General features: G+C 61.9%; 56 protein-coding genes (2 of these 56 running past the window's edge). 42 read left to right on the plus strand and 14 right to left on the minus strand.

Features of this window, described 5'->3' with window-relative positions; translation table 11 throughout:
• The 13 genes from mreC to fabR form a co-directional block, all read left to right on the plus strand.
• On the plus strand, positions 1 to 405 hold the final stretch of the coding sequence (gene mreC / locus ATO7_RS10035; RefSeq protein WP_158523149.1) for a rod shape-determining protein MreC. Its footprint begins 510 nt before the window's first position; the window shows 405 of its 915 coding nt (coding positions 511-915); its start codon lies off the left edge, out of view; its stop codon occupies positions 403 to 405.
• Between the two features lie 9 nt (positions 406 to 414).
• A complete protein-coding gene (gene mreD, locus ATO7_RS10040) occupies positions 415 to 897 on the plus strand; it encodes a rod shape-determining protein MreD (protein WP_083561597.1) in 483 nt (160 codons plus the stop codon).
• Positions 898 to 958: 61 nt separating this feature from the next.
• A complete protein-coding gene (gene mrdA / locus ATO7_RS10045; RefSeq protein WP_083561598.1) occupies positions 959 to 2,836 on the plus strand; it encodes a penicillin-binding protein 2 in 1,878 nt (625 codons plus the stop codon).
• Positions 2,833 to 3,942, plus strand: a complete 1,110-nt coding sequence (rodA, locus tag ATO7_RS10050) for a rod shape-determining protein RodA (protein WP_083561599.1) — start codon at positions 2,833 to 2,835, stop codon at positions 3,940 to 3,942. Before mrdA ends, rodA begins: the two co-directional genes overlap by 4 nt.
• Entirely contained in the window at positions 3,939 to 4,925 is a 987-nt protein-coding gene (gene mltB, locus ATO7_RS10055) for a lytic murein transglycosylase B (RefSeq protein WP_146680274.1), read from the plus strand. Before rodA ends, mltB begins: the two co-directional genes overlap by 4 nt.
• 5 nt (positions 4,926 to 4,930) lie before the next feature.
• Positions 4,931 to 5,776, plus strand: coding sequence for a septal ring lytic transglycosylase RlpA family protein (locus ATO7_RS10060; protein WP_206044877.1), 846 nt, complete (start codon positions 4,931 to 4,933; stop codon positions 5,774 to 5,776).
• Entirely contained in the window at positions 5,773 to 6,936 is a 1,164-nt protein-coding gene (locus tag ATO7_RS10065; RefSeq protein ID WP_083561601.1) for a D-alanyl-D-alanine carboxypeptidase family protein, read from the plus strand. Before ATO7_RS10060 ends, ATO7_RS10065 begins: the two co-directional genes overlap by 4 nt.
• Positions 6,933 to 7,202 carry a DUF493 domain-containing protein gene (locus ATO7_RS10070; protein ID WP_083561602.1) on the plus strand — a complete coding sequence of 90 codons (270 nt, stop codon included), beginning with the start codon at positions 6,933 to 6,935 and terminating at the stop codon, positions 7,200 to 7,202. Before ATO7_RS10065 ends, ATO7_RS10070 begins: the two co-directional genes overlap by 4 nt.
• A gap of 5 nt (positions 7,203 to 7,207) precedes the next feature.
• On the plus strand, positions 7,208 to 7,879 hold the full coding sequence (lipB, locus tag ATO7_RS10075; protein ID WP_083561603.1) for a lipoyl(octanoyl) transferase LipB: 672 nt from the start codon (positions 7,208 to 7,210) through the stop codon (positions 7,877 to 7,879).
• 4 nt (positions 7,880 to 7,883) lie between these two features.
• Entirely contained in the window at positions 7,884 to 8,516 is a 633-nt protein-coding gene (locus ATO7_RS10080) for an MlaC/ttg2D family ABC transporter substrate-binding protein (protein WP_083561604.1), read from the plus strand.
• A 51-nt stretch (positions 8,517 to 8,567) separates the two neighbouring features.
• Entirely contained in the window at positions 8,568 to 9,293 is a 726-nt protein-coding gene (locus tag ATO7_RS10085; RefSeq protein ID WP_206044878.1) for an MlaA family lipoprotein, read from the plus strand.
• Positions 9,293 to 10,213 carry an alpha/beta fold hydrolase gene (locus ATO7_RS10090; protein WP_083561605.1) on the plus strand — a complete coding sequence of 307 codons (921 nt, stop codon included), beginning with the start codon at positions 9,293 to 9,295 and terminating at the stop codon, positions 10,211 to 10,213. Before ATO7_RS10085 ends, ATO7_RS10090 begins: the two co-directional genes overlap by 1 nt.
• Positions 10,214 to 10,279: 66 nt before the next feature.
• The gene (gene fabR, locus ATO7_RS10095; RefSeq protein ID WP_083561606.1) at positions 10,280 to 10,912 is read left to right on the plus strand and encodes an HTH-type transcriptional repressor FabR; all 633 of its coding nucleotides are present in this window, start codon (positions 10,280 to 10,282) and stop codon (positions 10,910 to 10,912) included.
• A gap of 58 nt (positions 10,913 to 10,970) precedes the next feature.
• Here fabR and ATO7_RS10100 read toward each other — a convergent pair whose 3' ends face one another.
• Entirely contained in the window at positions 10,971 to 14,012 is a 3,042-nt protein-coding gene (locus tag ATO7_RS10100) for a TonB-dependent receptor domain-containing protein (RefSeq protein WP_083561607.1), read from the minus strand.
• A gap of 453 nt (positions 14,013 to 14,465) precedes the next feature.
• Between ATO7_RS10100 and ATO7_RS10105 the strand changes: the two genes are divergently transcribed.
• Complete coding sequence (locus ATO7_RS10105) at positions 14,466 to 15,449, plus strand: tetratricopeptide repeat protein (protein ID WP_158523151.1); 984 nt, start codon at positions 14,466 to 14,468, stop codon at positions 15,447 to 15,449.
• Between the two features lie 61 nt (positions 15,450 to 15,510).
• Here ATO7_RS10105 and ATO7_RS10110 read toward each other — a convergent pair whose 3' ends face one another.
• The gene (locus ATO7_RS10110; protein WP_158523152.1) at positions 15,511 to 18,462 is read right to left on the minus strand and encodes a TonB-dependent receptor domain-containing protein; all 2,952 of its coding nucleotides are present in this window, start codon (positions 18,460 to 18,462) and stop codon (positions 15,511 to 15,513) included.
• A 201-nt stretch (positions 18,463 to 18,663) separates the two neighbouring features.
• Positions 18,664 to 19,626 carry an NAD-dependent epimerase/dehydratase family protein gene (locus ATO7_RS10115; protein ID WP_083561610.1) on the minus strand — a complete coding sequence of 321 codons (963 nt, stop codon included), beginning with the start codon at positions 19,624 to 19,626 and terminating at the stop codon, positions 18,664 to 18,666.
• Positions 19,627 to 19,729: 103 nt separating this feature from the next.
• Here ATO7_RS10115 and ATO7_RS10120 point away from each other — a divergent pair, with 103 nt between their 5' ends.
• The 8 genes from ATO7_RS10120 (at position 19,730) to ATO7_RS10155 (ending at position 29,592) form a co-directional block, all read left to right on the plus strand.
• Positions 19,730 to 20,689, plus strand: coding sequence for an AAA family ATPase (locus ATO7_RS10120; RefSeq protein WP_083561611.1), 960 nt, complete (start codon positions 19,730 to 19,732; stop codon positions 20,687 to 20,689).
• A gap of 8 nt (positions 20,690 to 20,697) precedes the next feature.
• A complete protein-coding gene (locus ATO7_RS10125) occupies positions 20,698 to 21,594 on the plus strand; it encodes a DUF58 domain-containing protein (protein WP_083561612.1) in 897 nt (298 codons plus the stop codon).
• Positions 21,591 to 22,079: a DUF4381 domain-containing protein gene (locus ATO7_RS10130; protein WP_083561613.1), complete on the plus strand. Its 489-nt coding sequence runs from the start codon at positions 21,591 to 21,593 to the stop codon at positions 22,077 to 22,079. The genes ATO7_RS10125 and ATO7_RS10130 overlap by 4 nt, the downstream gene beginning before the upstream one ends.
• The gene (locus tag ATO7_RS10135) at positions 22,073 to 23,047 is read left to right on the plus strand and encodes a VWA domain-containing protein (RefSeq protein WP_083561614.1); all 975 of its coding nucleotides are present in this window, start codon (positions 22,073 to 22,075) and stop codon (positions 23,045 to 23,047) included. Before ATO7_RS10130 ends, ATO7_RS10135 begins: the two co-directional genes overlap by 7 nt.
• Entirely contained in the window at positions 23,044 to 24,861 is a 1,818-nt protein-coding gene (locus tag ATO7_RS10140; protein WP_083561615.1) for a VWA domain-containing protein, read from the plus strand. The genes ATO7_RS10135 and ATO7_RS10140 overlap by 4 nt, the downstream gene beginning before the upstream one ends.
• Before the next feature lie 5 nt (positions 24,862 to 24,866).
• The gene (locus tag ATO7_RS10145; protein ID WP_158523153.1) at positions 24,867 to 26,501 is read left to right on the plus strand and encodes a BatD family protein; all 1,635 of its coding nucleotides are present in this window, start codon (positions 24,867 to 24,869) and stop codon (positions 26,499 to 26,501) included.
• Positions 26,502 to 26,505: 4 nt separating this feature from the next.
• Positions 26,506 to 27,267: a glutathione S-transferase N-terminal domain-containing protein gene (locus ATO7_RS10150; protein ID WP_083561825.1), complete on the plus strand. Its 762-nt coding sequence runs from the start codon at positions 26,506 to 26,508 to the stop codon at positions 27,265 to 27,267.
• Positions 27,268 to 27,369: 102 nt separating this feature from the next.
• Positions 27,370 to 29,592: a beta-propeller domain-containing protein gene (locus ATO7_RS10155; protein ID WP_158523154.1), complete on the plus strand. Its 2,223-nt coding sequence runs from the start codon at positions 27,370 to 27,372 to the stop codon at positions 29,590 to 29,592.
• Here ATO7_RS10155 and ATO7_RS10160 read toward each other — a convergent pair whose 3' ends face one another.
• Positions 29,593 to 30,897: a thiolase family protein gene (locus ATO7_RS10160; protein ID WP_083561618.1), complete on the minus strand. Its 1,305-nt coding sequence runs from the start codon at positions 30,895 to 30,897 to the stop codon at positions 29,593 to 29,595. It abuts the gene before it with no gap.
• A 66-nt stretch (positions 30,898 to 30,963) separates the two neighbouring features.
• Positions 30,964 to 31,794: an alpha/beta hydrolase gene (locus ATO7_RS10165; RefSeq protein ID WP_146680275.1), complete on the minus strand. Its 831-nt coding sequence runs from the start codon at positions 31,792 to 31,794 to the stop codon at positions 30,964 to 30,966.
• Between the two features lie 169 nt (positions 31,795 to 31,963).
• Between ATO7_RS10165 and ATO7_RS10170 the strand changes: the two genes are divergently transcribed.
• The gene (locus ATO7_RS10170; protein ID WP_158523155.1) at positions 31,964 to 33,271 is read left to right on the plus strand and encodes a spinster family MFS transporter; all 1,308 of its coding nucleotides are present in this window, start codon (positions 31,964 to 31,966) and stop codon (positions 33,269 to 33,271) included.
• Between the two features lie 3 nt (positions 33,272 to 33,274).
• On the opposite strand, the gene ATO7_RS10175 is transcribed toward ATO7_RS10170, so the two are convergent.
• The 4 genes from ATO7_RS10175 to ATO7_RS10190 all read right to left on the minus strand — a co-directional run bounded on the left by ATO7_RS10175 (position 33,275) and on the right by ATO7_RS10190 (position 36,762).
• Entirely contained in the window at positions 33,275 to 34,066 is a 792-nt protein-coding gene (locus tag ATO7_RS10175; protein ID WP_083561621.1) for a thymidylate synthase, read from the minus strand.
• Positions 34,066 to 34,869, minus strand: a complete 804-nt coding sequence (gene lgt, locus ATO7_RS10180) for a prolipoprotein diacylglyceryl transferase (RefSeq protein ID WP_083561622.1) — start codon at positions 34,867 to 34,869, stop codon at positions 34,066 to 34,068. Before lgt ends, ATO7_RS10175 begins: the two co-directional genes overlap by 1 nt.
• Positions 34,870 to 34,930: 61 nt before the next feature.
• A complete protein-coding gene (locus ATO7_RS10185) occupies positions 34,931 to 35,404 on the minus strand; it encodes a GAF domain-containing protein (protein ID WP_083561623.1) in 474 nt (157 codons plus the stop codon).
• Positions 35,401 to 36,762, minus strand: a complete 1,362-nt coding sequence (locus ATO7_RS10190; protein ID WP_206044879.1) for an MATE family efflux transporter — start codon at positions 36,760 to 36,762, stop codon at positions 35,401 to 35,403. The genes ATO7_RS10185 and ATO7_RS10190 overlap by 4 nt, the downstream gene beginning before the upstream one ends.
• A 103-nt stretch (positions 36,763 to 36,865) precedes the next feature.
• Here ATO7_RS10190 and cutA point away from each other — a divergent pair, with 103 nt between their 5' ends.
• The 9 genes from cutA (at position 36,866) to purH (ending at position 43,411) form a co-directional block, all read left to right on the plus strand.
• Positions 36,866 to 37,207, plus strand: coding sequence for a divalent-cation tolerance protein CutA (gene cutA, locus ATO7_RS10195; protein ID WP_083561826.1), 342 nt, complete (start codon positions 36,866 to 36,868; stop codon positions 37,205 to 37,207).
• Positions 37,208 to 37,218: 11 nt separating this feature from the next.
• Positions 37,219 to 37,668 carry a protein-disulfide reductase DsbD domain-containing protein gene (locus tag ATO7_RS10200; RefSeq protein WP_083561625.1) on the plus strand — a complete coding sequence of 150 codons (450 nt, stop codon included), beginning with the start codon at positions 37,219 to 37,221 and terminating at the stop codon, positions 37,666 to 37,668.
• A complete protein-coding gene (locus tag ATO7_RS10205) occupies positions 37,665 to 38,186 on the plus strand; it encodes a TlpA family protein disulfide reductase (RefSeq protein WP_083561626.1) in 522 nt (173 codons plus the stop codon). The genes ATO7_RS10200 and ATO7_RS10205 overlap by 4 nt, the downstream gene beginning before the upstream one ends.
• Positions 38,187 to 38,319: 133 nt before the next feature.
• The gene (gene aroQ / locus ATO7_RS10210) at positions 38,320 to 38,772 is read left to right on the plus strand and encodes a type II 3-dehydroquinate dehydratase (RefSeq protein ID WP_083561627.1); all 453 of its coding nucleotides are present in this window, start codon (positions 38,320 to 38,322) and stop codon (positions 38,770 to 38,772) included.
• On the plus strand, positions 38,772 to 39,227 hold the full coding sequence (accB, locus tag ATO7_RS10215; RefSeq protein ID WP_083561628.1) for an acetyl-CoA carboxylase biotin carboxyl carrier protein: 456 nt from the start codon (positions 38,772 to 38,774) through the stop codon (positions 39,225 to 39,227). The genes aroQ and accB overlap by 1 nt, the downstream gene beginning before the upstream one ends.
• Positions 39,228 to 39,234: 7 nt before the next feature.
• Positions 39,235 to 40,599 (plus strand): acetyl-CoA carboxylase biotin carboxylase subunit, encoded by a 1,365-nt coding sequence (gene accC, locus ATO7_RS10220; protein WP_083561629.1) that lies wholly within the window; start codon positions 39,235 to 39,237, stop codon positions 40,597 to 40,599.
• The gene (gene prmA / locus ATO7_RS10225) at positions 40,592 to 41,485 is read left to right on the plus strand and encodes a 50S ribosomal protein L11 methyltransferase (protein ID WP_083561630.1); all 894 of its coding nucleotides are present in this window, start codon (positions 40,592 to 40,594) and stop codon (positions 41,483 to 41,485) included. Before accC ends, prmA begins: the two co-directional genes overlap by 8 nt.
• A gap of 80 nt (positions 41,486 to 41,565) precedes the next feature.
• A complete protein-coding gene (fis, locus tag ATO7_RS10230) occupies positions 41,566 to 41,835 on the plus strand; it encodes a DNA-binding transcriptional regulator Fis (RefSeq protein ID WP_083561631.1) in 270 nt (89 codons plus the stop codon).
• Between the two features lie 28 nt (positions 41,836 to 41,863).
• On the plus strand, positions 41,864 to 43,411 hold the full coding sequence (gene purH / locus ATO7_RS10235) for a bifunctional phosphoribosylaminoimidazolecarboxamide formyltransferase/IMP cyclohydrolase (protein ID WP_083561827.1): 1,548 nt from the start codon (positions 41,864 to 41,866) through the stop codon (positions 43,409 to 43,411).
• Positions 43,412 to 43,455: 44 nt separating this feature from the next.
• On the opposite strand, the gene greB is transcribed toward purH, so the two are convergent.
• The gene (gene greB / locus ATO7_RS10240; protein ID WP_240499455.1) at positions 43,456 to 43,923 is read right to left on the minus strand and encodes a transcription elongation factor GreB; all 468 of its coding nucleotides are present in this window, start codon (positions 43,921 to 43,923) and stop codon (positions 43,456 to 43,458) included.
• Positions 43,923 to 44,771: an SDR family oxidoreductase gene (locus ATO7_RS10245; protein WP_083561633.1), complete on the minus strand. Its 849-nt coding sequence runs from the start codon at positions 44,769 to 44,771 to the stop codon at positions 43,923 to 43,925. Before ATO7_RS10245 ends, greB begins: the two co-directional genes overlap by 1 nt.
• Positions 44,772 to 44,880: 109 nt before the next feature.
• Between ATO7_RS10245 and ATO7_RS10250 the strand changes: the two genes are divergently transcribed.
• Complete coding sequence (locus ATO7_RS10250; protein WP_240499456.1) at positions 44,881 to 46,212, plus strand: dicarboxylate/amino acid:cation symporter; 1,332 nt, start codon at positions 44,881 to 44,883, stop codon at positions 46,210 to 46,212.
• A gap of 69 nt (positions 46,213 to 46,281) precedes the next feature.
• Here the strand turns inward: ATO7_RS10250 and ATO7_RS10255 are convergent, their stop codons facing one another.
• On the minus strand, positions 46,282 to 46,494 hold the full coding sequence (locus ATO7_RS10255; protein ID WP_083561828.1) for a cold-shock protein: 213 nt from the start codon (positions 46,492 to 46,494) through the stop codon (positions 46,282 to 46,284).
• Between the two features lie 212 nt (positions 46,495 to 46,706).
• Here ATO7_RS10255 and ATO7_RS10260 point away from each other — a divergent pair, with 212 nt between their 5' ends.
• The 6 genes from ATO7_RS10260 (at position 46,707) to ATO7_RS10285 (ending at position 51,793) form a co-directional block, all read left to right on the plus strand.
• Positions 46,707 to 47,066, plus strand: coding sequence for a Spx/MgsR family RNA polymerase-binding regulatory protein (locus ATO7_RS10260; RefSeq protein WP_083561635.1), 360 nt, complete (start codon positions 46,707 to 46,709; stop codon positions 47,064 to 47,066).
• Between the two features lie 61 nt (positions 47,067 to 47,127).
• A complete protein-coding gene (locus tag ATO7_RS10265) occupies positions 47,128 to 47,397 on the plus strand; it encodes a hypothetical protein (protein WP_146680277.1) in 270 nt (89 codons plus the stop codon).
• Between the two features lie 67 nt (positions 47,398 to 47,464).
• On the plus strand, positions 47,465 to 47,998 hold the full coding sequence (locus tag ATO7_RS10270) for an SRPBCC family protein (protein WP_083561637.1): 534 nt from the start codon (positions 47,465 to 47,467) through the stop codon (positions 47,996 to 47,998).
• Positions 47,999 to 48,002: 4 nt separating this feature from the next.
• Complete coding sequence (locus ATO7_RS10275; RefSeq protein WP_240499457.1) at positions 48,003 to 48,509, plus strand: DUF456 domain-containing protein; 507 nt, start codon at positions 48,003 to 48,005, stop codon at positions 48,507 to 48,509.
• 90 nt (positions 48,510 to 48,599) lie between these two features.
• Entirely contained in the window at positions 48,600 to 50,414 is a 1,815-nt protein-coding gene (locus ATO7_RS10280) for a long-chain-acyl-CoA synthetase (protein WP_083561638.1), read from the plus strand.
• Between the two features lie 110 nt (positions 50,415 to 50,524).
• Positions 50,525 to 51,793 (plus strand): O-acetylhomoserine aminocarboxypropyltransferase/cysteine synthase family protein, encoded by a 1,269-nt coding sequence (locus ATO7_RS10285; RefSeq protein WP_083561830.1) that lies wholly within the window; start codon positions 50,525 to 50,527, stop codon positions 51,791 to 51,793.
• 45 nt (positions 51,794 to 51,838) lie between these two features.
• Here the strand turns inward: ATO7_RS10285 and ATO7_RS10290 are convergent, their stop codons facing one another.
• Together ATO7_RS10290 and gshA are read right to left on the minus strand one after the other, a co-directional pair.
• A complete protein-coding gene (locus ATO7_RS10290) occupies positions 51,839 to 52,192 on the minus strand; it encodes a PilZ domain-containing protein (RefSeq protein WP_083561639.1) in 354 nt (117 codons plus the stop codon).
• A gap of 56 nt (positions 52,193 to 52,248) precedes the next feature.
• Positions 52,249 to 53,772 (minus strand): glutamate--cysteine ligase, encoded by a 1,524-nt coding sequence (gene gshA / locus ATO7_RS10295; protein ID WP_158523156.1) that lies wholly within the window; start codon positions 53,770 to 53,772, stop codon positions 52,249 to 52,251.
• A 115-nt stretch (positions 53,773 to 53,887) separates the two neighbouring features.
• On the opposite strand from gshA, the gene ATO7_RS10300 reads away from it, so the two are divergent.
• From ATO7_RS10300 to icmF, 3 genes are all read left to right on the plus strand, one after another.
• Positions 53,888 to 54,979: a hypothetical protein gene (locus tag ATO7_RS10300; protein ID WP_146680278.1), complete on the plus strand. Its 1,092-nt coding sequence runs from the start codon at positions 53,888 to 53,890 to the stop codon at positions 54,977 to 54,979.
• Positions 54,980 to 55,063: 84 nt separating this feature from the next.
• The gene (locus tag ATO7_RS10305) at positions 55,064 to 55,744 is read left to right on the plus strand and encodes a hypothetical protein (RefSeq protein ID WP_083561642.1); all 681 of its coding nucleotides are present in this window, start codon (positions 55,064 to 55,066) and stop codon (positions 55,742 to 55,744) included.
• Between the two features lie 112 nt (positions 55,745 to 55,856).
• Positions 55,857 to 57,671, plus strand: the 5' portion of a protein-coding gene (icmF, locus tag ATO7_RS10310; RefSeq protein ID WP_083561643.1) for a fused isobutyryl-CoA mutase/GTPase IcmF. It continues 1,464 nt past the right edge of the window; only the first 1,815 of its 3,279 coding nucleotides appear in the window; the start codon lies at positions 55,857 to 55,859; its stop codon lies off the right edge, out of view.

Below are 57,671 nucleotides of genomic sequence, written 5' to 3' on the forward strand. Positions count from 1 at the left end.
GTCATTGAAGTCACCCCCTACGCCTCCACAGCCGTGCTCATCACGGACCAGAGCCAGGGCGTACCCGTTCAGGTCAACCGTAACGGCCTGCGCACCGTTGCCCACGGCAATGGCAGCCCCAAGCTCAATCTACCGTTCCTGCCCGCCAACTCCGACATTCAGGTCGGCGATATGCTGGTCAGCTCCGGCCTCGGCGGCCGTTATCCGGTGGGTTACCCGGTTGCGATTGTGGAGAAGATCGAGCATCACCCGGGCGAACATTTCCTGGAGATCGTCGCGGTTCCGGCCGCGCGCATTCCGAACGGCCGCGAAGTGCTGCTGGTTCGTGATGATGTGCCGGCACCAAGCACGGCGCAGATGATCGACCCCGAGGCCAAGCCAGGCCGCGTAGCCACCGCGGACTAGGCGCCTTTGATGGTACGCGCCGGCTGGCTGGGCAGTCTTGTGGCACTGTCCTTGGCTTTGATTTTGACCGCACTGCCCTTGCCCGACGGACTGGCCATTGCACGCCCAGCCGCCGTGCCGCTGGTGCTGGTATGGCTGTGCATTCATATGCCGTCACGTTTCGGCATTGTGTGGGCGTGGTGTCTTGGCTTGATTCTCGATGTGGTCCATTCGACCAGCTTGGGTCAACATGCCGTTGCGTTGACCTTGCTCAGCTATATCGTGATCAAGTTGCGCGGCAGCCTGCACCTGTTGCCAGCGTGGCAGCAGGCCTTGGTGTTGATACCGGCCTGGGCCGGCTATCAGGGATTGCTGCTGTGGCTGGATGGCTTTGTGGGGCAGTCGATTGATCCGTTGTGGCGTTGGTTGCCGGTGATCAGCACCAGTTTGTGCTGGCTGCCGCTGAGCGCCATTTTTGCGCTGGCCGACCGGCCACAGCATCATGAGGCTTGAGCGCCGTTTGTCCTGACTCGCTCAACTCGAGTTTGTCTGCACGGGAACATTGCTAACCCACATGGCTGGCACCGCCTTTAAAAATACGTGGCAGGAAAAACGTGCGTTCAGCAACCGCGTGGCGGTGGCCAGTGCATTCGTCCTGCTGTTGCTCGGGGTTCTGGTTTATCGCCTGGTCCAGTTGCAGTCGGTGCAGCATGAGTACTTTGTAACCCGCTCGGACGAAAACCGTATGCGGGTGCATCCTGTGGTGGGTGTTCGCGGCCTGATTTTCGATCGCAATGGCGTGGTGCTGGCCGAAAATCTGCCCGCCTACCGCCTCGAAATCACCCCTGAGCAAAGCCCGGATCTGACCGACACCGTCGACCGGCTGGGGCAGCTCGTTTCCATCACCGAGCGCGAGCGCGAACGGTTTTTCGCCCGCGTGCAAGCATCTGCGTCATTCGATCAGATCCCCTTGAAACTGAATCTGGATGGCGACGACCTGGCCCGATTCGAGGTCAATCGGCGGCAATTTCCGGGCGTCAACGTACGCGCCGGGCTGACCCGTCACTATCCCTTGGGCGAGGTCACGGCGCACATCGTGGGTTACGTTGGTGGCATTACTGCCAGCGACTTGGAACGAGTCAATCCCGAGCGCTATCGCGGCGCGTCTTATATTGGAAAAACCGGTATCGAGCGTCAGTACGAACCACTGCTGCACGGTGACCCTGGCAGCCAGTTGATCGAGGCCGATGCGCTGGGGCGGCGCCTGCGTCAACTCGACTACACCCACCCCACGCCGGGCAAGACCCTGTACCTGACGCTGGATGCACGTCTGCAGCAGGCCGCCAAATCTGCGTTCGAAGGCCGCAACGGCGCCGCGGTGGCGCTGGATGTGAACACCGGCGAAATCCTCGCCATGGTCTCCGTGCCCAGCTATGAACCGGGCGATTTCATCGACGGCATCAGCCACAAGCGCTATGCCGAACTGACCCAGGACACGTCGCGCCCTCTGTTCCACCGCGCCATTCAAGGGCAGTACCCTCCCGGCTCGACCATCAAGCCGATCATGGCCCTGGCGGGTCTGGAAAGCGGCGTGTTCAACCGCCGTTCACGGGTGCATTGCCCAGGCTACTACCAGCTGCCCGACAGTACGCGACGCCACCGCGACTGGAAACGTCGCGGGCATGGCACTGTCGATACCCACGAGGCCATTGCCCAATCCTGCGATGTGTACTTCTACGATTTGGCCCATCGTCTGGAAATTGATCGCATTCATGACTTTCTCGAACAGTTCGGCCTGGGTTCGCGCACCGGGGTCGATATCCCCAATGAAACCACAGGCCTGCTGCCCTCACGCGAATGGAAACGGCGCGTGCGCGCGGAGAACTGGTACCCCGGTGAAACCCTCAACATTGGCATTGGGCAAGGCTTCATGCTGACCACTCCGCTGCAACTGGCTGAAGCCACCGCGCGCGTGGCCACGCGTGGCGCCGGCGCGCGCCCCCACCTGCTGCGCCAGATCAAGGACAACAGCAACGGCCAGCTTCAGGCCATGGCGATCGAACCACTGCCCCGGATCAAGCTGCAAGATGCTTCGCACTGGGACGAAATTCACGACGCCATGGTGGCGGTGGTGCACGGCCCGACCGGCACCGCGCGAAGGATTGGAGCCGACGCGGCTTACCGCATCGCCGGTAAAACCGGTACGGCACAGGTTGCCGGCCTGGCCCAGGAGGATGACGAAGCACCGCAGCTGACCGACGTGCCCTACCATCTGCGTGACCACGCCCTGTTCGTGGCCTACGCCCCCGCCGACAACCCTCAAGTTGCTGTGGCCGTAATCGCCGAACACAGCGGCAGCGGCGGCGCGATTGCCTCGCCCATTGCCCGGCGTATCCTCGACGTGGCGCTGGGCCATGACAACAGCCCTGACGTGTTGCCGGAACAGCCATGAATCTCGAAAGCAACAACGCGGCTTACAGCGGCTGGACAAGGCTGCACCTTGACGGTCCGCTGCTGGCCCTGCTGGCTTTGTTGACCGCCATTGGTCTGTTCACTGTGTACAGTGCAACTGGCCAGGACATCAACATGGTCATCGCTCAGGCCAAACGTATTGCACTGGGCCTGGTCGCGCTTATTGTGGTCGCCCAATGCCCTCCGGAATGGTTCCGCACACTCACGCCCTGGGCCTATCTGGCCGGCACCATCATGCTGATTGCCGTGCTGGTACTGGGCGACACCTCAAAAGGGGCACAGCGTTGGCTCGACCTTGGGTTTGTGCGTTTCCAACCGTCCGAACTGATGAAGTTCGCAGTTCCGCTGATGGTCGCCACATTTCTGCATGAGCGCCGCCTGCCGCCACGGCTGTTTGCGATAGCAACCAGCGCCGCCATCATCGCCGTGCCAACTGTGCTTATCGCCCAGCAGCCTGATTTGGGCACCGCGCTCTTGGTGGTTAGCGCCGGCGGCTTCGCACTGTATTTCGCCGCGCTGCGTTGGCGCCTGATTCTGGGTGCAATCGCCCTGGCTGGAGCCGCCGCACCTTTGCTTTGGCATAACATGCACGACTATCAACGTCGCCGTGTCATGACCTTGCTCGACCCCGCATCGGACCCAACCGGCGCCGGCTATCACATCATTCAGTCCAAAATCGCAATTGGTTCCGGTGGCTGGGATGGCAAAGGCTGGCTGATGGGCACCCAAGCCCGTCTGGACTTTCTGCCTGAAGCCAACACCGACTTCATCTTCGCGGTGTTTGCCGAAGAGTTCGGCCTGATCGGTGTGCTCGGTCTGCTCACCGTTTATCTTCTGATCATTGCGCGTGGCCTGTACATCGCAACGCGCGCCCAAGACACCTTTTCGCGGCTGGTTGTCGGCAGTCTCAGCCTGACCTTTTTCATCTATCTTTTCGTCAATATTGGTATGGTCATCGGCCTGCTCCCGGTTGTTGGTGTTCCGCTACCGCTGGTGAGTTACGGGGGCACGTCCATGGTCAGTTTGCTGGCCAGCTTCGGCCTGATCATGTCCATTCACACCCACCGGAAACTGCTCTCGTCATGATGCGCGTCACGTTTACTGTGCTTTCGCTTGTGCTCGCCCCGTGCGTGTTGGCGGATTACTCCAGCCACCCCAAAGCAGCCCAGCTGGCCGATGAACTTGCCGCCACCGGCGAGTACACCCGAGCCGAGGTGCTGGACGTTCTGCGCAAGGCCCAGCGCAACCCCAAACTGATCGAATCCGAGCGCAAAGCACCGGAACGCACACGCACTTGGCCGGAGTACCGCAGCATCTTCATGGATGGCTCACGCGTGGCCAATGGAGTGCGCTTTCTGCGCAAGCACTATCCGTCTCTAGCGCGCGCCAGCGCAGAGTACGGCGTACCCAAGCACGTGATTGCCGCGATCATCGGCGTGGAGACGCTGTATGGTGGTTACACAGGCCCTCATCCGGTCATCGACTCCCTGGCTACCCAGGGGTTTGACCACCCCACCCGAACGCCATTCTTCTTTAGCGAACTCAAAGAATATTTCTTGCTGTGCCGGGAAATGGGCTTCGACCCGCTGGCCCAAAAAGGCTCTTATGCCGGCGCCATGGGGCTGTCGCAGTTCATGCCCAGCAATTATCGCCGCCTCGGCCTGGACTATGACGGCGATGGCCGGGTCAACTTGTGGTCGCCTTCAGATGCGATTGGCAGCGTCGCCAACTACCTGAAGAACTTTCGCGGCACCAATACGGGCTGGCGTGCCGGCGAGGCGGTAGCCTTTCCAGTCAAAATCAGCTCACCGCCTGAGGGCGTGGCCGTCAACCAGAAAACCCCGACACACACCTGGGCGGCCTTAAGCGCCCATGTGGAGGAACTTCCGGTCACGCTTGAAGCGACGCAGGCCGTAGGCCTGCTGGCCCTGCAAACCGGCGCCGAGCCTGAATACTGGTTGGCCCTGCCGAATTTCTACAGCATCTTGTCGTACAACCCGCGGACCTATTATGCGATGGCTGTCTTTCAGGTCAGCCAGGCGATTGCCGCCGCGGATCTGGCGGACTGATGCGCATGCGCGGCGTCTGGATCGGGGTGACCGCAGCGCTGCTGACGGCCTGTTCCAGCACGCCAACGAGCACGCCAGGGCGCGATAGCGCACCTGGCCATGTCCCGATCGACCCTTGGGCCGTGCCCGAACCCGTGCCCAAGATCGAGCCGCGCAGCCGTTATGGCAACCCGGCCAACTATGAGGTTTTCGGCAAGCGCTATCGTGTCCTGGAAAGCGCAAAAGGCTATCGCGAGCGCGGACTGGCCTCATGGTATGGCACCAAATTCCATGGCCGGCGCACATCCAGCGGCGAACCCTACGACATGTTCGCCATCACCGCCGCTCACAAGACACTGCCGCTGCCAACCTACGTCCAGGTGCGCAACCTGGAAAACGGTCGCAGTCTGATCGTGCGCGTCAATGATCGCGGCCCCTTCCACCCGGGGCGCATCATTGATTTGTCTTACACCGCCGCCGTGCGCCTTGGGGTTTACCAAAAAGGTTCAGCCAAAGTCGAAGTGGTCGCCCTCACCGAGGTTCCGCCGGCCCCGGCCGTGCCCGCCGAACAACAGGGCCCGCCCCCCGCAGAGGACGAACTCGACGCCCTGATCAATAACCTGCGCACCGCCCCGGGAGGCCCGCTGCCGGAGCGCTTGCCCTTCCTCCAGATCGCAGCATTTCGTAACATGAACGCCTGCGTTGAAACCAAAGACGCGCTGATTCGGCAGAACCTTCTGGCCATTTCCATTCGCGAGCAAGGCGCTGTTTGCCAAGTGCTGCAGGGCCCCTTTGCCAGCGACCAAGATGCACAAACTCAGGCCCAGGCGCTGCGTGCGTTAGGCCACAGCCCGGTGATTAGTTACCCATGACATATCGGCTCCCCCTGTTTGCCCTTTTCACGGCGCTGACGCTGACCTTTGCGCTGCCCGCTGCCGAGGCTCAACAAAGACCGCGCATGCCGACGCCGGAAGCGCCGCAAATTGATGCCAGCAGCTACATCCTGGTCGATTTCAACAGCGGCCAGGTCATTGCGGACAAAAACGCGGACGAGCAGGTGGATCCGGCGTCCATCACCAAGCTGATGACGGCCTATATCGTTTTCAGCGAGCTGCGTGCCGGCAACGTTGGGCTGGATGATCTGGTCACGGTGAGCAAGAAAGCGTGGCAAGCCGAAGGCTCACGCATGTTCATCGAAGTGAATGACCAGGTTCGGGTCGAAGATCTGATCCGCGGCATGATCATCCAGTCCGGCAACGACGCCAGCATCGCGCTGGCTGAGCACTTGGCCGGCGGCGAAAACACCTTCGCGACGTGGATGAATCAGCATGCCGAACGCCTTGGCATGCACCAGACGCACTACGAGAACGCCACCGGTCTGACCGGCCCCGCACACAAATCCAGCGCGCGCGATATCGCTACACTGGTTGCTGCGCTGATCGAGGAATTCCCGGAATACTACCGGCTGTATTCCGAGCGTGAGTTCACCTACGCAGGCATCACCCAGTCCAATCGCAATCGTCTGTTGTGGCGCGACAATTCGGTGGATGGCGTGAAAACCGGCTACACCAAAGCGGCCGGATACTGCCTAGCTTCATCTGCCGAGCGTGACGGCATGCGCCTGATTTCGGTGGTGCTGGGCACGCCCAGCATGCGTGCCCGCGAGCAAGCCAGCGAATCCTTGCTGAACTACGGTTTCCGCTTTTTCGAAAGCGTGCAGGTGGCGACCCAGAACGAAGCTGTCGCCAATGCCAAAATCTGGAAATCCAGTGCTGAGAACGTCCAGCTTGGTCCGTCTCAGACCACATTCGTCACGGTCCCTCGCGGCCGCGCCGATGACATCAGCCTCAAGCCGCAGCTGGATCAGCGCCTGATCGCGCCGGTAACTGCTGGCCAACAACTCGGCGCACTGAACATTTCGCTCGATGACGAAAAGCTTGCCAGTGTTCCGCTGGTGGCCTTGCAAGCCATGCCGTTGGGCTCGCTGTGGCAACGCTTGCGCGATGAAGTCTTGCTGTTTGTGAAACGATGAGTCTGCATGCCGCCCTGCAGGAACTGGACTACCCCTGCACCTACCCTTTCAAACTGATCTGCCAGCCCGATGCCGTGGAAACGGTGCGCCAGGCCATACTCAAATCGTTGGGCGATGGCGCCGAAGTGACAGATGTTCATCAACGCGCCAGCCGTAACGGCCGCTTTGTCTCGTTGACGGTCACCATCACCGCCCAGTCTGCCGCTCAGATCGAGACGGTCTACGCCGATCTTGCACCGGTGCCGGGTATCGTCACCAGTTTGTAGGACCCATGACAGGCGTCAGCATTCAGTGTCTTGGACGAGCCGATTACGCGGAAACGTTCGCCGCAATGCGGGCTTACAACGACGCACGCGGCCGCCAGGGCGACGATCAGATCTGGATTGTTGAACACCCACCGGTCTACACCCAGGGGCTGGCCGGAAAGCCCGAGCACCTGCTGAATCCTGGCGATATACCGGTGGTCCAAACCGACCGCGGGGGCCAAGTTACCTATCACGGCCCCGGCCAAATCGTGGTTTACCCGCTACTCGATCTGAAACGTCTCAAGATCGGCCCTAAAGCCCTGGTTAATGGCCTGGAGCAGGTTCTGATTGATGAACTGGCCGCACTGGGTATCGTGGCCGAGCGCCGCCAGGGCGCACCAGGGGTCTATGTGGGCGCGGACAAAATTGCCTCCTTGGGCCTGCGCATACGTCACGGCTGCTGCTATCACGGCCTCTCACTCAATGTCGACATGGATCTGGAACCGTTCGCCCGCATCAACCCCTGTGGTTACGCCGGACTGAACATGAGCCAGCTGGCTGACTTCAACGCCCAGGATGACGTCTTTGTAATTGGTCAACGACTTGCCGCACGGATCGTTGAACAATTTGACTTGTCCCTATCGAACCCTCGGACTGCTAGAATCGAGGGAACCTTAACGTCCACCGCTGGTCCCTGAAGCTATGAAGATTCAACTACTTGCCGCTGCTGTACTGGCCTTTGCAAGCGCCACTGCAGTGCACGCTCAAGGCGCAGCCAGCGACGCAAAAACCAGCACCCAGAACGCAAGCCCCAACGCCGTGATCAGCTCGGTCGCCGAGGAGCTTCTGGGCCGCATCAAGAAAGATCGGGACGCTCTGGACAAGGATCCGCAACGCCTCTATGCCATGGTTGACGAGGTGGTGCTGCCCTACTTTGATTTTCCGCTGATGTCGCGCCTGGTTCTTGGCCCGGCCTGGGACAAAGCCGACAGCGCCCAGCAGAAGCGCTTCATGGATGGATTCAAGACGCTGCTGGTCAAGACCTATGGCAATGCCCTGCTCCAGTACAGCAACGAACAGGTCAGCTTTGCCGAAGCCGAACCTGGCTCCAAACCAGACCGCGCCAGCGTTGCTTCAACGATCCAGTCCCCCGGCGCCGATCCGGTGACCATGCACTACCGCATGCGCCAGAAAGACGGCCAGTGGCTGGTCTATGACGTGGTGGTCGACAACATCAGCCTGGTCACCAACTATCGGGGCACCTACGCCTCAGAAATCAAGCGTGGTGGTTTGGAAAGCCTGATCGACAAGCTGGAAAAGCAAGCCGCGGGCTAACCCGCATCATTTACCAGCCGGCCTTCCGGCTACCTGTTCTTGGGGAATCAGGTGAACAAGCGAGCAATTCAGGGCGTCATCCTGGCGCTGGTCGTGGTGCTTGCCGGCTGCGCACACCGCCCGGCGCATGATCCATCCGATCCGCTGGAAAGCGTTAATCGCGGCATTTTTGCCTTCAACATGACCGCCGACAAGTATGTCTTGCGGCCAGTCGCAAAAGGTTACCGCTGGGCCGTGCCGGGCTTTGCACGCACCGGCATCAAGAATTTCTTCCGCAATCTGGGCTACCCGGTCACCATTGCCAACCAATACCTGCAGGGCAAGCTGGCCGATGGCACAGCGGATCTGGGACGTTTCCTGCTCAACACCACGCTTGGCCTGGGTGGTTTTGTTGATGTCGCGGGTTATTGGGGTCTGCCGGCCCATGATGAGGATTTCGGCCAAACCTTTGGTCGCTGGGGCGTTGGCGAAGGCTGGTATTTGATGCTGCCGTTTCTTGGCCCAAGCACCAACCGTGACGTGGTTGGCATGGTCTTTGGCGCCCCGCTCAATCCGACCTATTACTCGGACGAAACGGCCACCATCTGGGGCCTGACGGTGCTCGACGCCATTCAGACACGCGCACAATTCCTGAATGCCGACGCGTTGTTAATGCAGCAGCTGGACCCTTACGCGTTCATGCGCAATGCCTATCTGCAACGCCGCTGGTCAGCCATTCATGACGGCAACCCGCCGATGGATGACGAACCTGACTTCGAAGCCTACGACGATTTCTGATGAAAAAACTGCTCATCCTGCTGATCCTGTTGATTGCCGGCATTGTTGCTTTCGACATGTTGTTCCCGGCCCAAGCGGCCCACTACGGCGTCGCGTTGGAACGCTGGCGTAATGGCCTGGAAAGCAAAAGCATCGACGTCGATGGCATGCAGATCGCCTACAACGAAGGTGGTCAAGGCGAACCCTTGCTGCTGATTCATGGCTTTGGCGCCGACAAGGACAACTGGACACGCGTCGCAGGTCATCTCACCCCCCACTACCGGGTGATTGCCATTGATTTGCCGGGCTTCGGCCAGAGCAGCCGCATACCCAACGCCGAGTTCGACATCGTCAGCCAGACCCGCAGGGTGCACCAGATTGCCTCAGCACTTGGACTTGAGCGTTTCCACCTTGGAGGCAGCTCCATGGGCGGCAACATCAGCCTGACGTATGCCGGGTTGTACCCCGACCAAGTCATGAGTCTGTGGGTGCTGGCGCCCGCAGGCGTGGAAGGCAGCGAGATCAGCGAACTTCGTCAGCGTTATGCGCAGACCGGTGAGAATGCTCTGATCGTGAAACAGGCTGAGGATTTCCCCAGCATCATGCAGTTCACCATGAGCAAACCACCGTTTCTGCCTTACAGTGTCAAGCACCAGCTTGGTCTGCGCGCAGCAGCCGATCATGACCTGCACAAGCGCATATTTGAAACGCTCAATCGTGATGCCCAAAGCGTCAATGCGCTGATCAAAGACAGTCCGATACCCGCGCTCGTGGTCTGGGGTGATCAGGACCGTGCTTTGCACTACAGCGGAGCGGAAATCCTCAAGAGCTTGATGCCAAACGCGAAGATCATTGTGCGGCCAGGCATCGGTCATCTCCCCATGATCGAGGAACCGCAGCGTTCGGCCCAAGATTGGCTGAGTTTCCAGAGCAGCCAATAGCGCCACCGGCACCCGCCCAACATGCGCTTGGTGTACATTCTGCGCTTTAGAGTCAGGAAGTAGGCCGTGCCGGCGTCATCCCATCATCGCGGCAAACAGCATATCAACCGTCAGGATTTGCTTGATGCCGCGTTGAGGTTGTTGGGGCCCAATCGCAGTGTATCGACCCTGGGGCTGCGTGAAGTTGCACGTGCTGCGGACATCGCCCCCAACAGCTTCTACCGCCATTTTCGCGACATTGACGAGCTTGCCGTCGCCCTGATCGAGCAAGCCGGCGGCGCCCTGCGAACAATCATTCGCGAGGCCCGCAACCGCGTCAGCAATGATCGCAGCGCTGTGGTCAGTTCGGTCGAGACCTTCATGGAACAGCTTGAGGCCGACGAGAAGTACCTGCACCTGCTCCTGCGCGAAGGTAGCGCTGGCTCTACAGCCTTCAAGCAGGCGATCGAACGCCAGTTGCAGTACTTTGAGACCGAACTGCAGGAAGATCTGGTGCGCCTGTCGAGCGCTGCAGGACGTCCGTTGTCACGACCGGACCTGGTTTCCAAAGCGATCACGCGGATGATTTTTGCGCTTGGTGGCACTGCCATGGATCAGAATTCCGACCAACGCGAACAAACCGCGCAACAAATGATCATCATCATACGCATGATCATAGCCGGCTCCTTGATTCTGCCACGGCAACACGCAGGCCTCTGAAGTTTCCAGACACAAAAACGCCCCGACTAGCGGGGCGTTTTCAATTCAGTCGTCGGACTTAGAAGTCAGCACTGACACCGATGAACACGTAGCGACCCAGTGCATCGTAAATCTGCGGGAAGGTATTGCCATTGCCCACAACGCCCGGCAGCGGATCACCCGAACCACCGCTGATCACAGGCGGGTCCTTGTCGAGCAGGTTGTTGATACCCGCACGGAAGCTGAAGCGATCAAACGGCACGGTAACACCCAGATCAAAGTAGCTGTATGACGCGAGCGAATCGTTGACCGAAGCCGGGGGAATTTCGCCCGTCTCAGGATCAGGGGTACGATCGGACAGGCTGGCATCGTCAGCACGCACGCCGCCAATGTAGCGCCAGGCCAGCGAGGCTTCGATACCGTTGTACGGCGTCAACCAGCGGGCGCGGAATTTATGGCGCCAATCTGGTTTCGGCACACCGCATTCCAGACCGTAACGACCATCGCAGTCAAAGGTGCTGCTGCCCGGCACACGCTCAACCACTTCAGACAGGTTATAGGCGCCGGCGAGTTCCAGGTTCAACATACCGTAGTCGTTCAAGCTCATACGGTAGTTCATACCCAGGTCGATACCCTTGATCTTGATCGAACCGGTGTTCAGCGTCTGCACGTTGACGAAGCCATTCTGGCCCAACCACAAGCTGCCGGTGCTGGGGTCGCGGCTGATCAGGTCGCACAGATTGCCGTTGTCGTAGCACTCACGCAGCACGGTGTCGGCACCATAGCTGTCAATCAGACCACTGACTTCGATGTTGTAGTAGTCCAGGGTTACGCTGAAGTTCTCGATGAACTCCGGGGTGTAAACCAGACCCAGCGTGTAGGTGTCTGCTTCTTCCGGCTCCAGCCCAGGGGTGGTGCCATACAGGCCGTTGTACTGGCCCGCCGGATTCTGCGACACGTTGCCGTAGGCGTCCGGATTGGCTGCGAAGAACGCATCATTCTGGCACTGCTCGGCGGTGGCGGTCGGGCGAGCCGACTCTTCTGCCGCATTGGGGTCACCGGCACACGGGTCAGTATTACCCGCCAGATTCACTGAAATCGGCTGGGAAAGTTCGATGATATTCGGTGCGCGCACCGCACGGTTGTAACCACCACGTACGTTGAGCTGCTCATCGAACGCCCAGTTCAGCAGTGCTTTGTAGGTGTGCGTCGAGTCGGTCGAGCTGTAATCGGAGAAACGATAGCCCAGCTCCAGATTCACGTCGTACATGCCGGGACGATCCTGCAGCAGCGGAATACGCGTCTCACCGAAGATTTCAAACAGATCGAAAGCACCTCCGGTACCAATCGTGGCGCCGCCCTGACCCGCCAAATCACCGGTCACGAAAGACTGATCGGGATCGAAGTTGAGCTTTTCGCTACGTCGCTCAACACCGAAAGCAAAGCCCACCGGGGTCGAGGCCGTCGGCAGAATCAGGTCATCAAAGGCACCGGAAACCGTGGCACCCAGAACGGTCTGCTCGGTACGCCCGGCAAGCAGTCCCGGAGTCAGGATGTAGTCCAGGGCAGCCGGATCAACCTCAACGCTGTCGTCGAAGATGTTGTAGACCACGCAATCCGGATCGCTGCCATCAACCACGCTGCGGCATACGATGTTGCCTTCGTCGTCCTGAACCGCATCAACCGCACGATTCTGACGCGTGATCGACATGTCGTTGCGATAGATCTGGTTGACCTTGGCGCTGGCAATCTGACCAAAGATGTCATAGGACCACAGGCCCTTGTACTCAAATTCTCCTTCCAGGCCAAACACGCTGCGCATGCTGGTGTGGGTCAGATCGTCATCACGCGGACCACCTTCAACGTTACGACGCAGAATGAACACGTTCGCGGTATCCGTGGGGCCATAACCCTGATCAGTACAGAATTTCTGAACCTGATCAGCGGACAGCAGAGGATTGTCGCAACGCACGGTGTCTACGGTCGCAAAAATACCACTCGGTGCAATCACGCCATTGGTACGATCTTCGGTGAAACTGAAGTTGGCATAGGCCAGCATCGTTTCGTTGATCTCGCGCGAGAACATGGCACCCAGCGACAGATTTTCGTTGTTGCGCTGGTAGTAATTGAACGGTGCAAAATTGAACAGGCTGTTGCCATTCGGATCAATCAAGCTATTGCCGCCTGGCTCAAGGCTGTACAGGGTTTCGTTGCCGAAATCTGCGTCGTAGGAGATAAAGTTGGCCGGCGCGTTGGTGAACGACCCCAGACACGCCTGCGGGTTACCACCCACGGAACATGCCGAGTAGTCACGCTCGGACTGACGCACAGCATTGAGCTCACGGTAGACCGCGTAGAAGGTCGAGTTGCCCAGACCATCGGCGGAATCCGAACCCACAATCAGGCTCAGCGTGTTGCTCTGACCATCTGCAACGGTGGCATCCGGCTCCTCAAAGCCGCGGGCCCGCAGACGATCACGCGCACTTTGATTGTCGTTCTCATGGAAGTAGAAACCGTGCTGGTAATCCAGCTGTACGCCGCTGAAGCCTTTCTTCATGATGAAGTTGACCACACCGGCCACAGCGTCAGAACCGTAGACCGCGGATGCACCGCCTGTGACGATTTCAACGCGTTCGATCAGTGCCGCCGGGATGGTGTTCAGGTCGGGCACCGGCTCACGCGGATCACCGGAGTGCATGCGCTTGCCATCAATCAGGACCAGCGTCCGCTCGGAACCGAGGTTACGCAGGTTGACGGTTGCCGTCCCGGTCGCGCCGTTGGACAGGTTACCGCCCTGATCAGCGAAAGCCTGCGGCAGGCTGTTGATCAGGTCTTCGACACGGATCGTACCCTGGTACTTGATTTCCGTTTCGTTGACGATGGTCACCGGACTGGTACTGGTCAGGTTGGCCTGCTTGATACGCGAACCGGTGACCTGAATGGCGCCCAGATCAACCGACGACTCCGACTCTGCCTCCATCGCTTCGATGGCGGCATCAGAGGACTCCAGATCAATCTGCTCGACGTCCTGTGCGAAAACGGGCGCAGACAGCGTCAGCGCTGCAACCCCCCAAATAGCGGATAGCGGCGAGCCAATCGTCGCCGACCTAATCTTGATCATTCCGAAGTTCCCCAAAACTCTAGATGGATACGTCAGTTGTTGTCTGACTTGGGAGCAAAGCTACCGCATCTCCGCTCAAATTGAAATGCACAACTGCATAGAACGAATTCACGGCAACCCAAGCCCTACACGAATACCGGTCTCAGACGGTTCCACTGCGATGCTAATTTCGTGCCAAACCGCGAAAACACGGAAATTTCACCGGAATGTGGTTGAATAGAATCGCCGTCACAAAACACGGATGAGGAGGCTTCCATGCCAACGACGCCGTCATATTGCAGTGTGATCAGGCTGGGTTCAGTGGGACTTGCCAGCATGCTGCTCGCCTGTGCTTCGCACGCTCCCCTGCCCCATCAATCCACGGTGGCGCCCGAAAGTCTGATCGCTGAAGCACCGCAGTCCCTCGCACAGACTCAAGTCAAAGCAGACGAAATTTTGGCGACAACGCCACAAATGCGTGAATTTGTGGCCCGGCATGTGGATTTGAACGCGCGCCCCGGACAACGCCTCGAACAGCTGATACACGGCATGCTGGATGAGCAGCTGCTGGCCCTTGAATTTGAACTGGGGCGCACGCGCACAGCCGCGCAGACCTTCGAAGACCGTCGCGGCAATTGCCTGTCTTTCACCAACCTTTTCGTCGCGCTGGCGCGTGAGGCCGGCCTGCTCGTCAACTATCAATTGATCGATGTCCCGGCAAGTTGGGAACGCAATGGCGACTGGGTGGTTGTGGATAATCACATCAACGCCATTCTGCACAACTTGCGCGTCGACGGATCGCACCGCTGGAACTACGTCGTCGACTTCAACATGGCCGATTTTCAAGGCCACTATCCGCGCGAAGAGATCGATGACGCCCGCGCTTTTGCGCTGTTCTTCAACAACCGTGGCGCCGAATTCATGCAACGCGGCCACCTTGAACAAGCCCACAGTCATTTGGCTCAAGCGCATGCCTTGAACCCGCGCCTTCCTGCGTTGTGGCTCAATCTGGGCTCGCTTTACCGCAAGCAAGATCAGCACGAGCAAGCGAAAAGTGCCTATCTGGAAGCACTGCGCCTTGATCCGCACGCACCAGCAGCGTTATCCAATCTGGCCAGCTTGTACCGAAGCCTTGGCAAGACCAAGCAAGCACTGCAGGTTGAAAGACGCCTCAGCCAGCTTCGCGAGCAAGACCCGTACTACTTTTATCAACGCAGCCTTACGGCTTACAGCTCTGGTCAATGGCTCGAGGCCACGCGCCACCTGGATCAGGCCTTGCGACTGAAAAAAGACGAGCATCAGTTCATCTTTCTTCGCGCTCTGCTAGAGCTGCAACAAGGACAGATTGAACGTGCCCGTACCTCCCTGGAGCAGGCTCAGTCACTCGCCAGCAATGCCCAGACACGTGCGCTGTACAGCAGCAAGATCCATCGGCTGAGCAGCGAATCACATTCATAAACGCCAAAAAAAAACGCCCTGCCGAAGCAGGGCGTTTTGCCAATGGTGTCGCGCTGCGGTTTTAGAACCGCTGCGTGAATTTCACGTACGGCATACGCCCGGTCGGGTCATACAGTTCCTGATCGTAGAACGGGTTGCCCAGTGAGCGGTTCACGTTAGCACCACGGTCGAACAGGTCACGCACCCCGAGGGAGATATCCGAATCCCACGGCGTCGCGTACTGAACCTGCAGATCATGCAGTGTGTACGACGGCGTATGACCAACCTTCTCCAGCAGCAGCGGGTTGGCTGCACTCGGCAGCTGGGTCAAAGCCGTATCGGCGATGTGGCTGACAACCCAAGTAACGGTGTAATCCGAAACCGCCCACATGGTCTGCCAGGTACCGCGATACTCCGGCACAGCACTCGAGCTACCAATACGTGCGTAACCAACCTGATCCTGGACCGGCGTAGCACCGTCATCCTCGGTAAAGCCCAACACCCAGCTGAGGGTGATCCCGGACTTCAGACGGCCCCACTGTCCCAGATTCAGCGACACGTTGGTGTTCAAATCCAGACCGTCGGTCTTGATCTCGGCGATGTTCACCGTCTGCGAGGTGATGCTGTCAATCGCACCACTGGCCAGACGCGTGATCGACGAACCATCCGGCAAAGCCTGGCCAGCCAGTTCACGCAGAACCAAGGACTGCGGCGACGGGGTGGAAATCGAGTCGTTGATTACGATGTTGTAGTAATCCAGGCTGATATCCCAGAAATCCGTCGGCTGAAACACCACCCCCAGGCTGAACTGATCCGAAGTTTCCGGATCCAGATTGTTGTTGGCCACGAAGTAGGTGTCTTTCTGAACCTGCGGGCAGGTCGTCAGATCCTGACCATTGGCATCACACACCACCAGGTCACGTACGGTTTCCGCACTGAACGAATCGTTGGCGTTCAACTCGCTCAACAACGGCGCACGGAAGCCCTGACCGTACGATGCACGGACCGTCAGATTATCCATGGGGTTGTAGCGGAAGGAAACTTTCGGACTGAACTCACTGCCTACGTCACTGTAGTCGTCGAAGCGAACCGCCAGGCCCATTTCGAGGCCTTCAGCCAAGGGCACCAGAGTTTCCGCATAGAGCGCGAAGAAATCACGTTCACCGCTGGACGAGTTACCTGCGCTGCCACCGACTGTGCCGGCTTCACTCTGGCTGTCGTACACATCGGCAAACTCTTCTTCACGGTACTCACCACCCACGGCCAAGCCCACCGGGCCAGCGCCGGTTTCGGCAACCATCGGGAAGTCAAAGTTCGCGAACGCTTCACGTGCTTCTGAATAGCCGTCACGGTTGATGGTGACTTTCATACTGTTCAGAACCTCGGGCGCACCCGGGTTGTTGACGTCCAGCGGGTTGTAAGCGCCCGACGCAGCGTTGGCCGCAGCCACCGAATTCAGCACGTAGTTACGACCGAACTCATTCGAGCTGTAGCGGAACAAACGCAGACCAGCTTCAGCACTGTAATTGGCGAAATCACCTTTCAACGTACCGACCACATGCACGATGTCGTTCTGCACTTCGGTATCACGCGGCCCAAGGGCCAGGTAGCGGTGTGCAATGAAGATGTCTTCGCCATACGGGTTGCTCGGTGCCGCAGCTGGCACGGAAAGCAGTGCCGGTGCCGGCGCGAAACGGCCGAAGCTTTGAGTCTGCGAGTACGTTGCATCGAACGAAGTCGACCAGGTGTCGTTGATCTGACGCTCGGAATACGCAAACAGCGAAGCCGCTTCCAAAGAGGCCGTATCTGCTGCGATACCGGTGTAGTCATAGGTACACAGCGGACCACCTGCCAGGTTGAAGCTGCCATCGTCGGTGTAACGGTAGAAACCGCGATCTTCCGGACAAGCCGCATCCGGTGCGTCGAGCTGACGGCTGAAATCTGCGCTGAACACGCTGTTGCCATAGCCGGACAGACCGCCGGTGGTGCCGAAGTCCTGACCATCACCGAATTCCGAACGGCTGTACGGACGCGCTGACAGCGGAATCAGGTCCTTGCGATAGTAGGAACCACCAAGAATCGCATTCGATTTCCCGGTGGAGATACCCGTCACATAGGACGCTTCGCGAGTGTCACCGCCATTTTCAGACGGCGAACCGGCCCCGAAGCTGACCGCAGAGCCTTCGAAGTCCTTACGCAGGATAACGTTGACCACACCGCCGATGGCATCGGCACCATAGACCGCTGATGCGCCATCGGAGAGCACTTCGATACGCTCGACAGCAGCCAGCGGAATGGCGTTCAAGTCAGCCGCGCTGGTGCTCACCGGCGAAATCGGCAGACGTCGGCCGTTGACCAGAATGATCGAGCGCTCTGCACCCAGGCCACGCAGGTTGACCTGAGCCTGACCGGTAAAGCTGTTACCGGAGGTCTGCACATAGGAACCCGACGAGTTGAAGCTCAGTGAACGCAGGGCCTCGCTGACGGATGTCTTACCACTGCGCTCAATGTCGTCACGACTAATAACGGTGACGGGTAACGCACCTTCAATGTCGGCACGTGAAATACGTGACCCGGTAACCTGAATGCGATCCAGGGCCACCGCATCATCGCCACTGCTCGCGTCTTCTGCGGGGGCAGGTGCCGCCACAGGCGCTTGGGCGACCGGCGCAGGTGCCGGCTGCGGTGCCGCCATGGGCGCCGGTGCCGGGGCAGGCGCAGGTGCCGGCTCTGCAGCGGTAACCATGTCTTTGGTCACGTTCAGGTATCTCTGCTTCAGATAGCCTTCAGAACCACCCGAGGTCCGAACACGCACGAATTCACCAGCGTATTCGAGAATGTCGACTTCCTGTCCAGCGGACAAGGTCGTGACAATCGGATGATCCGTACCCATGCCATCACGGACGTTGATACGAATCTTGGCCTCACCGGTGTCGGCCACAGCCGCCCCGGTAAAACCGATCGCAGCAGCGGTCGTGATTGACGCCAAGACACGCAAGCCCGTGGGCAAACGCTTGTCCTTTGCTTCCCTCATCTCAGTTAACTCCCCAGTTAAAGGTATGCCATCCATTCCAATGGATGTGACAACGCTAGCGCAATTGCCACGGAAATGAAATATTGCGCCGCAGCATCATTCACTCATGTATGCAACAGGTGTGAATAGAGAGATATTCGGTGCATCCTGATCACCCGAAAACGCGCACTTGGCCGGTGCAAAACCAGTGATCCGCCCGGCCTAGCGAGGTAGCACCTCATCAACCTGAATAACAGGCCGATAACCCAGTTCCTGACGCGCTTTTTGGTCATCCACAGTGACCGGCTTGGCGCCCAGCTCGATCATCAAACGGTGCACCGGTGGCGCACCACGCAAGGGCAGGTTTTCCCACAGCCATTCCGCCGTGCGGGCGAAACGCGCAGCCAGCCACAAGGGCACAGATTTGGTCGGCTCAGCGTAACCGTGCGCGCGCATCTGCCGGCCCAGAAAGTCGCGGTAGGTTCGCGGCTCGCCGTCGCTGACGAAATAGGCCTCGCCGCCACGGCCACGCTGCGCCGCCAGCCACAAGCCCTCACACACGTTGTCGACATGGCAGGTGCTGGTCAGGGCACGCCCGTGATCCGGCCAGACAAACTTCCCGGCCTCAACCTGAGCCAGAATCTTGGGCAGCACAGATGTGTCATCGCGACCCCATATCAGGCGCGGACGTACACTGACGCAGCGCATCGCCGCACTGTTGGCGGCCAAAACCCGACGTTCGGCCTCGCCTTTGGTCAAGGGATAGCGCGGCAATGGGTTGTCCGGCAAAGGGCGTTGTTCATTGAGCCCCTGCATGGCATCGCGCCCAGTGGCATAAACCGCCTCGGTGCCAACATGCACAAAGCAGCCAACCTCGGCGGCACGTGCCGCTGCCAAAGTGTTCTCGGTGCCGACCACATTGATCTGCCAGAACAACTCATGCGGCCCCCAGTCCTCAACCGTGGCCGCGGCATGGAACACCACATCACAACCCTGCATCCCGCTCGCCATGCTCTGCGGCTCGGCCAGATCGCCGCGCACCGGCACTGCACCCAGCGCGGCAACGCTGTTGGCCGCAGCTTCGGAGCGGGCCAGCGCGGCCACGGCCACACCCTCGCTGCGCAAGCGGCGGATCAGATTGCGGCCAACGAATCCGGAACCGCCAGTGACAAATGCCTTGTTCATGGACGCCTTCTCAGCTTTCGAACGGAACACCACAGCAACACATTGGTCGTATGCGCCGCAATACCTACAATAATTGGTTTACTCGAGGACTTCGCCTTTCACGATGGCCAGCGACAACGCCCTGACGCCCCTTCGGCAACATATCGAATCCCGCATCATCGGACAGCAGACCCTGGTCGAGCGTCTGCTGATCGCCCTGCTCGCCGATGGTCACCTGCTGGTCGAGGGCGCCCCCGGGCTGGCCAAGACACGCGCGATCAAGGCGCTGGCCGAAGGGGTCGAGGCGGATTTCCATCGCCTGCAGTTCACCCCTGACCTGCTGCCCTCGGACCTGATCGGCACCGACATCTATCGTCCCGAAAACGGCAGTTTCGAGTTTCAGCACGGCCCGATCTTCCACAATCTGCTGCTTGCCGACGAGATCAACCGGGCGCCTGCCAAGGTCCAGTCGGCTCTGCTTGAAGCCATGGCCGAGCGCCAGATCACCGTCGGCCAGACCACCCGCACCCTGCCCGACCTGTTCCTGGTCATGGCGACACAGAACCCGATCGAGCAGGAAGGCACCTACCCGTTGCCCGAAGCGCAGCTTGACCGCTTCCTGCTGCATGTCCGTGTGGACTACCCCGACCGCGACAGCGAGCGCCAGATTCTGCGCCTGGCCCGCGGCGAGGCGCGCCATGATGCTGGCCCGCCACCGCAGCCACTGACCCAGAGCGTGATCTTCCAGGCCCGCCAGGACTGCCTGGCCCTGCACCTGAGCGAGGCGGTCGAGGAATACATCGTTCAGCTGGTCCACGCAACGCGACAGCCATCCGCCTATGGTGATGATCTGGCCCGCTGGATCGACTATGGCGCCAGCCCGCGCGCCAGCATTGCCCTGGAGCGCTGCGCCCGCGCGCGGGCCTGGCTTGAGGGACGCGATTACGTCTCTCCGGATGATATCCAGGCGATCGCCCCGGATGTCCTGCGCCACCGCGTCCTGCGCAGCTACACCGCAGAGGCGGAAGGCATCAGCGATGATCACCTGATCAGCGAACTGCTCGGCCGCGTGCCGGTCGCCTAGGCCCGGCGATGGCGCTTCATCGCATCGAACTGGCGGATCTGCTGGCCCAGCGCCAGCATGCCGGCAGCGTCGACCTGGCCAGCCGACGGCGCGTTTTCACCGACCTCGCCGGCACCCATTTGTCCGGCTTCCGCGGACGCGGCATGGAATTCGAAGAACACCGCCGCTACGTACCAGGGGACGAGATTCGCAGCATCGACTGGCGCGTCACCGCACGCACCGGCCACACCCATGTGCGCAACTACCGCGAAGAGCGCGAACGCCCGGTCATTCTGGCCTGCGACCTGCGCGCACCCATGTGGTTCGGCTCGCAGGGCTGCTTCAAGGCCGTGCTGGCCGCACGCGTAGCCGCACGCTTCGCCTGGGCCGCCAGCGCCAATGGCGACCGTGTTGGAGGCCTGTGCCTGCACGCTCAGCACAGCGAATCACGCCCGGCCAGCGGGCAGCGCGGAGTGATGCGCCTGTTTCGGCTGCTCTGCGATGCGCCCCCGGCGGCGGCCCAGATGCCGCCCTTGTCTCAGCTGATCGAAGAACTGCGGCGCATTGCCCGGCCGGGCGCCTTGATCGTGGTGATCGGCGATTTTCACGACCTCGACAGCCGCGGTCAGCAGGGCCTGAGCATGATCGGCCGGCATTGCGAACTGATTCTCGGACTGGTTTCGGACCCGCTGGAACGCCAGGCGCCACGTCCGGGCCTGTATCCGACGCGCGCTTCGGACGGCAAAACCGCCATTCTCAACGCGCGTGACGGGCACACGCGGGAGCGCTGGTCGCGTCAGTTTGCACAGCGCCAGGAGCAGGTCCGTGCCCTGGCCTATGCCTGCCGTGCCCAGTATCTCGATCTGCGCACCGAAGACGGCCCGGACGGCGCCTTTGCGCAACCATCTCGGCGGAGGGCAGGATGACGCCCGGCGCCGATCCGCTCGCCAATCTGAAACCCATCCATCTGCCCGCCGAGCCCGGCTGGTGGCCTCCTGCACCGGGTTGGTGGCTGCTCGCCCTGAGTGTGGTGGTGCTGACCATCGGCATGGTGCTGGCCTGGCGGCATTGGCGACGACGCCGCGCCCCCGTGCGCCAGGCCGACGCCGAGCTGGCCCGCATCAGCGCAGAAACCGATGCCGTTCGCCAGCTCAGCGCACTCAACCAGCTGTTGCGCCGGGTCGCAGCACGGGTCTACGGGCCAGGCGCCGCCAGCCTGGCGCCCGCGCAGTGGTCAGAATTTCTCACCACCCATGCACCCGCTGGTGATCAGAATCCGCTGCGCTGGCAGCAACTCGCACAAGCGCCCTACCGCGGCATCGACGCAAGCGATGACACGCTCAGCATCGACGCGCTGGGCATGACCCGAGCCTGGATTCAGGCCAATCTCAAGCGGGCAAGGCCATGCTGAGCCTGCACTGGCCCTGGATGCTGCTGTTATTGCCGCTGCCCTGGCTGGTCGCCGCGTTTGCACCCGCGGCTGCGCGCGGCGACGCCATCACCCTGCCGCTGGCATTAAGGCAGCTGGCCGGCCAGCACGAGCAGGCCCGCAAGCGCCCGTGGCTGGCCCTGCTCGCGTGGCTGGCCCTGCTCATCGCAGCCAGCCGGCCGATCTGGCTGGGCGAGCCGGTGGCGTTACCGGCCTCGGGGCGCGACATCGTCCTCGCGGTTGATCTGTCCGGCAGCATGGACGAGCGCGACATCGCCTACCAAGGACGTACCGTGCAACGCCTGGCCGTGGTCCAGGCGGTGGCCGGCGAGTTTCTGCAACGCCGTGTGGGTGACCGGGTCGGCCTGGTGCTGTTCGGTGAACGCGCCTACCTGCAAAGCCCGCTGAGTCTTGACCGCCCCACCACCCGCCAACTGCTGGATGAGGCCGAAGTCGGTCTGGCCGGGCAGAAAACCGCCATCGGCGACGCCATCGGTATGGCGGTCAAACACCTGCTGGCGGCCGGGCGCAACGACGACAAAGTGGTCATCCTGCTGACCGACGGCGAAAGCAACGCCGGCCATCTCAGCCCGCTCAAGGCCGCAGAGCTGGCCGCGCAGTCGGGCGTGCGGGTCCACACCATCGGCTTTTCCGGCGAGCAGACCATCCGTCTCGGACCGTTCGTGCAAAGCCGTCAATCGCCCATTGATGCGCAGACTCTCAAACGTGTGGCCGAAGCCACCGGCGGTCGTTTCTTCACCGCGCAAAGCGTTGCCGCACTGGAGCAGATTTACGCCCTGCTCGATGAGATCGAACCGGTCGAAGTGGCCAATCTCAGCTTTCGCCCGCAGACCGCCCTGTTTCACTGGCCGCTGGGCCTGGCCCTGCTGCTGACCCTGTTGCAGCTCGCCCCTGGAGTGACGCAGCGCTGGCGGGAGCAGCGCGCATGAACGCCCTGGACAACTTCCATTTCCTGCGCCCGCTGTGGCTGCTGGCTCTACCCGCCCTGTGGCTGCTGCTGTGGCTGATGCGTGATCACTTCAGCACGCAAAGCCCGTGGCGGCAGATCATTGATCCGGCGCTACTGCCCCATCTGAACCAGTCCAGCGGAGGCGGCTCCGGCAACACCCGCGGGCCGCTGGTCCTTGCTGTGCTGGGCACCGCGCTGGCCAGCCTGGCGCTGGCCGGCCCAAGCTGGCGTCAGTTGCCCCAGCCGGTGTACGACAGCCCCCTGCATCGCGTGCTGGTCATGGATCTGTCCACCGCCATGAATGCCGCCGACATCAAACCTTCACGTCTGGCACGCAGCAAGCTGCTGGCCCAGCAGCTACTGAACAACCAGCAGGAAGGCGATACCGCGCTGGTGGCCTTCGCCGCCGAGGCCTTTGCCGTGGTGCCGCTGACCTCCGATCGTGGCACCGTCAGCCACCTGCTCAGCAGTCTCAGCACCGAGCTGATGCCCAGCGCCGGTGACAACCTGGCGGCCGGCATCAACGAGGCGCGACATCTGCTCGAACAAGGCGGCGCGAATCGCGGCGACATCATCGTGCTGACAGCCTCGCCCCCCGATGCAGCGGCGCGTGATGCGGTTGAGCACGCCCGTCAAAGCGGCTTTCGTACCCACATCCTGGCCGCCGGCACACCCCAGGGCGCACCCATTCCGGCGCCTGGCGGTGGCTGGCAACGCGACAGCCGCAATGCGATCACCCTGGCCCGACTGCCGGCAAACGAGCTGGCCGAACTGGCGCGCAGCGGCGGTGGCCTGTATCGCCGCGTGGATCAGGCCGGCGCCGATTTCAGACTCAAGCCCGCCATGGCCTTCGAGGCCTCGGCCAGCGGCCCATCGGAAGACCGCTTCCAGGCCGATCAGTGGCAGGACGAAGGGGCCTGGCTGCTGCTGCCGTTGATCCTGATCGCGGCCAGCGCATTTCGCCGCGGCTGGCTGTTCGGGCTGCTGTTGTGCCTGCCCTTGCTGCAACCGCAAAGCGCGTATGCCGGCTGGTGGAAAACCCAGGATCAGCAGGCTCTGGAACATTTTCACGCTGGCGACTTTGCCACCGCGGCAGACAACTTCAAGCAGCGCGAATGGCGCGCCAGCGCGCTGTATGAGGCCGGTGAATACGAAAAGGCGGCCGAACTCTGGAGCACCGGTGATCGCGCCAGTGATGCCTACAATCAGGGCAACGCACTGGCCCGTAGTGGTGATCTGCAAGCCGCCATCGAGGCCTACGCCAAAGCGCTGCAACGCGACCCACAACTGAGCGATGCCCAGGCCAATCGCGATCTGCTCGAAAAGCTGCTCGAACAGCAACAGCAACAGCAACAGCAACAGCAACAGCAACAGCAAAACGATACCTCGCAGTCCGCGCAGGACGATTCCTCTGCCGAGCAGCAAACGAGTGATGCGGATGCCGAGCAAGATGCGTCCAATGCCGCCGATCAAGCTCAATCCCAGCAAGACCCAAGCTCGGCTGAGAACGCGCAAAGCGCACAGGGCGACGATGCGCAAAACGCTGACGCACAACAAAATGCGCCGGACGAGAATTCGGCCGGCGAGCAAAGCGACAGCACCCAGACCGCACACGGCAGCGACGAGGCCGCCTCCGAGGAGACCAGCGACGCGTCGGTGCAAAGTGGCGAATTCAGCCCCGAGGACGAACAGGCACAAGCTGTTCAACAATGGCTCAAACGCATTCCGGACGACCCGGGCGGCTTGCTGCGGCGCAAATTCGAGCGCATGCAACAACGTCGCCAAGCCCAGTGATCATCATGCGAACCCTCATCCTGCTTTTCATCGGGCTGATCAGCACGCCCTTACACGCCACGCTCAGCGCCTACCTGGACAAGAACCCGCTTCTGGCGGGGGAAACCGTGACCCTGACCATACGCAGTGAATCAGGCAAGGATGACCCGGATCTGTCCGCACTGGAACAAGATTTCCAGATTCTCGGACGCAGCAGCTCCAGCCAGATCCGCATGGTTAATGGAACCACCACACGGACCCACGACTGGCTCATTCAGCTCCGCCCCAAGCGTCTGGGCACGCTACAGATTCCGGCGATCCGCGTCGGCCAGGCGCAGACCGACCCGATCACCCTGGAGGTGCGCAAGCCAGAGCTGGCCCAAGGCCAGCTGCCCGAGGCCTTCATCGAGTTCGAAGCGGACAAGCGCAGCGCCTGGCTGCGCGAGCAAATCACCGTAACCGCACGGCTGTACGTGCGCGGCGACCTGCTCTCCGGCAGCTTTTCCGAGCCGGCCAGCAGCCATGCCGTGATCGAACAGCTGGGCGATCAAAGCGAGAGCCAGAGCCTGCGCGGCACACACCGCTACAGGGTGATCGAGCGGCGTTACGCCATCTTCGCCGAACAGTCCGGCACGCTGACCTTGGACGGCCCGGTGTTCAGCGGTGAGGTGGCCGACAGCAACCGGCGCAGCCAGGGGCTGTTCGGGTTCGGCACGCCGTCGCGCAGCCTCTATGCCGCGGCCGATCCGCTGCAGATCGAAATCAAACCGCCGCCATCAGACGCCGCAACGTGGCTGCCGGCGCAGGATGTGCAACTCAGCCAGAGCATCAGCCCGGCCGATGGTCCTTGGCAGGTCGGTCAACCGTTGACCCGCACCGTCACCCTGACCGTATTCGGGCAGCTGCACACCCAGTTGCCCGACTTCACGCCGGCCCTGCCCGCCAACACGCAAAGCTTCACCGAACCGGCCCAGGAACAAACCCGCAGCGACGGCGAGCAGCTGATCGCCACGCGCAGTTACAGCACGGCGATTATTCCCGGCGCTGGCAACGCACTGACACTGCCCGCGGTCACGCTTGAGTGGTGGGATACGGCCAGCAATACGCTGCGTCAGGCAACCTTGCCCGAGCGTGTGCTCAAGCTCACTGGCGCGGCCCCGCCAGCGCCAACACCTCAGCCACAGCCGCAGCCCTTGTCAGCCGCCGACAACTCGGCCGCGCCCACACCGGCAAGCATCGACACAGGGGTGGACTGGCGTTGGCAGGTCGCCGCCCTGACCTGCGCCGCGGGCTGGCTGGGCACCTTGCTGGCGTGGCTGTGGCAGACCCGCCGACGCGAACGCAGCCCGGCCACAGCCCCGTCCGTGCCTGACCGCCGTGAGGTCCTGCGAGCGCTGGAGCATGACGATGCGCGACGCTGTCGCCAGGCTTTGCTTGACTGGGCGCGCCAGGCCAGCGGCCAGGCGCTGAGGCTGGACCAGCTCAGCCAGCTGAGTGATGATCCCGCCCTGCCCGCGGCCCTGGCCGCGCTGGATCAGGCGGCTTACGGCGGCGGTGACAACGTCCCCCGCGAACCGCTGATGCAGCTGGTGTGCCATTTTCGCCCTACCACGCAGCAGGCCGATGGCCGCGCTGCGCTCGCCCCGTTATACCCGGAGTAAGCTGATGTCCAAGCTGTCCCGCATCGTCGATATAAACCTCAATCTGCTCGCCAGCAGCCTGCGTGGCTGGCGTGGCAGCGCCGCGTTCAAACCTGTCCCTCAGCCCGAGAAGATGCTCGAACTCTACGACATCGAAAACTGCCCCTACTGCCGCCTGGTGCGCGAAACCCTGTGCGAGCTTGATCTGGATGTGCGCATCCTGCCCTGCCCGCGTGGCGGCACGCGCTTTCGTCCGCAGGCCGTGGAGCGTGGCGGCAAGGCCCAGTTCCCCTTGCTGCATGACCCCAACACCGGCGTACTGATGTACGAATCACGCGACATCGTGGCCTACCTGCAGCGCACCTACGGCCACGGTGAGACCTCTGGCCTGACCCATCCGCTGCGCGTTGCCAGCTCGATGCTCAGTTCCGCCACCCGCGCCGCCAGCAGCGGACTCAACGCACGCGGCCGCGCAGCCCCCGCACAGGATCTGGAGCTGTACAGCTTCGAATCCAGTCCGTTCTCGCGCCCGGTGCGCGAACGCCTCAGCGCTCTGGAGCTGCCGTATATTTTGCGCAACACCGGCAAGGCCGAATGGAAGGACATGGGGCCGCCGCATCTGCGCAAGCAGTTCTTCCCCGATGCGCCCGTTGTCGGCCGCAATCGCAAGGCGCTACTGGAGCGCGCCGGCAAGGTTCAGGTGCCCTATCTGGTCGACCCCAACAGCGGCACCGAAATGTTCGAGTCGGCTGACATCCTGGATTACCTGAACGCCCACTACGCCTAGACCGCAGTCCGTCCGCTCAAACCGCACGCTGATCGGCACAGGCTTGCCGCAGCCTGCGAGCGCGCGATAATGCCTGCTCGTCGCAGCGAGCAGGAGAGTCTGATGGAAGGTCTTCGCAAGGTGATCGTGGCCGGGGCATTTGCTGTGCTGGCCAGCGCATGTGGTGGTGGTGACAGCGGGCAATTGCCTACGCCCAGCGCCGCCCCCGACAACACCGACACCCCCAAGACTCAGCTGCAGCAGCAAGCCTTCGCCTCCTGCGCTGCGTTCAAGGATTACTACGCGCAAGCGCTGGCCGAGGAGTATTTCAGCGGCTACAGCTACAACCGCAACTGCTTTGGGTGCGAGCCGGCCACGCTGGAGGCGGTCGATTTCGCCCAGGGCGATGCGGTGGCCGCACCCGCAGCGCCGGAGGCTGCCCCGCAGCGCGAGGTCAGCGACACCAACACCCAGGAAGCAGGCGTCGACGAAGCCGACATCATCGAAACCAGCCCGGATGGGCAAACGCTGTACGTCTTGCGCCGCGAGGCCCGCGAACTGCTGGTCATCGACATCAGCGATGTCAACAATCTGAACATTCTGGCGCGGCTGGCCTTGAGCGAAACCAGGCAACCCAGCGGCATGTTTCTCGACGCCGAGAATCAACGTCTGGCCATCATTTTGACTCCGGGCTACATCTACTACCTCGATGCCCCGGCGGTCAGCGACGCGGGTTTTGTTGGACCAGCGGGCAAATCGAGTATCGCGCCCCCCGACTTCGAAGACGCCACCGAAGTGCGTTTCTTCGACGTGTCCGATCGCAGCAATCCGCGAGCCCTGGAATCCCTGCTCCTGGACGGCCAGTTTGTCGATGCCCGACGCATCGGCGCGCGCATACATCTGGTCACCCAGTTCGGCCTGCCCTATCCGGCAAGCCTGTACGACAACGAGAACTTCCACACCCTGGCCTACGAGGAATATCCACGCGCCTACGCCGACCAGGACCAGGCCCGCATGGACGCCCTCAAACCACAGATACGCGCCCTTATCGAACAGGCCGTTGCGGCGCTGCCAGCCGAGGACTTGCTGCCCCGCCTCGGCACCGAGGCCAGCGGCATGCAGCCTCTGGCCTGTACCCAGATTCAGCACCCGTCGGTCAGCACACGCATGGGTCTGCTGATGATCTCCAGCATCGACAGCGATGGCAGCGCATTGAGCACGCTGGGCAGCATCAACAACGCCTGGCAGCTGTATGCCAGTGCACAGGCGCTGTATCTGAGCCAGCACAGCGGCGGCTGGTGGTTTGACCCACAGCAAACGCAGCAAACCGCCATCTACCGCTACGACATCAGCAACGGCAGCGCCGAACCTGGCGGCCTGGGCCTGGTCGATGGCTGGCTGGGAAACCGCTATCAGATGAGTGAGTTCGAGGATCATCTGCGTGTGGTCACGACCGAGGCGCGACCAGGCGCCGACGCGCAAGATCGGTGGGTCAATCACCACCACCTGAGCGTGCTCTCGACCACCAACATGACCCTGAGCGGCCAGGTCGAAGACTTTGTCGATGTCAGCGAAAAACCCCGGGAAACCATCCGCGCGACCCGCTTTGTCGGCAACAAGGGCTATGTGGTGACCTTCGAACAGATCGACCCGCTGTTCACCTTCGATCTAAGCGATCCGGCCGCGCCCTTGAAGGTCGGGGAGCTCGAGATCCCGGGCTTTTCAAGCTATATGCATCCGCTGGGTGATGATCACCTGCTGACCATCGGACGCAACGCCGGCGACAATGGCGTGGGCAGCGGGCGGGCCTTTCAGCTGCAGATCTTCGACGTCTCCGATCTGGCACAACCGCAGCTCGTGGCCAGCGCAGAACCCGCGCTGGGCAGCAATGACTATGCCTTCAGCCTGGCGGAACACGATCCGCATGCCTTCACGTTCAGCCAAACCGCTGCGTTACTGGATCTGAACGACCTGAGTGGCGTGCTGAGCATTCCGGTACAGATCGCAGCGGCCGAAAGCAGCGACGCGTTGAGCGGCTTCATCGCCTATCGCATCGGTGTACAAGGCAGTGAGGCCAGTATCGACGAGTACGCGCGCATCGATCACAAGGACAGCGGCGACAATGGCCAGGGCTGCCCGCCCAACGCCGACGAACTGCCGCCGGAAGGCTGCAACGGCTTCGCCCCGGTGATTTACAACGAGCCCTTGCGCAGCGTGATCATCCAGGACACCGCCGAACTGCTGGCCACCACCACGCTGCTGACCCTGTCCTCGTCTTATCTCAAGGTGCTGGACGCCAGCGCCGACACGCCGCGCGAAAGCGACACGCTGGATCTGCGCCCCTGATCAAACGGCCTCGGGATTTTCCAGCAACAAGGCTGACCCCAGACCGCCGCCGGCACAGGTGGCCACCACCGCGTAGCGTCCGCCTTCCAGGCGCAAACGGCGAGCGGCCGTGCTGATCAGGCGGATTCCGGTCCCGGCAAACGGATTGCCCAGCGCGAGCGAGCCGCCCCAAAGATTCAGACGCTCGGCGGGGATGGCGCCGGGCGCATGCTCCAGCCCCAGTTCCTCACGCGCAAAGCGCGTGTCGGCCAGGGCCGCCTGATTGGCCAGAATCTGAGCGGCAAATGCTTCGTGCAGTTCGAACACGGCGATGTCCTGCATGCGCAGCCCGTGACGCGCCAGCAGTGGCGGAATCGCCATGGCCGGCCCCAGCAGCATCTCGCTGTGCATGTCGTGCACGCCCGTTAGCTGCGCATCACAAACCCGCGCCAGCGGTGTCAGGCCGCGCTGTTCGGCTTCGCCCTGCGCCATCATCAGCAAGGCTGCGGCGCCATCGGTCAGTCCGGATGCGTTGCCGGGCGTCACGATGCCCCTAGGGTCGAACGACGGCTTCAGCGCGGCCAGGCGTTGCAGCGAGGTGTCGCCGCGGATGGCGTCATCGCGGCTGACCTCAATCTGCGCCAGGCTCACCCGCATGACATCGGCATAGTGACCCGCATCCCAGGCAGCCTGGGCGCGCTGATGGCTGCTCAGCGCGTAGGCGTCGGCCGCTTCGCGCGTCACGGCAAAGCGTTGCGTCATGTTTTCACAGGCGCTGCCCATGCTCAGGCCGGTGGTCAGATCCTGACTGCTCGGCAGTTCAGGCAGCAGATCAGCCGGCCGAATCCCGCCCAGCAGCTTGAGACGCTGTCGCAGGCTGCGTGCCTTGGACAGGCGAATCGCACGCTGGCGCATGCGCCGCGGCAGGCGTATTGGCAGATCGGAGAAGTTCTCCGTGCCTGCCGCCACCCCGATCTTCAGACGCCCCAGCGCGATCGCATCGCACAGGTTGATCACACCGACATTGGGCGACACACCGGCCATGGAAATGCTGTAGGCCGGGATATGACTGGGATAGCCCGCCACCAGCATGGCTTCGCGCGCCACGTTGGTGGTCTCCACATCCTGAACCACCATGCCCATGGTGACCAGCTCAACCGCTGCAGCATCCAGCCCGGCACGGCGCAAAATCTCGGCCAACGGCAGAGCAGCCAGCTGGTAGTTATGCAATTGCGCATAAGCGCCAGTGGAATTCAGAAACGGTGTCCGTACGGCGTCCACTACAACAGGGCGACGCGCGTCGGCGACCTCAGTAAATCCGGGCATGCAGCTTTCCAGTCAAAAACCGGATGCGATGTTACCGCAAAGAAACATGGCGCACAGCGCGCACACTCAGGGCCTGGTGGTTTTGACGTGGCGATCCAGAAACGCGAGCACCTGAGGCCAGATCCAGCCATCGACCAAAAAGGTGGTGGCATGCCCCGACAGCGACACCTCAAGCAACTGATAGGGCGCCCCCTGGGCCTTGAGCGCAGCGGCAAGCAGACGCGATTGCTCGATATCCACCAGCAGGTCCCAGGTGCCGTGATACATCAGGGTTGGCGGATCATCGGACGAAGCCAGGAACAACGGTGACGCGGCCCGGTACTCGGCTTCGTGACCGGCGTATTCACCGATCAGCTTGTGCAGGTAGGGACTCTCGGGATAGCGCGTCAGATCGGTTGGCCCGGCGCCGGACACCACCGCGCGGACCCGATGGCGCGTGCTCGGCTCATCCAGCCCCAGCATCAGGGCCAGGTGACCACCCGCCGAATAACCCATCACCCCAACCCGCGTCGGGTCCACTTTCCAGCGTGGCGCCTGCGCTTCCAGATAGCGGTGTGCCGCAGCCACATCCAGGCTTTGCGCGGGGTATCGAAACGCCGGCGCCAGCCGGTAGCCCAGATTCATCACCACGTAGCCGGATGCGACCAGACGCTGGGCAAATTTGTCCATGTCTGCCGGTTCACCGCGCGCCCAACCGCCACCGTGGATGAGCAGCACCGCCGGAAACGGCCCGCCCCCCGACGGCACATAGATGTCGGCGTGCTGACGCTCATGCGCCTGATCGACATACGCCTGATCACGCGACACCTCGTAGTCCAACTGCGCCGGGCTGCGCACGCTGCAGCCCGCCAGCGCCATGGCGACACAGGACAGCACAGCAAGGGATGTTCGCGACATGATCCATTCCACAAAACGAGTTCACTGACTCTACGCCGCCTAGCCGGCCAGCGGATGCAGGCATGCCGCCCGAATGGGGTATTTCCGCCGTATCGACGCAACCTACACTGAAGCGCAACCAGCCCGACAGGCCGCACGGCCGGCGGGCTCAAACGAACCGGAGACCCGTGTGCCCACTGCCAACCCTTCGCCCTACGGGCACATGAACAACCCGAGCGGCTGGTACCGCAGTTACTGCCTCAGCCTGATTTTTGTGGTGCTGGTGATCGCCTATATCGATCGCGGCATTTTCGGCGTCATTCTGGAGCCGGTAAAACAGGAGTTCGGCCTCAGCGACCTGCAACTGGGTGTACTCACCGGACCGGCCTTTGCCTTGTTCTATGCCTTGATGGGCATACCGCTGGCGCGCTGGGCCGATGTCGGCAACCGGCGCACTGTGGTGGCCCTGTGCCTGGCCGTCTGGAGCGGCATGACCGCACTGGGCGGCATGGCGCAGAATTTTCTCACCCTGTTTCTGACCCGCATCGGAGTCGGCGTGGGTGAAGCCGGGGCGGTCCCGCCAACCCATTCATTGGCCTCCAACTACTACCCGCCAACCCAGCACGGCAAGGTGGCGAGCATCTTGTCGTTTGCCGCGTTGATCGGCAGCTTCGTCGGGGTGATTCTGGGCGGCGAAGTGCTCAAGGCCAGCACCTGGCGGATCACACTCATGGTGGTCGGCATTCCGGGCCTGCTGCTGGCCGTGGTGGTATTCGCCAGCTTGCGCGAGCCCCGTCAGATCACTCGGGTGCCACGTCCGGGCGAGATTTTCGATGCCTCCTCGCGCGCGGTCATGCGCAAACTGCTGGCCACAAAAACCTATTTCCAGCTGCTGCTGACTTTTGCCACGGTGTCGTTCTTTACCCTCGGCATGCCGGCCTTCGCCATTCCGTTCTTTCAGCGCAGTTTTGAGCTTGAGGTGAATATCGCCACGCGCAGCTACGGCAGCGCGGCCCTGGTCTCCACGCTGATCGGAACAATCCTGGCCGGCATCATCGTCGACCGGCTGGCCCGCCGCGATGTGGCCTGGAAGCTGCGCCTGCCGGGTCTGGCTTGCCTGATCGCGGCCCCGATCATGGCGGCGGCCTTGCTCGCACCCGATTACCGCTTGTGCCTGGCTTTGTATGTCGTCGCCAATACGCTGGTGTTCATGGCTCTGCCGGCACTGTATTCCGCGGTTTATGGCGTGGCCCACGACAGCGAGCGTTCGATGGCCATTGCGCTGTTGGGTCTGGTCACCAATCTGATCGGCCTGGGTGTCGGCCCGGTACTGATTGGCGCAGCCAGCGACTGGCTGCAACCACAGTTCGGCAGCGATTCGCTGCGCTATGCGCTGGCCGGTTCCGTGCTGTTTCTGGCCTGGGCCTCGCTGCACATGCTCAAGGGTGTGCGCACCTATCGCCAGGATTACGTTGCCGGCGACGCCGCCTCAGACTAGGGCCTAGACCGCAACCGGCGCCTTGATGTGCGGCAGCGGGTCGTAATCGACGATTTCGATGTCTTCGAAGCTGTAATCGAACAGGCTGGGTGCCTTGTTCAGGCGCAGCCGCGGCAAACCTCGCGGTGTGCGTGACAGCTGCTCGGCTGCCTGCTCCAGATGATTGGAGTAGAGGTGCACATCGCCACCGGTCCACACGAAATCGCCCGGTTCGTAGCCGCATTGCTGGGCGAACATGTGGGTCAGCAAGGCGTAGCTGGCAATGTTGAACGGTACGCCGAGGAAGAAATCGCAGGAGCGTTGATACAACTGGCAGCTCAGGCGCCCATTGGCGACGTAGAACTGAAACAGCAGATGACAGGGCGGCAACGCCATGTTCGGCACATCGGCCACGTTCCACGCACACACAATATGACGCCGCGAATCAGGGTTGTTGCGCAGTGAATCCAGCACCTGGCTGATCTGATCGATATGCCCGCCATCGGGGGTTGGCCAGCTGCGCCATTGATGCCCATACACCGGCCCCAGGTTGCCATGCTCGTCGGCCCATTCGTCCCAGATGGTGACGCCGTTGTCCTTGAGATAGGCAATATTGGTGTCGCCACTGAGAAACCACAGCAACTCGTGAATGATCGAGCGCAGATGCAGCTTTTTGGTGGTCAGCAGCGGAAAGCCCTGACCCAGATCGAAACGCATCTGCGCGCCGAAGATCGAACGGGTGCCGGTGCCGGTGCGATCACTCTTGTCCGCGCCGGTGTCGACGATGGTCTGCATCAGGTCCAGATACTGGCGCATCAGCGCTCTCCGTTACGACGATAAGCCCAGATCATGATCGCCATGCCCGACAACCACATGGGCGCTGACAGGATCATACCCATGGTCAGCCAGCCACCGTAGAGGAAGCCGATATGGGCGTCGGGTGTGCGGAAGAATTCCACGAATGTGCGGGCCACGCCATAGCCGATCAGGAACAGGCCGGAGGCCGCCATGACCGGGCGCGGCTTGCGCGCAAACCACAGCAGGATAAGCAACAGGGCCAGTCCTTCCAGGCCGGCTTCGTACAGCTGCGACGGGTGGCGCGGCAGCGGGCCGGCGCCAGCATGCGGAAACACCATGCCCCAGGGCACTTCGGTCACCCGCCCCCACAGCTCGCCATTGATGAAGTTGCCGATACGCCCGGTCAGCAGCCCCACCGGCACCGCCACCGCGATGAAATCCATCACTTCCCACCAGCGCCGGCGGTATTTGTGGGCATGCCAGAACTCGGCCAGCAGCACCCCGATCAGGCCGCCATGAAACGACATGCCACCTTCCCAGATACGCAGCAGATACATGGGGTCGGCGAGAAAGGCGGAAAAATCGTAGAACAGCACATAACCCACGCGGCCGCCCAGAATTACGCCGAGGATGCCGGTGAACAGCACGTCGCTGATTTCATCCCGGGTCCAGCGCGCGGCTGCCACATGTGGCAGCTTCAGGCGCTGCACCTGAATCAGCCAGAACAGCGCGAAACCGGCCAGATACGACAAGCCGTACCAGTGAATCTGCAACGGCCCGATGGCAATCGCAACGGGGTCGAAATTCGGATGAGTCAGCATGAAAAGCCTTGGCAAGTCAGGTCGCGAATGAGCCGCGGTGCGCGTGCAAAAGCGCTGCCCGTCACCACGCCGGCGGCTGCGCAGGATACCGAATCAGCGCGGCAATGTAGAGATCAACCAGGGCTTCTGCACAGGCCTGATCCTGCGCATCGAAGCGCGCCTTGAGCGGACTGTCGATATCCAGCACCCCGATCACCCGGCCCTGCTGCACCAGCGGCACAACCAGTTCGGAGGCGGAGGTGGGATCACACGCGATATGCCCATCAAAGGCATGCACATCCGCGACCCGCAGGGTGCGCTGCTGCGCCGCAGCGGTGCCGCACACACCTTGCCCCCAGGCGATGCGGGTGCACGCCGGCAAGCCCTGGAAAGGCCCCAGCACCAGCTCCTCACCACGACGCAGGTAAAACCCGGCCCAGTTGATGTCAGACCACTGCTGGTACAGCAGGGCCGAAAGATTGGCGGCGTTGGCCAGGGCGTCGGGCTCAGCGCTGATCAGCGCGTCCGCCTGCTTTAGAAACAACGCGTGGTTCATGTTTGGCTCTCCTGATATCTCGCTGGCAGGCGCCGCACCTGCCAGGCAAACCGTATGCCGAGCAAGGCCGCCGCAGCGGCCAGGGCGGCACAATACACCCACCACACGGCCTGCGCGCCGCTGGCCTTGAAATGGAACAGCCAGATAAACGCCGCACCACCCACGCCCCAGTAGGCAAAGGTGGTCGCCTGCATCACGAAGGCGGTGTCCTTGAGCCCTCGCAACATGCCCGAGCCCAGCGCCTGCAAGGCATCAACCAGATGAAACACCCCGGCAATGCGCAAAAAACTCACGGCAATGGCGGCCACCGCCGCGTCATCGGTATACAGGGCCACGATCGGCGACGGCATACTCAACAGCAGCAACGCGATCAGGCCACTGAGCACGCACATGCTCTGGTAACCAAGCGCGCCGATGCGGCGCACCGCCGCGGCCTGACGCGCGCCCGCCGCCTGACCGATGAGTACCGCCACGGCCTGACCCAGACCCAGCGCAATCATGAACATCATCCCGGTGAAATTGAGCGCGATCTGACTCGCGCCTATGGTTTCGGTGCCGAAGCGCGTCATCAAAAGCCCGCCGGTCGCAAACAGGGCGGTCTCGCTGGCCAAGGCAGCGCCAATCGGAAAACCCTGCTGCAGCACCTCGCGGCCGGCTTCGGGCTGCCACGCACCACGCGGCTGATAAGGCACAAATCGCGGGTCGCGCCAGAACAACCAGACCATCGCAGCCGCCAGCCACATCTGCACCAGCGCAGTGGCCAGACCGCAGCCCAGGGCACCCAGCGCCGGCAACGGCCCCCAGCCGGACATCAGCGCCAGATCCAGCGGAATATTCAGCAGCAAGGCGGTGAAACCGATCCACATCACCGGACGGCTGTGACCCAAACCTTCCAGCGTATTGCGCAGGGCGAAGAACACACCAAGAAAAGGAGTGCCCAGCGACAGCGCGCGCAAATATGACACCGCGCCGTCACGCACGGCCGGCTCCAGACTGAGCTGATCCAGCACCAGCGGCGGAAACAGCCACAGCAACACACCCCACAACGTCCACAGCACCACCATCAAGCGCAGGGCCGATGCGCTGAAGCGCCCGATCTCCGCGGCCTCGCGCTGCTCGCCAATGCGGTGTGCCACACCCGGCGACACGGCCAGACCAAAGCCCAGCAGAAAGGTCATGCCAATCATCAGCATGGTGCCGCCCAAGGCCACACCGGCCAGCACATCGGCGCCCAGTTGTCCAGCGACGATGGTGTCGGTGGTGTTCATGCCAAAAAAGGCAATCTGGGCAAACACGATGGGACCGGCCAAACGGACCAGACGCGACAGGCGCGGCAATTCAAGCGCAGAGGGAGACACAGCAGACATCGGCGGGGAGTACGGCACAACGAGGCCGGGACGAAACCGCGTATTATCGCGCCTCCTGATTGAACCCGGCGGCCCGTCTGTCGGTCACATGGCCATGTCTGTCAGCCCAAGCCCCGATACCCTGCAGCTGGTGTTGTGCACCTGCCCGCAAAGCGAAGCCCGCGATTTGGCGCAGTCGCTGGTTAGCCAGCGCCTGGCCGCCTGCGTCAACATCCTGCCGTCGGTGAGCTCGGTCTATCGCTGGGATGAACAGGTGGTCGCTGAAGACGAAGCCTTGCTGATAATCAAGACCTGCGCTGACCAGCGCGAAGCCTTGTTCACCCAGCTGGCCGAGCTGCACCCCTACGCCGTGCCCGAAATCATCAGCCTGCCGGCGGGCAGCGTGTGGCCCGGCTATCAAGCCTGGGTCCGCGACGAAACCCGGCCCCTGCCCTGAACATCCCGAACATGATGCGAACTGTGACGATCGGCCTGCTGGCCCTGCTCTGGCCGTGGATGGCCAGCGCCGGATTTTTTGATGACACCCGCAGCAGCCAGGACGCCTTTCTGCCTGCCGAGGACGCCTTTCGGGTCGAGGCCATCGCACTGGACCGCGAGCGCATCCAGGCACGCTGGACGATTGCCCCGGGCTACTACCTCTACCGGCATCGCCTTGATGTCGCGGTGGTCGAACCCAACGGCCTGACCATTCGCTGGCAGCCCCCTCAGGGCCAGCCGTACCACGACGAACACTTCGGCGACGTCGAGATTTACCACGATGTGCTGGATCTGCCGATTGCCCTGACGGGACAAGGCGAATCGGTTACGCTCAAACTGCGCTATCAGGGCTGCGCCGACGCGGGCCTGTGCTACCCACCGCAAACGCATACCGTGACACTGGATCTGACCACACCATGAAAGCCCTGACCTATGCCGTGATCGCCGCGCTAGCACTGGGCCTGGGTTTTGTCCTGGGCGGCATGCGCCACAATCACGGACACGGCGCCGATGACAGCAGCCCTATGCCGGCGCCAGCCTTCTCGTTGATCGATCTCAACGGTGAGGCGCACACTCCGGAGCGCTACCGCGGACAACTGCTGCTGATCAATTTCTGGGCCACCTGGTGCACACCATGCGTGCTCGAAATGCCGCGCCTGGATGCGGCCTACCAGCAATACGCCGAGCAAGGCCTGGCGATACTCGGGCCGGCGCTGGACGATTCGGCTGCAGTCAGCGCGTTTCTCAAGGACAACCCGATCAGCTACCCGGTCACGGTGGGCGATCAGGCGCTGTTCTCGCTGATGGACGAATTCGGCGACACGCTGGGCGCTTTGCCCTTCAGCGTGCTGATCGATCGCCAGGGGCTGATCGTGGAGCGCCACTGGGGTGAACTGACCCAGGCTCAGCTGGATGAGCTGCTCGAGACTTATCTGTAGAACGCAAAGTTCGGCAAAAACCGCAAAAATGTAGGAATTTGCCGACATCGTGCTGCGATCTTTCGCAAAACCTATACATTGACCCACAACTGCGACACAATGGTGCAAAACAGCATCAACAGGATCAATCGCAGTGGGCAAACTGCTTTTACTCAATGGCCCGAATCTGAATCGGCTCGGCACCCGTGAGCCGCAAACCTACGGCCACACCACGCTCGCCGATATCGAGCAGCATCTGACCTCACTGGCAGATGCACAAGGCCATGCTCTGACGTGCTTCCAAAGCAATGCGGAGACTGCCCTGATTGAGCGCATACATCAAGCCGGCGACGACGGCTGCGATCTCATCCTGTTCAATCCGGCCGCGTTCACCCACACCAGCGTCGCGCTGCGCGATGCACTGCTCGCGGTGAACTTGCCGTTTATCGAAATTCACCTCAGCAATGTGCACGCCCGCGAGGCGTTCCGCCATCACTCGTATTTCTCCGACATTGCTGTCGGCGTGATCTGCGGGCTGGGTGTGCACGGCTACGAACTCGCACTGAATGCCGCCATGCGGCGACTCGAATCGCAACAGGACGACTGATGGACATTCGCAAAGTCAAAAAACTGATCGAGCTGGTCGAAAGCTCGGATGTCGCAGAAATCGAAATCAAAGCCGGCGAAGAGGCCATTCGCATCAGCCGCTTCAGCCAGCACGCAGCCCCCGTGGCCAGTACGCCGATCGCGGCGCCAGCCCCAGCGGCCGCACCACGCCCCAGCGACAACGCAACCGAAACATCGGCTGAGCCGGCCAAGCGTGACGAGAGCAAACTGGTCCGCTCACCCATGGTCGGCACGTTCTACGCCTCGCCCTCACCCGGCGCGCCGTCGTTTGTCGAAGTCGGCCAGACCGTGTCCGCCGGCCAGACCCTGTGCATCATCGAAGCGATGAAGATGCTCAACCAGATCGAAGCGCCACGCTCGGGCACCGTCACCGAGGTGCTGGTCGATAACGAGGAGTCGGTTGAATTCGACCAGCCCATGTTCGTTATCGAATAGGTGCCACATGACCCCACCGTTCGAAAAAGTCCTGATCGCCAATCGCGGCGAAATCGCACTGCGCATCCAGCGCGCCTGCCGTGAACTCGGCATCGCCACTGTCGCGGTTTACTCCAGCGCTGATCGCGAGCAGAAACACGTACTGCTCGCCGATGAGTCGGTGTGCATTGGCCCGCCGCCGGCCGGCAAAAGCTACCTCAACATGGCCGCCATCATTTCCGCTGCGGAAGTGACCGGCGCCAACGCCATTCACCCCGGCTACGGCTTCATGTCGGAGAACGCCGACTTCGCCGAAAGCGTGGTGCGCAGTGGCTTCACCTTCATCGGACCACGCGCCGAAACCATTCGCCTGATGGGTGACAAGACCGCCGCCATCGAAGCCATGCAGCAGGCCGGCGTACCGTGCGTGCCCGGCTCCAACGGCGTGCTGGATGATGACCCCAAGCGCTGGCACGAACTGGCCGAGGGCATCGGCTATCCGGTGCTGGTCAAAGCCGCCGCCGGCGGTGGCGGTCGCGGCATGCACGTGATCCGTTCACCCGCCGAGCTCGAGCGCAACATCGGCCTGGCCCGCCAGGAAGCCGCTTCGGCCTTTGGCAACGATGCCGTGTTCCTGGAGAAATACCTGGAAACACCGCGCCACATCGAAATTCAGGTGCTGGCCGACATGCATGGCAAGGCCATCCATCTGGGTGAGCGCGATTGCTCGATGCAGCGGCGCAACCAGAAGGTCATGGAAGAGGCCCCGGCGCCGGGCATCAGCCCTGAGGCCCGCGCGGAAATTGGCGCCCTGTGCGTCAAGGCCTGTGAAGACATGGGCTATGTCGGCGCTGGCACCTTTGAATTTCTGTACGAGAACGGCGCGTTTCATTTCATCGAGATGAACACCCGCATTCAGGTTGAGCACCCGGTCACCGAGATGATCACCGGTGTCGACCTGGTCAAGGAACAGCTGCTGATTGCAGCCGGCCAGCCGCTGCGCTACAGCCAGGACCAGATTCACATCAACGGCCACGCGTTGGAGTGCCGCATCAATGCGGAAGACCCGCTGCGCTTCGTGCCGTCGCCTGGCGAGGTCACCAAATACCACGTGCCCGGCGGCCCGGGCGTGCGCGTCGACTCGCATGTGTATCGCGGCTACACGGTGCCGCCGCACTACGACTCCATGATCGGCAAGCTGATCGCTCATGGCGAGGACCGCGAATGTGCCATGGCGCGCATGCGCACCGCCCTGTCCGAACTGGTGGTCGAAGGCGTACGCACCAATCGCGAATTGCATCAGCGCATCCTGCATGACCCGCAGTTCGTAGCCGGTGGCGCGCACATCCACCATCTGGAATCGCGTCTCAACGAATGGAGCCGCGATGTCTGAACCCGGCAGCTGGGGCCAGATTCATATTGCCGCGGATGACCCGGACCGTATCGAGGAACAGCTGATCGAACACGGCGCGCTGGCCGTGACCTTCAGCGACGCTGAAGACACGCCGGTGTTCGAACCCGGCCCGGGCGAACTGCGCCTGTGGCCGCGCACCGTTGTCACCGGCCTGTTCGAAGGCGCGGCTGATCTGGTCGGCGTGGCCACCGTGCTGGTCGCCGGCGCACATTGCCAGCCCGCACACATCCGCATCGATGGCCTGGCCGATCGCGCCTGGGAGCGCGAATGGCTTAAGGATTTTCGCCCCATGGCCTTCGGTCAACGCCTGTGGGTCAGCCCCCACCAGGCGCAGGCCTGCTGGCCGGACGATGCGGTGGTGCTGCGCATGGACCCGGGACTGGCCTTTGGCACCGGCACGCACCCGACCACCCGACTGTGCCTGAACTGGCTTGATCAGACCGATCTGAGCGGCTGTCATGTGATTGACTACGGCTGCGGCTCGGGCGTGCTGGCGGTGGCGGCAGCCCTGCTCGGCGCGGCTCGTGTCACGGCCTTTGATATCGACCCTCAGGCCATGACTGCGACGCTGGAGAATGCGCGCGCCAACAAGGTCGCCGACAAAATCACCCTGTGCCCCACCGAGCAACCGCCCACACAGCCGGCCGACATTGTTGTGGCCAATATTCTGGCCGGCACGCTGGTCGATCTGGCCGCACCGTTGAGCGCCCTGGTCAAACCCGGCGGACATCTGGTGATGTCCGGCATTCTCGCGGAACACGCGCAATCGGTTCACGCCGCTTTCGCTGAGCAATTTTTGCTCAACGCTGCAAATTCAGAGGCTTGGGTCAGACTCGACGGAAGGCGATTTGCGCCGCACGACTAAACCGCTATCATCCCTGCCCCCCGCGAGACTGCCTCACGGGTTGGGGATTACGCAGAGTCAGGGCGACGCAAGCGCGAACGATGTCAGGAAAAGAACAAAAAGAAACCGGTCTGGATGACCACAAGCCGCTGAGCTACTACGTCGACGCCAGCCTCAAGCGGTACTTCAAAGAGTTGAATGGCCACCAGCCGAACGAGCTGTACCGCCTGATCCTGTCTGAAGTGGAAAAGCCGCTGCTCGAACGCGTCATGCTCCACTGCGACGGCAACAACAGCCGCGCCGCCGAGATTCTCGGCATTAACCGCGCCACCTTGCGCAAAAAGATTCAGCAGTACCGCATCTCATTCTAAATCCCACAGGACTGACGTGACTTACGCTATCCGCCGTGCCCTGCTTTCGGTCTCGGACAAGACCGGCATCGTTGAACTCGCCCAGGCGCTGCGCCAGCGTCAGGTGGAGCTGATCTCCTCCGGCGGCACTGCCCGCACGCTCAAGGAGGCCGGAGTTGAAGTGACCGAGGTCTCGGCTCATACCGGCGCACCTGAGATCATGAACGGGCGGGTCAAAACCCTGCACCCGAAAATTCATGGCGGCATCCTGGCCCGTCGCGGCATCGACGACGCCACTCTGGAAGAGCAAAACATCGCGCCGATTGATCTGGTGGTGGTCAACCTCTACCCGTTCAGTCAGACCGTGGCCAAACCGAACTGCAGCCTGGACGATGCCATCGAGAACATCGATATCGGCGGCCCGACCATGGTCCGCGCGGCGGCCAAGAATCACAAAGACGTCAGCATTGTGGTTGACCCGAGCGACTATCAGCGGCTACTCGCCGCAATGGATGGCGACGGCGTCGATGCCGGCATGCGCCGCGATCTCGCGGTCAAAGCTTTTGCACACACCGCCGCTTACGATGACGCCATCGTCAATTATCTGAGCGCGCTGGATGACAACGACAGCGCACAGCCCCAGCCACGCATCTTCAACCGCCAGTGGCATCTGCATACGGCGTTGCGCTATGGCGAGAACCCGCATCAGCAGGCCAGCTTTTACGCTGACGCCAATGCGCCCTCCGGCACCATTGGCGCGGCCCGCCTGATCCAGGGCAAGCCGCTGTCGTACAACAACCTGGCCGACGCCGATGCGGCCTGGACCGCCGCGCTGGAATTCATCATGCCGGCCTGCGTTATCGTCAAGCACGCCAACCCCTGCGGCATTGCGGTCGCCGCGGACATTGGCAGCGCCTATGAAAAAGCCTTCTCCACCGATCCGACATCGGCCTTCGGCGGCATCATCGCTTTCAACAGCGACCTGGACGGTGAAACGGCAGCCGAGATTCTGAACAACCAGTTTGTGGAAGTGATCATCGCACCGAAGATCACGCCTGCCGCGCGCGAAGCGCTGGCCACCAAGACCAACGTGCGCGTGCTGGAAACCGGCTGCGCACCGGACCAGCTCAACAACTGGGAACTCAAGACGCTGTCGGGCGGCTTGCTGGTGCAATCGGCCGATCAGGCCCGCATCCACCGTGAAGAACTCACCGTGGTGACCGAAAAAGCCCCCACCGACCACGAAATCAACGACATGATTTTCGCCTGGCCAGTGGTCAAGATGGTCAAATCCAATGCCATCGTGTTTGCTCGTGACGGCCAGACCATGGCCATCGGTGCCGGGCAGATGAGCCGCGTCGACTCGGTGCGCATCGCCATTCGCAAGGCCGAAGATGCCGGTTTCGATCTGCGCGGTAGCGTGATGGCCTCCGACGCCTTCTTCCCGTTCCCGGATGCCATGCTGGCCGGCGCCGAAGCCGGCGCCACCGCAATCATCCAGCCGGGCGGCTCGATGCGTGATGACGAAGTCATCACCGCCGCGAATGAAGTCGGCGTGGCCATGGTTACCACCGGACGCCGCCACTTCCGCCATTGATCTGGCCAGACCGCGGCCTGCTGGCCGCGGTCTGATGCTGCAACTCAAACCCGGTAATCGATCTCCACGATCACGTACTGCTCGCGCCCTGCGGGCAGTGCGACGCTGATCTCGTCATCCAGCCGCTTGCCGAGCAAGGCCTTGGCCATCGGTGCTCGCAAACTGATCCAGCCCTGCTTGGGATCCGTCTCGTCCGAACCCACGATGCGCAGGGTGCGGCAATCGCCGGCTTGGTCCTCCAGCGTCACCCAGGCACCGAAGTACACCCGCGAGGTGTCCTGCGGCAAAGCCTGGGGCACCTTGAGCTCATCCAGGCGACGACCCAGATAGCGCAAACGCCGGTCGATCTCACGCAACTCCTTTTTGCGATAGATGTACTCGGCGTTTTCCGAGCGATCGCCCTCAGCCGCCGCCGCCGACAAGGCTTTGACGACCTCGCGACGACGCAGCCACAGCGCCTGATGCTCATCGCGCAGCGCTTGAAGCCCCGCCGCGGTGATGTAGTCCGCCACTATTGAACGATATCGGGCAGATCATCCGGCAGAAAGAAATCCGGCAACAGCTTGGCGCCGGGCTCGTGCTGATACTGGGCAAAGTCGGTATGCCCGGCCTGCTGAAGCACCAGATCATCGATGCAGAATTGGCCGGTGAATTCACGGCTGGGCTTGGTCAGCACATGCCAGGCGGCATCACCCATGATTTGCGGTGTGCGACTGGCTTCAACCATAGGCTCAGCACCGGGCATGTTCTGAATCGCTGCAGTAGCAATCGGCGTATGCGGCCACAGGCAGTTAAAGGCAATGCCTGCCGAACGGAATTCCTCGGCCATGGCCCAGGCGTAGACGCTCATCGAGTACTTGGCCAGGGTGTATGCCGCGTGCGGCTTGAACCAGCGAATGTTCCAGTCCAGCGGCGGTGAAATGTTCAGCACATGCGGGTTGTCTGCTTTCTTGAGATACGGAATGCACAGCTTGGACAGCAGGAAGGTGCCACGCCCGTTGACCTGATGCATCAGGTCGTAACGCTTCATGCTCAGCATCTCGGTACCGATCAGATTGATCGCACTCGCATTATTGACGCAGATGTCGATGCCGCCGAAATGCTCTGCGGCCTGCTTGACGGCCGCCGCAGTGGCGTCGTCATCACGGATGTCGCAGACGATCGGCAAAGCCTTGCCACCGGCCTGCTCGATCTCCTCTGCGGCACTGTGGATGGTGCCCGGCAGCTTGGGATGCGGCTGATCGGTTTTGGCCAGAATGGCCACATTGGCGCCATCACGCGCTGCCCGCACTGCAATGGCCAAGCCAATGCCGCGCGATGCGCCGCTGATCACCAGCGTTTTACCTGCCAGTCCTTGCATAGATGTCTCCCCATTCAAAAGTCTCGATTGTACTCAATGGCCCGGAGCATTTTTTTGGCACCAGGCAAGCATGCCCTACACTGCAGACTCGCTCCTTCAACTGCGCAGCATGAAAGACTTCAAGATCACGCTCTGGATACTGGTCGGGCTGGTCGCCGGCGGCATACTCGGTGAGGCCCTCTATCAAATCTATGATGGCCAGGTTCCGGGCGGCTGGCTGAGCGGCCTGTCTGTGGTCGGCAACACCGTGTTCATGGGTTTGCTCAAGATGATTCTGGTGCCCCTGATCACCGCCAGCGTGATCGTCGGGGTCAACGCCATCGGCGACCCCAATAAACTCGGCCGCGTTGGTGGTTGGACCGTCACCTATTACTTCGGCACCATGCTGGTGGCCGTTATAACTGGTTTGATTCTGGTCAGCCTGATCGCTCCGGGCGACCCCAGCGGACAAGGCACCGGCCTTGGCCTTGACGTGCTCAGCAGCGGCGAGCAAGCCTACGCGGCGGAATCCGGCGAAAAACGCGCCCGCGTCGAGGCCACTGGTGCCAGCGGCCTGGGCGGCGCCCTGATGAATCTGATCGGCCAGTTAATTCCCTCCAATCCGCTTGGCGCCGCCGCAGACTTCAAACTGCTGCCGGTGATCGCCTTCTCCATCATCCTGGGCATATCGCTGGCTGCCGGCGGAGAGAAAACACGCCCGGTGGTGGTCTTTTTCGAAGCGCTGCTGGATGCGGTGATGCGCCTGGTCGACTGGATTCTCAGGCTGGCCCCGATCGGGGTCTTTGCGCTGGTCGCCTGGAGCGTCGCGCGTATCGGCCTGGGTTCGCTATTCGGCCCGCTGGCCGCCTACGTCGCCACCGTCATCGGTGGCCTGCTGGTGCATGCGCTGATCACGCTGCCGCTGGTGCTGTGGCTGTTCACCCGCTACTCACCCTGGCGTTTCGCCGTGGGCATGCGCCCGGCCCTGCTCACCGCCTTTGGCACCGACTCGTCTTCCGCGACCCTGCCGGTGACCATGGAAGCGGCCGAAGCCAGCGGCTGCAGCCGCCGCGCCTCGCGCTTCGTACTGCCCTTGGGCGCGACCATCAACATGGACGGTACCGCGCTGTATGAAGCTGTAGCCGTGGTGTTCCTGTTTCAGGCCTACGGCATCGATCTGGGCACCACCGAACTGATTCTGATCGCCGTCACCGCGACGCTGGCCGCCATCGGTGCCGCCGGCATCCCGTCAGCTGGCCTGGTGACCATGGTGATCGTGGTCGAAGCGGTGAACTCCTCACTCGCCGCCCTGCCCGGCACCAGCACCCTGCCGATTGCCGCCGTGGGCCTGATTTTGGGCATCGACCGCCTGCTCGACATGTGCCGCACCACGGTCAATGTCTGGGGTGATGCGGTCGGCGCTCGCATCATCACCCGCCTGACGCCTGACCAAGCTGGCTAGGCCAGGACAAAACCATCAGGCACAAAAAAGGCCAGCAATCTGCTGGCCTTCGAATATTCTTGGCGCGCTTTACAGCGGGCGGATTGCAGCAGCCTGCAGGCCCTTGGGACCTTCTTTGACTTCGAACTGCACTTGCTGGCCTTCTTTCAGGGTACGGAAACCGCCCCCTTCGATGGCACGGTAATGGGCGAACAGATCTTCACCACCGTTAGCTGGCGTGATGAACCCGAAACCTTTGGCTTCATTGAACCATTTGACCGTACCGGTCGCTACTTCAGACATTGAAACTTCCAAATAAAAACGAAAAATTACGAAGGCCACCCGGCCTTCGTTAAAGAAACGCATAGCGCCTCTCACAGCACCATAGAGTAAATTTACTGCCAAGTCGACAATTTTTACGACACCCGGCAATTGGCGCTAAACCCTTACCCTGCAGGGGTGCACAGGCATGACCGGGTGCCTATACTGCGCGGCCATTCGCCATCGCAAACAGCATGATTACGCTCTACGGCATCCCCAATTGCGACACCGTCAAACGTGCACGTAAAACCTTGGATAGCGCGGGCATTACCCACCACTTCCATGATTTTCGGCGCGACGGCCTGAGCCCGGAACAGGCGCAGAGCTGGCTGGACACACTGGGCGCCGATCAGCTGATCAACCGCCGCGGCACGACCTGGCGCCAACTGGACAGCACCGCGCAGGCACAGGCTGAAAGTGCGCAGGCCGCGCAACTGCTGTGCGACCACCCCGCACTGATCAAACGCCCGGTGATTGACCGCGGCAATGCCCTGCGCGTCGGCTTCCCGGCCAAACAGGCCGACGAGATCATCAGCTGGTTGCAGCAAGGCTGACAGGCGGCGGGAACTTTCCGCCGGCCCATGTCTCCATAAAGGTGTCAGCCTGGGAGACAGCATGATGAAAACCACCGCTTTGGCCTTTGTCGCCACCGTCATAGGGGGCGCCGCCAGCGCCAATGCACAAACTGCAGAACCTAGCTCCAACCTGCCTGACATCACCGTATATCCCAATCCGGTGGCCTTGCTGATTGATCGGCTGAGTCGGCAGATCATCGACGACATGGACACCGCAGCACGCCTGCCCGCACTCTCGCATCAGGAAGCCCATGCGACCGATGTCGACGATTCAAATGCGCAGACGACGCCCTCCACACGCGACGCCTGAGTGGCGCAGCCCACACCACACGGTCGCAAACTGAGCTATCTTGGCCCCCGAACCTGGGGGTGATGGCATGAAGATTCCGTACCTGGCGCTGGCCCTGTGCAGCGCCGCAGGCAGCGCTCAAGCGGCTGTGCTGGCACAAACCGACAATGGCTTTCAGCTGGAAAATCAGGTCGAGGTCAGAGCCGATACGGCACAGGCTTACCAGGCCTTGGTTGAGGACGTCGGAGACTGGTGGCCGGCCGACCACAGCTGGTTCGGGGCCTCGGAAAATTTCTCCATCCAGGCCCGGCCGGGCGGCTGCTTGTGCGAGATCGCCGGCGCAGATCAGGTGGAGCACATGCGCGTGGTTGTCGCGCGCCCTGGCCATCTGCTGCGCATGGTCGGCGGTCTCGGCCCGCTGCAAAGCATGGGTCTGAGCGGCCCGCTGGACTGGATCTTCGAGCCGCTCGACCAGAACAAACCCGAGGCCGGCACCCGCATCCGCCTGCGTTACACCGTCAGCGGCTTCGTACCCAAGCCGCTGGGGGACTTCGTCAACATCGTCGACCAGGTCCAGGCGCAACAGCTTGGCGCACTGGCCGGCTTCATCAACAACAACTGAATCTGTGGACATATTCAACGCTGAATTGCTCAGCGCGATCCTGCTGTGGGCAGGCGCTGCAACGCTGATCACGCTGGGCCTGATTGGCCTGGTGTTCCCGGCGATTCCAGGCCCGCCGCTGCTGTTCGGCGGCTTATGGATGGCTGCGTGGATGGAAGACTACGTGCATGTCGGACTGTGGACGCTGGTCATACTGGGTCTATTGACCCTGCTCGGCGTGCTCGCTGATTTTGTTGCCGGGGCGCTCGGCGCCAAACGCTTCGGCGCCTCCGGCTTGTCGGTGCTGGGCGCCACGCTGGGCGCCATTGTTGGCATCTTCTTCGGACTCATTGGGCTGCTGATCGGCCCCTTCGCCGGTGCAGTGATAGGTGAGCTGATGTCCGGCCGCACGCTGGATGCCGCTGGCCGCGCCGGTGTGGGCGCCACCATCGGGCTGCTCATCGGCACGGCGGCCAAGCTGGCCACCGGCATCATGATGGTCGGCATTTTCCTGTTCATGCGACTGACCTGAAGCACGGCCCGGGCAGACCACGATGCTATTATCGGCGGTGGTTTGGCCAGCCCGCTGGCCCTTGAAAAACGATCAACCTGGGAGACCCGCATGAGCAGCGCCAACACGCTCGAATTTCGCGATCTGGCACGCAGCGCCCTGAAACTCACTCCGGACCTGCCACGTGCGGCCACCGCCATGGCCCGGACCCTGCTGCTCAAGAAAGACAAGGCGCAATCGATCGGCTCCTTGATCGAAAAGCAGGCCCAGCAGCGGCCCAATCAGCTCGCTATACGCTATCAGGACAGCCGCTACACCTACGCCGAATTCAATCAGGCGGCCAACCGTGTGGCGCATTATCTCGAAGGCCAGGGTGTCAGCGGCGGCGACGTGGTCGCGGTGATGATGGAAAACCGCCCGGAAGTGCTGATTGCGGTGGCCGGCATCGTCAAGCTGGGTGCCATCGCCAGCATGATCAACACCTCGCAACGCGATCACGTGTTGATCCACAGCCTGACCCTGGTCAAGCCCCGCTTCACCATCGTCGGCAGCGAGCTGCGCAGCGCGATTGACGACATCAGCGATGAGCTGGGCGAGGGGTTCCGCGACAGCCGCCTGTTCCAGCGTGACGGCACCAATGAACCCTGCCCCGAAGGTTATGTCGACCTGGACGCCGAGCTTGGCGCCCAACCGGATACCAACCCTTCGAGCACCGACGATGTGCTGCTGGGCCAGCCGGCCTATTACATCTTTACCTCAGGCACGACCGGTCTGCCCAAAGCTTCGGTGATGAGCCATCTGCGCTGGACCCGGGCCTGTTATTCCATGGGCCAGGCCGCCATGGGCACCCGCGACAGCGACGTGTTCTATTGCGCCTTGCCGCTCTATCACAACAACGCCCTGACCCTGGCCTGGTCCGCCGCGCTGGGTGGCGGCGCAACCATGGCCCTGGCGCGCAAATTCTCGGCCAGCCGTTTCTGGGACGATATCCGCCGCTTCGACGCCACCATGTTCTGCTACATCGGCGAACTGTGCCGTTACCTGCTGGCCCAGCCCGCGCGCGACAATGACCGTCAGCACAAGGTCCGTCTGTGCGTGGGCAACGGTCTGCGGCCGGAAATCTGGGACGAATTCAAAAACCGCTTCGGCATCGAACGCATCAATGAATTCTACGGTGCCTCCGAAGGCAACCTGATCTTCACCAATGCCTTCAACATGGACCGAACCGCCGGTTTCTGCCCGATGTCGTTCGCGGTGGTCAAATACGATATCGACGCCGATGAGCCGGTGCGTGATGCCAGCGGTCACATGGTACGGGTCGACAAGGGCGAATCCGGCCTGCTGCTGACCGAAGTCACCGAACGCTTCGGCTTCGAGGGCTACACCGACCCCACGGCCAGCGAGAAAAAGCTCTACCGTGATGTATTCACAAGCGGGGACTGTTGGTTCAACACCGGCGACCTGGTGCGCGACCAAGGCTTCAAGCACATCCAGTTTGTCGACCGTCTGGGCGACACCTTCCGCTGGAAGGGCGAAAACGTCGCCACCACCGAGGTGGAAGCTGCGGTCAACCGCTGGCCGCAGGTCGAACAGTCGGTGGTCTACGGAGTCGAAGTACCCAACACCGACGGACGTGCCGGCATGGCTGCGATCACCCCCAGCTGCGCTGTTGATGCCTTCGACTTCGCCGGCTTCGCCGCGCACATGGCCAGCGCCTTGCCAGCCTATGCACGACCGCTGTTCCTGCGTCTGCGCGAGGCCCAGGAAATGACCGGCACGTTCAAATACCGCAAGGTCGAACTGAAACAGGAAGGCTTCGAGCCAGCCGCCTGCGGCGAACCGCTGTATCTGCTTCAGGGCAATGACTACGTAGCCCTGGGCGAGCAGAAATTCACCGCCATCCAGGCCGGTGAACTGCGCTTGTAAGCGCTCGGCGTGCTTACCCGCGCCACCCCATAAAAAAGAACGAATGCAAGGCCAGTCCCGCTGGCCTGTGTTACGTCATACACAGCACAGGAAACCCCACAATCATGAGCATGCACCCCGATACCATCGCCCTGCATCACGCCTACGACCCGGACAACCAGAACGCGGTTGCGGTGCCGATCCATCAGACCACCTCATACGCCTTTGACAGCGCCCAGCATGCGGCGGATCTGTTCGACCTCAAGGTTGCAGGCAACATTTACAGCCGCATCATGAACCCAACCTGCAGCGTGCTCGAGCAGCGCATGGCTGCACTTGAGGGCGGCGTTGGGGCGCTGGCCATGGCCTCCGGCATGGCCGCTATCACGGCCGCCATCCAGACCATTGCGCAAGCCGGCGACAACATCATTTCGGTCAGCGAACTGTACGGCGGCACCTTTAACCTGTTCGCCCACACCCTGCCACGCCAGGGCATCGAAGTGCGTTTTGCCGACAAGGACGACTTCGCCGGCATGGCCACCAAAATCGATGCCCACACACGTGCCATCTACTGCGAGTCGATCGGCAACCCGTCAGGTAATGTGGCCGACATCGAAAATCTCGCCAAACTGGCACACGACCACGGCATTCCGCTGATTGTCGACAGCACGGTCTCAACCCCGTTCCTGGAAAAACCGATCGACTTTGGCGCCGACATCGTTGTACACGCCGCCACCAAGTACATCGGTGGGCACGGCACCAGCATCGGCGGCGTGATCGTCGACAGTGGCAAGTTCGACTGGCTGGCCAATGCCGAGCGCTTCCCGCTGCTGACCCAGCCGGATGTGTCCTATCACGGGGTCAACTACGCACAGGATGTGGGCGAAGCCGCCTTTATCACGCGCGCCCGGGTGGTGCCGCTGCGCAACATGGGCGCGGCCATGAGCCCGTTCAACGCCTTCCTCTTCCTGCAGGGCCTGGAAACGCTGTCGCTGCGTATGGAGCGGGTCAACAGCAACACCCTGGCGGTGGCTGAGCACTTGCGCCAGCACAGCAAGGTCAACTGGGTCAGCTATGCCGGTCTTAGCGACCATCGCGATCACGCGCTGGCGCAGAAATATCTCAACGGACACGGCTCGGGCATCCTCAGCTTCGGCATCGAAGGCGGACGCGAGGCCGGTGTGCGCTTCTACGACGCGCTGCAGCTGATCCTGCGTCTGGTCAATATCGGCGATGCTAAGAGCTGCGCTGCGATTCCGGCCTCAACCACGCACCGCCAGCTGAATGACGAGGAATTGCGCCAGGCCGGTGTCACGCCGGACATGGTGCGCCTGTCGATCGGTATCGAACACATTGGCGATCTGATCGCAGACCTGGATCAGGCCCTCAACGCAGTCTGATTCGGCGTGTGCGTCCCCGGCTGCCAAACCGGGGGCGCAGCCCGCTCATTCGCGCCCGAAAAAGGCGGGATATTTGCGGATCAAACGGCGCTGCTCGCTGACCATCAAGGCCAGGGGGATGCCTTCCGACAGCACCAGGACCACTTCATCGCTCTGCTTGCGCAACACCCGCCCTTCAACCGCGACGCTGTCGCCAGGCAGCTGCAATATGCCCACGATCTGGCGTTGCTGAGTCAGATCGTCGCCCTGATCCAGGGCAACCAGGCGCATGCCGCCCTCGGAAATCTCACTGACCGGATAGCTGGCTCCGTCGGTCAGCAAGCACGGCCGCTCCACTTGCGGGTAAAGCAAGCGAAAGTACGCGCGCCGTTGCGCCTCATTGTCATCCGATTTGGCCATGCACAGAACGAACTCAAACCCGCAGCATCACTAGCCTACACTGCCTGATCGCCGGCTCAGAGCAGACTGGCCAACATGTCATCACAAACCGAGGCGAAATAGTCCTGCACATAGGCCTCGACCTGACTGGCGCTTGCCGCCGGCAAAGCCGCCGCCTGCTCGAAGGAATCACGGGTCAATTGCGTCAATTCCGCCGCCACCGCCGTATCCATGGCCTGCTCGGCAAACCCTCGGGTATGGCGCTCGGCCAGACCCAGCGCCCAATCGTGGTAACCGCCGTCGGCACCGGCATCCAGCACACGCTGGGACGGCAAGGTCTCGGGCGCCTGCCATTTGTCACGCTGAATCTGCACGGCCTGAGCGTAACGCTGCCCTCCGTGAGCGCGGTCCAGTTGAACCGCGATCAGCGCGCAATCATCCAGACATTCGTCCAGCCAGTGGCGCAGTGACAAGCTGGAGGAGCCGCGCATCAACTTGACCCCGGGCTGGCGCCCGTAGCGGATGGCCACAGTACGGTTGTGCTTGTCGATTTTCTCGCGCCCGGGATTGTCTTCCCCCCAGGCCAGACAGGCCAGCAGAAAGACTTCCAGGAAACGCGCGCTGTCGGCGCTCAAACCAAGCGGCGCAAACGGATCCACATCGAGCATGCGCACTTCGATATAACTGACCCCACGGTTGAACAGGGCGCATGCCGGCCGCTCGCCGCGCTCGACGATCTGCTTGGGACGAATCGCGCTGTAGTACTCGTTCTCAATCTGCAGGATATTGCCGTTGAGCTGCACCCAATCACCATTGGCCTGCGCGCCCAGGGCTTCATAGGCGGGCCATGGCGTGCGCGTGGCCAGCACCAGTTCACGCACGTAGTCGGTGAGATCGCGGTGCGAGATGTTGAGATCCGACTGCGCCGGACTCTGATAACCGATGTCGCTCATACGCAGACTGGTGGCAAATTCACCATAGACATGCTGATCGTCCAGCGTTCTCAGCCAACTGGTCGGCTGAGCCATGGAACTGCGTGCCGCGATTGGCGAAGCGCCAAACAGGTAGGGCAAGACCCAGGCGTGCTGATCAAAGCCGCGTATCAAGCGGAAGTAGAGCTGATTGCGGCACGCCTGCTCATCCAAGCCCTGCCCCAGGCGGTTGTGCATGTGAGCCAGAAAACGCGGGTCGAAAGAAAAATTGAAATGCACCCCGGCGATCACCTGCATGATCTTGCCGTAGCGCGAGGCCAGCCCCTGGCGGTAGATCTGCTTCATACGACCGCTGGCGCTGGGGCCAAAATCTGCGATGCGGATCTGCTCGTTGAGCGCCGACGGGGGCATGCTCATCGCCCAGAGACGCTCGCCGGCCGGCAAATGGCGCGCGACCCACGCATGCAGTTGGCCCAATTCATCGAGCATGGGCTCGCCACCACGGTGCGGTGCGGTGACCAGTTCGAGCAAACCTTCTGAAAAATCGACCGTTATTGAGGGGTGCGTAAGTTTGTGCCCGACCCCCTGCGGATGATCGCTCTCGGACACTTGCCCGTGTGCATCAACACGCAGAGTTTCACGCTCCAGGCCCATCTGATTTTGCGTCAACGTCGCGAAATCCAGTTGCTCAAGGCAAGTCCGCTTCAACACGGACGGGCGATTCGACATTGGCGCTAACCCACTGACTGGAAAGTGGCGTACTGTAATGCACATGGCGCGGGCCGTGAATCATTCCCTTCCGCGACGCTGCGCGCGGCTCTTGGTCGGCACCGGCCTGGTACTGACGGCCAACTGTGCCCTGCCGGCAGGCCCCGAAGTGCTTGAGCCGGCCGCTGAGCGTGTTCCACTGGAAACCCACGGCAACCATCCCGTACCGCGTGTGTACCCGCGCGAGAAACCGCGCCCGTGCGATCAGGTTTATGTCCCGAACCACGATGACATGCTTGATCTGACCCGCGACCAGATCGAGGAGATCATCTGTCGCGCGGCCTTGTGGCTGGATGGTTTCGGCGGCGAAGCTAACGTGCTGGCGGCACGACGCTCTCACGGGCGCCTGGAGACCTCCTACTACTGGTCTGAATTCACCGGTTCGGAGACCCGAGTGCGCTTCAAGGTCCGGGTTGAACTGCCCGCCCTGAAAGAGCGCCTGTCGGCCTTTGTGGGTTTGGACAACGACGATGATTTCGTACGCGGCCGCAGCGAGGGCTTTGCCCTGCGCAGCGAATTCCCCACCCTGGATGATGACGACGACTGGCTGGCCGGCCTGGGCTATGGCTTCCCAAGCTCCAGCCGGGTATTCAAATCGGACCTGCGGGTGGGCGCAAAACGACTCACCGACACCGAAGTGTTTGTGCAGAACCGCTTCCGCTATCTGGCCTACAGCGATGATGTCAATGTCGTCAGCCTGCGCGAAGTTTTGTTCTGGACCAACAAGGACGGGTTCGGCTCGACCAGTGGCCTGGATTGGATGCATGTGATCACACCTCAGCTACTGGCACGCTGGGACACCGTAGGCACAGTGACCCAGGAAAGTGAAGGGCTGGACTGGCGCAGCGCCGCCTGGCTGTATTACAGCCTGGGGGGTGAGAAGGGGCTGGCCCTGGAGGTTTTCAGCCGCGGCGAGACCCGCCATCCGGTGCCGGTTCGGGAATACGGCTTACGCATGCTTTACCGCCACCCCCTGTTCAAGCGGCGCCTGTATCTGGAATTCATCACCGGCTATACCTGGCCGCGCATCGACCCGCTGGTCGAACGTGACGGCAGTTACGGCGTCGGCGTCGGACTGCAACTGCCCTTCGGGCCGAAAGATGCCTGACGGCGCCGTCAAAGCCACGCCTTCACTTTTTCACTGCGGCATCAGTCTTAGGCTGCATCCCATCTCACCATGTGATGCAAAGCGATGTTCAAAATTGTTCTGGGCTGCAGCCATGAGCGTGATCCGGCACAAGCGGTCGGCACGGTAATCGCTCACGCGATGTCGGGTTTGGCCGACGCGCGCGCACAGGCAGGCATACTGCTCAACAGCGGGCACAAAAGCGACTCCACCCTGCTTCGAGCCATTCATGAAACCTGGCCTTCGATCAACTTGATCGGCTGCGCCGGCCCCGGTCATAACGACCAACCCAGCCTGAGTCTGCTGCTGCTCAACAGTCCTGATCTGGTGTTTCATGTAACCAGCGGTGCTTTGAACCAGACGCCGCAGGCTGCTGCTGAACACGCGCTGTCCACATTCATGGACCAAGCCCATAACCTCGCCCTGTACTTAAGCTTGCACGATCAGTCTCAACCCTGGCCCGAAGACTTTGTCCACGCCGCCACGCGCCTGCTGCCAGAACAATGCGCCTGTCTTGAGCCACTGCTTCCGCCGGTCGAAAAGCCCTGGCAAATGGACCGCTATTACCAGGGCCGTGAAGTCACCAACGAACGCCTGCCCTTGTTGCTGGCCAGCAATCGAGTCAACGATGCCAGCGGCTGGCGCTTCACCCGTCAACCGGGCATTGTGCGCAAACAACATGGCGAGGCCGTGTACGAATATGACCGCCTGATCGGCGATCGCCGCCGCCGCCAACCCGCCGCCTGAGGCGCAAGCACCGCTCCTCGTCCAATCCGGCGATTTTCCCCGCCGCACAGCACAGTAGACTGGCTTCATTTCGCTATACTGCGATTAATTAACCGATCGTTCAGGAGCCGACATGAGCCAGCCGGCCGAATCATTTGCACCTCAGTCCGCCGCGGCGCACAAGCCTTTACGCTTTGTCACCGCGGCCTCCCTGTTTGATGGCCATGATGCGTCCATCAACATCATGCGTCGTTTGCTGCAGTCACTGGGCTGCGAGGTCATCCACCTGGGGCACAACCGCTCGGTGGAGGAAATCGTCACCGCCGCCCTGCAGGAAGACGCCCACGGCATCGCCATCAGCTCTTACCAGGGCGGCCATGTCGAGTACTTCAAGTACATGATCGACATGCTCAAAGAGCGTGGCGGCGAAAACATCAAAGTCTTCGGCGGTGGTGGCGGCGTGATCGTGCCGGAGGAAATCCGCGATCTGCATGCCTACGGCGTGGCCCGCATCTATTCGCCACATGACGGACAGAAGCTCGGCCTGGAAGGCATGATCCGCGACATGATCGAGCGCGCCAGCCAGGACTTGAGCGGTGATGGCGAAGATCTGCTGGGCAAAACCTGTCAGGGCGACCAGCGTGCCCTGGCCCGCCTGATTACGCTGATTGAAGCGGAGCAAGTGCCCGGCGCCTTCATGGAACGCATCAAGCAGACCGCCAGCAGCAAGCATGTGCCGGTGCTGGGGATTACCGGCACCGGTGGCGCCGGCAAATCCTCGCTCACCGACGAGGTGATTCGGCGCTTTCGTATCGACCAGCAGGACGAATTGAAGATCGCGGTCATTGCCGTCGACCCCAGCCGGCGCAAATCCGGCGGCGCGCTGCTTGGCGACCGCATCCGCATGAACGCGCTGTACAAAAGCCGTGACGGTGAGTTCAAGATCTTCATGCGTTCGCTGGCCACACGCGAAGGCGGCATGGAAGTGTCCAAAGCCCTGCCCGGCGCGATTGCGGCCTGCAAGGCTGCCGGCTTTGACCTGATCGTGGCCGAAACCGCCGGGATTGGTCAGGGCGACGCCGCCGTGGTCGAGATCGCCGATGTTTCGATGTACGTGATGACACCGGAATTCGGCGCCGCCAGCCAGCTCGAGAAAATCGACATGCTGGACTTCGCCGATGTCGTGGCGATCAACAAGTTCGACCGCCGCGGCGCCGAAGATGCCCTGCGAGATGTGCGCAAGCAGATGCAGCGCAATCAGGTTGCATTCGACCGCCCCACCGACGCCATGCCGGCCTACGGCACAATCGCTGCGCGCTTCAACGATGACGGCGTTACCGCGCTGTATTTCGCCCTGAAGGAACAACTGGCCAAACATCAGCTGGAGCTGCCCGAAGGTCAGCTGGCCCGGCCCGACACCACCATGTCGAGCAAAAGCGATGCGCTGGTGCCCGGTGCGCGTATCCGCTATCTGGCGGAAATCGCCGATACCGTGCGCGGCTACAAAAAACACGCTGATCATCAGGCCCAGATCGCGCGCGAGCGTCAGCAGCTGCGCGAAGCCAAACGCATGCTGGATCAGGCTGGCGAACCGACCGAGGCGCTCGAGCATCAGCTCAACAAGCGCGATGATCATCTGAACGCCGAATCACGCCATCTGCTACAGGACTGGCCGCAGACGGTGGAAAACTACAGCGGCGATAGCTTCACCTACAGCGTGCGCGACAAGCAGATTTCGGTGGCGCTGACCCGCGAATCCCTGTCCGGCACCAAGATTCCGAAAGTGGCCCTGCCGCGGTTCTCGGATGACGGCGACCTGCTCAACTGGCTGTACAAGGAAAACCTGCCCGGCCGCTTCCCCTACACCGCGGGCGTGTTCCCGTTCCGGCGTGAAGGTGAAGACCCGGCCCGCATGTTCGCTGGTGAAGGTGGCCCGATTCGCACCAAC

Source organism: Oceanococcus atlanticus, assembly GCF_002088235.1.
GTDB lineage: Bacteria > Pseudomonadota > Gammaproteobacteria > Nevskiales > Oceanococcaceae > Oceanococcus > Oceanococcus atlanticus.

Coding starts and splice junctions, on each gene's coding strand:
- lgt (WP_083561622.1), bottom strand. CDS start 34,869: ATGCTGACTCATCCGAATTTCGACCCCGTTGCGATTGCCATCGGGCCG.
- ATO7_RS10080 (WP_083561604.1), top strand. CDS start 7,884: ATGAAGATTCAACTACTTGCCGCTGCTGTACTGGCCTTTGCAAGCGCC.
- ATO7_RS10150 (WP_083561825.1), top strand. CDS start 26,506: ATGTCCAAGCTGTCCCGCATCGTCGATATAAACCTCAATCTGCTCGCC.
- ATO7_RS10270 (WP_083561637.1), top strand. CDS start 47,465: ATGAAGATTCCGTACCTGGCGCTGGCCCTGTGCAGCGCCGCAGGCAGC.
- ATO7_RS10200 (WP_083561625.1), top strand. CDS start 37,219: ATGATGCGAACTGTGACGATCGGCCTGCTGGCCCTGCTCTGGCCGTGG.
- ATO7_RS10140 (WP_083561615.1), top strand. CDS start 23,044: ATGAACGCCCTGGACAACTTCCATTTCCTGCGCCCGCTGTGGCTGCTG.
- accB (WP_083561628.1), top strand. CDS start 38,772: ATGGACATTCGCAAAGTCAAAAAACTGATCGAGCTGGTCGAAAGCTCG.
- ATO7_RS10105 (WP_158523151.1), top strand. CDS start 14,466: ATGCGTGAATTTGTGGCCCGGCATGTGGATTTGAACGCGCGCCCCGGA.
- ATO7_RS10205 (WP_083561626.1), top strand. CDS start 37,665: ATGAAAGCCCTGACCTATGCCGTGATCGCCGCGCTAGCACTGGGCCTG.
- ATO7_RS10290 (WP_083561639.1), bottom strand. CDS start 52,192: ATGGCCAAATCGGATGACAATGAGGCGCAACGGCGCGCGTACTTTCGC.
- ATO7_RS10175 (WP_083561621.1), bottom strand. CDS start 34,066: ATGCGCCAGTATCTGGACCTGATGCAGACCATCGTCGACACCGGCGCG.
- mrdA (WP_083561598.1), top strand. CDS start 959: ATGGCTGGCACCGCCTTTAAAAATACGTGGCAGGAAAAACGTGCGTTC.
- ATO7_RS10145 (WP_158523153.1), top strand. CDS start 24,867: ATGCGAACCCTCATCCTGCTTTTCATCGGGCTGATCAGCACGCCCTTA.
- ATO7_RS10280 (WP_083561638.1), top strand. CDS start 48,600: ATGAGCAGCGCCAACACGCTCGAATTTCGCGATCTGGCACGCAGCGCC.
- ATO7_RS10135 (WP_083561614.1), top strand. CDS start 22,073: ATGCTGAGCCTGCACTGGCCCTGGATGCTGCTGTTATTGCCGCTGCCC.
- prmA (WP_083561630.1), top strand. CDS start 40,592: ATGTCTGAACCCGGCAGCTGGGGCCAGATTCATATTGCCGCGGATGAC.
- ATO7_RS10185 (WP_083561623.1), bottom strand. CDS start 35,404: ATGAACCACGCGTTGTTTCTAAAGCAGGCGGACGCGCTGATCAGCGCT.
- ATO7_RS10305 (WP_083561642.1), top strand. CDS start 55,064: ATGTTCAAAATTGTTCTGGGCTGCAGCCATGAGCGTGATCCGGCACAA.
- ATO7_RS10110 (WP_158523152.1), bottom strand. CDS start 18,462: ATGAGGGAAGCAAAGGACAAGCGTTTGCCCACGGGCTTGCGTGTCTTG.
- accC (WP_083561629.1), top strand. CDS start 39,235: ATGACCCCACCGTTCGAAAAAGTCCTGATCGCCAATCGCGGCGAAATC.
- ATO7_RS10155 (WP_158523154.1), top strand. CDS start 27,370: ATGGAAGGTCTTCGCAAGGTGATCGTGGCCGGGGCATTTGCTGTGCTG.
- ATO7_RS10070 (WP_083561602.1), top strand. CDS start 6,933: ATGAGTCTGCATGCCGCCCTGCAGGAACTGGACTACCCCTGCACCTAC.
- ATO7_RS10245 (WP_083561633.1), bottom strand. CDS start 44,771: ATGCAAGGACTGGCAGGTAAAACGCTGGTGATCAGCGGCGCATCGCGC.
- ATO7_RS10260 (WP_083561635.1), top strand. CDS start 46,707: ATGATTACGCTCTACGGCATCCCCAATTGCGACACCGTCAAACGTGCA.
- ATO7_RS10060 (WP_206044877.1), top strand. CDS start 4,931: ATGCGCGGCGTCTGGATCGGGGTGACCGCAGCGCTGCTGACGGCCTGT.
- cutA (WP_083561826.1), top strand. CDS start 36,866: ATGTCTGTCAGCCCAAGCCCCGATACCCTGCAGCTGGTGTTGTGCACC.
- ATO7_RS10165 (WP_146680275.1), bottom strand. CDS start 31,794: ATGTCGCGAACATCCCTTGCTGTGCTGTCCTGTGTCGCCATGGCGCTG.
- ATO7_RS10130 (WP_083561613.1), top strand. CDS start 21,591: ATGACGCCCGGCGCCGATCCGCTCGCCAATCTGAAACCCATCCATCTG.
- ATO7_RS10265 (WP_146680277.1), top strand. CDS start 47,128: ATGATGAAAACCACCGCTTTGGCCTTTGTCGCCACCGTCATAGGGGGC.
- mltB (WP_146680274.1), top strand. CDS start 3,939: ATGATGCGCGTCACGTTTACTGTGCTTTCGCTTGTGCTCGCCCCGTGC.
- ATO7_RS10285 (WP_083561830.1), top strand. CDS start 50,525: ATGCACCCCGATACCATCGCCCTGCATCACGCCTACGACCCGGACAAC.
- mreD (WP_083561597.1), top strand. CDS start 415: ATGGTACGCGCCGGCTGGCTGGGCAGTCTTGTGGCACTGTCCTTGGCT.
- ATO7_RS10115 (WP_083561610.1), bottom strand. CDS start 19,626: ATGAACAAGGCATTTGTCACTGGCGGTTCCGGATTCGTTGGCCGCAAT.
- rodA (WP_083561599.1), top strand. CDS start 2,833: ATGAATCTCGAAAGCAACAACGCGGCTTACAGCGGCTGGACAAGGCTG.
- ATO7_RS10065 (WP_083561601.1), top strand. CDS start 5,773: ATGACATATCGGCTCCCCCTGTTTGCCCTTTTCACGGCGCTGACGCTG.
- fis (WP_083561631.1), top strand. CDS start 41,566: ATGTCAGGAAAAGAACAAAAAGAAACCGGTCTGGATGACCACAAGCCG.
- ATO7_RS10120 (WP_083561611.1), top strand. CDS start 19,730: ATGGCCAGCGACAACGCCCTGACGCCCCTTCGGCAACATATCGAATCC.
- ATO7_RS10160 (WP_083561618.1), bottom strand. CDS start 30,897: ATGCCCGGATTTACTGAGGTCGCCGACGCGCGTCGCCCTGTTGTAGTG.
- ATO7_RS10255 (WP_083561828.1), bottom strand. CDS start 46,494: ATGTCTGAAGTAGCGACCGGTACGGTCAAATGGTTCAATGAAGCCAAA.
- lipB (WP_083561603.1), top strand. CDS start 7,208: ATGACAGGCGTCAGCATTCAGTGTCTTGGACGAGCCGATTACGCGGAA.
- ATO7_RS10250 (WP_240499456.1), top strand. CDS start 44,881: ATGAAAGACTTCAAGATCACGCTCTGGATACTGGTCGGGCTGGTCGCC.
- ATO7_RS10100 (WP_083561607.1), bottom strand. CDS start 14,012: ATGATCAAGATTAGGTCGGCGACGATTGGCTCGCCGCTATCCGCTATT.
- ATO7_RS10090 (WP_083561605.1), top strand. CDS start 9,293: ATGAAAAAACTGCTCATCCTGCTGATCCTGTTGATTGCCGGCATTGTT.
- ATO7_RS10125 (WP_083561612.1), top strand. CDS start 20,698: ATGGCGCTTCATCGCATCGAACTGGCGGATCTGCTGGCCCAGCGCCAG.